The following is a 57,671-nucleotide window of genomic DNA, read 5'->3' on the forward strand; positions in this document are numbered from 1 at the left end:
AGTCCTTCGCGATCTGAGACGCGTTGCCGTGGCCCTTCCGGACCACCGCCACGACATCATCGCGGAACTCTTTCGGATATGCCTTTGCCATGACTGACATCCTTCCAGCGAGAATGAAATCTCACAGATCAGATGACAACCGAACTCTGGGCAGACCCCACGAACCCTACGGTTCAAATGCGGCACATACCGGCGAGCCCGCCGAGAATTGGGTGAAAGTTCTCTCCTGAGCACACGACGAAGCGGCCCTGGCGTGTTCAAAGAGGCTGTGTTGTAAGGCTAGGGCAGCTGAGCCATCGGGTGGGCTTCAGTCGTGCACCTCCCGAGCCCGCACCACCCTTCCCAAGAGCAACGCGACCGGTAACGAAATAGCCAACCAACAGCCGACGGCGATCGGAGCCAGCTTCTCAGCATCGTGAACATATTCGTGCATGATTCCGTCTTTCTGTCGAGGTTACTCACTATGCAGGATGATTCTGAGCTGAGACCGAGCCTCGGTGAGAATCTGCCCACGAGAACGCGTGGTCGCGCTAACTTTCGGCGCGCTCGTTTCGCGTCATGGATGCGAAAGCCGGGACGATAGCGAGAGGAACCTCCATTGCCAAATGGCACCCCGCCGCAGTCAAGGTTGGGCTAGTCGCGCGGTTTGGTCAGATTTTCGGGATGGTAACGGATGGGGAAAAGATTCGCGTGTCGAGGTATCCGGGTTGGTGTGCGGTGATCGAGACATTGATCTTTCGACCTGCGTCCGCCGCGACGGATTTGTAGCGAATAGCGGTTGCTCCCGAGATGATTGACCCGTTGCGGTACCACTGATAGGTGAAGGTTAGATCGATGTGGGTAGTGTTCCACACGACGTTGTTTGCGGTGAGAGCGTTTCGCACTTCCGGGGTCCCGGTGATGCGGGCCGATCCCATGTATCCCATCGGTGCCAGAGCTGGGAGAACAAGATTGACTGGTCCTGTCTGCGCTGTCGCTCCGTTTGTTGTTGTTGTGGTGATGGTGAAGGTGTATGCCACCCCTCGGGTTAGGCTCCAAATGCCCGACGCGGTTGACGTGGCGTAGAAGTAGAAGCACTGGTAAGTCTCGTAGTAGTACTCCAAGTCGCAGACCTGTCCGCCCGGGTTTGCGACCACCTGATAGGACTTCACCGCTGTCTGTCCAGCAACCGGCCCTTTCCATGACACCACCACACCGTTGGGGTTGCCGTCTGCGTGGACTTCAGTAAGGACTGGCGGTGGCTTGGGTGTAGACGCGGCGGTGGCTGCGGTCGCGGATGAGAACGTCAGCCCCAGGGCGAGAATCGCCCCGCAGATGGACAATGTTCGAGCCAACGACTTTCGCACGATGAGTTCCCCTCGTCTGCTGAAAGTATGGGCCCCGACCCGATAGCCGTCAATCGCAGATCAATCGAAAGCGAGCTTCGACGATTTGCCACTTTTCGCGAGCACGCTGGGGGCCCGTCTTTGTTTGACTCCGCGTCAGCATCTCTGTTCGGACTCGATCGGCCAGCGGATGTCGAGGACGTCGCCGGGCTGCACATTCAATGGGTCGGAGCAAGGGAAGTTGACTCGGACGACGTCCGCTACCTGCAGCTGGAACCGCGAGGCGATCGAGAGCACCTGGTCTTCTTTCACCACCGTGTAGCGGTACTCGTAATCGTTGACCTTCTTGACCTTTCCGACGGCGTAGGAGTGCGGGCCGGTGTCGTCGACTTCTGGGGTGGTCGGGGTGTTCCCGCCATCGGTCTGCCCGCCCATAGCGTTCGGTGGGGTCGGGGGTGGCGGTGCGGGTGGCGGCTCAAGGATGACCTCAGGCGTCGGCGTCGGCGTCGGCGTCGGCGTTGGGGTAGGAGTGGGCGTGGGCGTGACTGTCACGACGATGGTCTGCGTCGGAGCAGGCGTCAACTTCATCTCCGTGGTGCACCCGGTGACGATGAGGGTAGTACCAATCACGAGGATGAACGGCAGACGCCGGAGGAAGTGGGGTACCCACCCATCTTGCTGCAGGACACCAGCTAGGGCGAGTCCTCATTTGTTCGGACAGGACGGACCATTGTCAGTTCAAACGTCTACCGTGAAACCGCGTCGGCCGGGACGCTCGCGAGAGGAACCCGGATTGGTGTGGATGTGGGAGATGACCCGCGATTTTGACAGCAGCACGACTAGGGCTGACGTTGGGCCTGCGGAGAGCGCAGAGCTGAAGATGGGAGTCATTCCCGGTCATCGGCGGATCTACGACGACGGCGTCGAAGTTTCGCCGGGGATTCATGGAGCAATCCCTGCGGATTGGGATGGTGTTTACCCGGAGAAGCCGCCGCACCTTTGCCGCTCCAGATCCGGGTGCTCCAGGCGAAGGTGACGTGCGCGCTACGCTCAGCTATCAGCGTGAGGGGACGTAGACATGGGACTGTTCAGGGATCTCTTCATTGCATCGATAGTGTTTGCGGTTGAGCTGTTCGGGTTCCTTCGGTGCCTCACGATGAGCCAGTCGTAGGTCTATCAGATCGATTCTGAGACGGACCTTCTGCGGGACGAGATGAAGCTCGAGAACCCACCGTGGGTAGAAGACCATATCGGCTATTGGTGGACCCTCAGACCTCCGCGGATTCCTTTAAACGCCTAGGACGCGTGAACGCCGAGCCAACCAGGGCTCACCAGTGTGGGCGTCAGTCGCGTGATCTGTTCCGCTTCATACGCGCCAGTTCATGGACGGTCCGGTATCGCAGGATTGCTCGGACGCCGAAAGAAACTGCGCCCACTAGCAGCACTGTTGATTCAGCCCAGAACGCGTTCGGCTCGGCCTGCTGCTGGAACGGTCTGAAGACAAAGAAGATGCCGGCTAGCGCGAGAAAAAACGCGGCCCTGGCCGCGAGACCTTTCCAACTTGCGGAACTCATGGTCACAGTATTGCTGACAATCGCTCGCAGGGCGGGTAGTTCGCTTGGCGGCCACCTTGGCTGTTATTCCCAATATCTTTCTCCGGCTGGTATCTAACCCCTCACCGGTATGTCTGACCGGGAAAGGGCTTGCGATTAGAGAATGCGTTCGGGGTGCTGTTTCAAGATAATCGCTCAAATTTGATGGCGCTCGCATCCGAGACGATGTAGATATTGGACTGACGTTCGGGTTTTCCCGTCGCTAACCTCTGAGCCCGGTCATTTCTGCGTGGCTCCGTGGGTGTTGTTCGTGTGGTCAATCAATGCTCCGATACCGCACTGCGATGCTGGCTGCGCCCGCCCATGATTTCGGCCAGTGCCGGCGTCGTGGATTGAAGGTTTGGTAGGCCGGGATCTTTAGCCACAGTGACGTATCAGGCGGTCCGCTATAGCGGACCGGGACGGGTCTGGATCAGAGCCCGGTCTGTGTCTTGATCGCACTCATCAGGTATGGGCTGAGTGTTCGTGCGTATGTTTGGGTGATGTGGGCGCCTGTGTCGCGTTACACGACAATGTTGCCAAGCACGAGCCGCTACCTATCAGGACTGGCTCCACCGCTACGATTACCACAAACCCTCACCCGGCATCGGCGGCCAAACCCCAGCAGAACGCGTTCATGAGCTCACGAGGAACTACACCTAATCTGGCTTCCGCCCTGCGGTATGCCCAAGGAGTACTCGGATTCGCCAGTGCCAGAATCGTCGTAAACTTATGGCCGCACCTTTTCATTCTGAGAGGAACCCCGCAATCGCCCACTACACAATGCTCACCGTCTGTTCGGGGAACATCTGCCGTTCGCCTCTCGCCCAAGGGCTTTTGATCCATGGCCTTTCTGCACATCCAGGTGTCCTCGTAGGGAGCGCTGGTGTCGTAGCACGCGACGGCGACGTGGTTACTCCTCAGACGGCTGCCCTGGGGAACAGCCTCGGCGTCGACCTATCCTCACACCGGGCACGCTATCTCGACGAGATGGTTGTTGCCGAGGCCAACCTCGTGTTGGCGATGACACGGGCGCATCGGCGGTCAATTGTCGAACTCGTCCCGCGCAAAGTAAGTTCGACGTTCACGCTCCGTGAATTTGCTCGATTGTCTCTACTAGTTGCCGACGAAGAGATCGCGAGACTAGCGCAGGCGGTTCCTTATGCCAGTTCCAAGTTCCCGGCTGCGGTCGCTCTCGTAGCAGCTCGTCGCGGCCAGTCGGATCCTCCGCTAGATCCGAGAGATGATGACGTCGTAGACCCGTACCGTAGTGACCAAAGGGTATACGACCAAATGGCCGAGCAACTTACACCTGCCGTGGCGCAGGTTGTTCGTTTCTTTCAGAAAGTACGCGACTTATGCTGATGGTCGGAGCTGGGGAAGCGCGAGGATGTGCTGTGGGAATTGAGCTACCGTGGTGACGGGCTCGTTGACGCTCACCGAAGGGACGGCTACAAGCCGTGAGGACTGGCGTTCTGCCTACGCATCCAGGTTGCGTCTGACCGACTTACTCGTGATCGCGGCGGTGGTTATAACCACACAGGTCGTCTGGTTCGGTTTCGACCGCCGGTTGGCCGTCACCTCGGGCTGGCTGCCCGCCGGGGTGCAAGAGTCGATCTTATCAATAGTAGTAATCGTCGCTTGGTTCTCCATTCTCAGCCTATACAGTTCTCGCGGCGACCGAATAATTGGAACAGGGAGTTCGGAGTACCGCGTTGTTGTGGACGCGAGCTTCCGGCTCTTCGGTCTTTTTGCGCTCGTCGCTTTTCTCTTCCAAATTGAGTTCAGCCGGGGCTATTTCGTCATAGCGTTCCCGGCTGGGACCGTTGCTCTCGTGCTCGGTCGCTGGGTTTGGCGGAAATGGCTCAGCGTCCATCGAGCGCGTGGCGAGTACTCTGCACAAGTTGTTCTCGTAGGCTCCGTCGCTTCAGTTCTGCACACTGCGCGCGAACTCAAGCGCCAGCCTCAGGCGGGTTATCACGTTATTGGCGCGTGCGTTCCCGACAGTCGGCGGGGTTCTTTGCTCCCTGGCAGCTCCATACCCGTGGTAGGTGGGGTGGAAGAGGTTCTGAAAGCCATGCAGAGACTATCGGCTGACACTGTCATCATCACAAGTTCCGACGATCTGCCGGCCGACCGCATTCGCGAGCTCAGCTGGTCGCTGGAGCCGGGGCGCCAGCATTTGGTAGTGGCGCCGAGCCTGACAGATATCGGTGGTCCGCGCATCCACACCAGGCCCGTTTCCGGACTGCCGCTCATTCACGTTGAGATGCCACGTTACGAAGGATTTAAGCGATATCAAAAGAGGGCTTTCGATATTCTTTCCTCGAGTGCCCTCATCGCAGTGCTTTCGCCTGTGCTGCTTGTTCTCGCTCTTGCAGTGCGCTTCACAAGCCCGGGTGCGGTGCTTTTCCGCCAGAAGCGGGTCGGGCTAAACGGCTCGTCTTTTTACATGCTCAAATTTCGCTCCATGGTTAACGATGCTGAAGCGCTCCTTGCGACCCTGGAGCTGAGGGACCGCGCCGAGGGTAACTCGATTCTATTTAAGATGAAGGATGACCCACGAATCACACCAATCGGCAAGATCCTGCGCCGGTTCAGCCTCGACGAGTTGCCGCAGTTATTCAATGTCTTCATAGGCAACATGTCTCTCGTTGGGCCGCGTCCGCCCCTCCAAAAGGAGGTCGAGCTATATGAGACGCATGTGCATCGGCGCTTTCTCATGAAGCCCGGCATCACGGGTCTCTGGCAGGTGAGCGGCCGCTCCGATCTGTCGTGGGAGGACTCGGTACGTCTGGACCTCTACTACGTGGAAAACTGGTCGATGATCAATGACTTCGTGATCCTTCTGAAGACCGCGAAGGCCGTCGTCTCCTCCAGCGGGGCTTACTGAGCACTTTCGTTCGCCGGAATGAGAAAGAAGTTTTTGTCGTTCTTGTTCGCACGATCTATTCGGTACTGCCGTACGGAGTAGTTTGCTGCCGTCATCGCGAGATGGTACAGGCGCTGGGTCGGCTTCGGTGACGAGTGCCGCCGGATGCGGTGGATCACGAACGCAAGCTTGCGCCGGTCGGCGAAGCTCAGGTCGGCGCGATGCTTCTCGAGATACCGCACGGTGTTGTCGGCTCTGGCCTTCGAATGGCCGGTCAGCTGCCCCGACTCGTGCTTGCGCTGGTTGACGAGCCGCTCGCCGACGACGGCGTAGGTGTTGCCCGCCTTCAGGAACCGGTAGAAGAAGTCGGTGTCGTTCTTCATGCGGAGCTCTGGATCGAACCCGCCCGAATGCTCGAAGGCTGAGCGTTCGACGACCATGTTGCTGCCGGTCGTTCCCGCATTGACGGCAACCACATCCCGGGCCGTGAGCCCCGGCGCGATCGCCGGGCCGAGCTTCGACTGCTCGCCCTTGAACATCGAGATCCAGCTCACGGCGACCGTGGCCGCCGACCCCGCGAGGGCCGCCTCTGAGGCGGCGAGGAAGCCGGGCGCCCAGGTGTCGTCGTCGTCGAGGAAGGCGAGCAGGTCGCCCGTTGCGCTCGCGGCCCCGCGGTTGCGAGATTCCGAGGCGCCGCCCGCTCCGCTGTAGGTCTGAAAGGCCATCGGGATTCCGCTCGCCTCACCGAAGGCGGCGACGGCCTGCTCGGCCGCCGCGTCAGGGGTGTCGCTAACCACGATGACCTCGGCGGGGAGGAGCGTCTGGCGGCCGACGGAGGCGAGGGCCTCCCGCAGGTAGTCGGCCCGGTTGTGGGTCGGAATGACGCAACTGATCGTCGAGGTCATGGGTTATCCTTTCGAAGAAGTGGGTCGCACCGCAGAACGGCACGGAAAGGGTACCGCACCATGAAAACCGAACGTTCCGGCACGGATGGGCCCGACCCCGAAGACCCGGCCCTCGAGGAGCTGATCCTCGAAGAGGAGCTCTACGCAGAAGAGGGCCTCGACGGCGCGGTCTCTGACGGCTGACCTCAGGCCGGCAGCGAGCGGAAGGTGCGGATGGCGTCGAGGTCGCGCTTGGCCGAGTAGGGCACCAGACCGGTGGGGTCGGTATACCCGTAGGCCACCAGCATGACGACCCGCTCGTACGACTTGAGGCCCAGCAGCTCGGCCATGGCCTTGTCGCGGTCGGGCATGTCGGGCCAGTTGATGCAGCAGCTCCCGACGCCCTGCGTCTCGAGCCCGTAGATCAGTCCCATCGCCGACAGGCAGCTGTCGATGTAGATCAGGTGGCGGTCGCGCTCGTCGAAGAACGCCGAGAGGTCGCCGATGATGACGACCATGCCGGTCAGCTGCTGCGCGTAGCCGGCGGTGCCCATCGGGATGGAGGCCACCTTGCCGACACTCTCGGGGTCGTCGAAGATCTCGTAGCGGTAGGGCTGGCGGTTGCAGGCGGTGGGGGATTCTGCGGCGACGGCGATCGCCCGGTCGACGATCGCCCGCTCGACCGGCTGCTCATTGAACCAGCGCACGGAGCGACGGTTGGTCGCGAGTGTCTGCAGGTCGTCGATCGAGATGGTCGGCAGAGGCGGCGCCGGATGATGCGGGCCGGTGGCGATCGAGACCTGTACCGGCTCGGCGGCGGGCAGGCCCCGGAACGTCGCCCTCAGGCGCTCGATCTTGGGGTTGGAGGAGCCGGCGGTGGCCTCGAAGTACTCGGTCAGCACCGCCCGCATCCAGACCGACTCATCGACCCCGATGGGGGTGGTCGACCCGGGCTGGTGAACCTTGGCGAACGCTCCGACGGTGGCACCGATGTAGTTCAGCGCGAACTCGTCGCGGCGCGGCCTCATCGTGAGGCCCTTCTCCAGCATGTGGGTGTTGCGGCGCAGGGTGAAGAGTTCTCGGCCCGTGCCGAGGGTCGCCTTGTAGGCGGTGATGCCCGCGTCGACGGCGGCCTCCTCCCGGCCGAAGGCCTCGCTCACGAAGCGGTAGTAGACGCGCCGACGCACGGGGCCACCCTTGAGGGCCCAGCGGCCGAACACGCGCTGCGCCTTCGAGACGCCGCGGTTGTAGAGGTTGCTCATGGTCTGCCAATCAGCTCGGGGTCGAGGGGCGGAGGAATCGGTTGCGGAAGAGCCGCACCGGCCAGGCGACGGCCAGTGTCATCTGCACCCCGGCCTCACGCGAGCGCCGGCCAAGGAAGCTCGCGAAGTATGACGAGGCTACGTAGGAGGTGAGGGTGGCGACGGCGGCACCCTCGACACCCATGATGGGGATGAGGGCGATGTTCAACAGGATGTTGATGGTCGCCCCAAACGCGTGGCGCACCAGGGAGCTCCACAGGTAGCCCTCGGCGATGATCCACTTCGAGTAGACGGCGCCCATGAAGACGAAGGGGCAGGCGGCGGCCTGCACGTACAGAATCGGGATGGCCTGGTCATAGTCGGGCCCGAAGACGAAGGTGATGATGATCGTGCCGAAGATGATGACGCCGACGGCGACGAGAACGCCGACCCAGAAGGCCTGGTCGTACGAGCGCTGCAGCATCGACTTGTACTCGGGGCTGTCGGCGCCCTTCTCCTTGCGCACCTTTAGCAGCACCGGGAACGTCGAGTTCATGAACACGACGGGGAGGAAGAACGAGATCTCGCTGAGCCGCGATGCTGCGGCGTAGATACCGACGGACTTCAAGCCGAGCATGGCCTGGATGATGATGGTGCTCGCCTTGAGGTTCGCCTGGTCGGCGAGGCTCGACAGCATCAGGGGCCACGACCGCCGCAGCAGCTTCGTCATGGTCGAGAACGACGGTTTGGTGAAGCCGGGGTTCGACTTGTCTCTGAAGTACATGACGATGATGATCAGGCTCGAGATGAGCCCCTCGGCCGAGTAGACCACCAGCATGACCCAGATGTTGGGGAAGAAGGCGAGAAGACCCAGCCGCACCACGAAGAGAACGGCCGTGACAGAGATGCGGGCGATGGCCGGCTTGCTGCTGCGGAGGTGGGAGAGGAACCAGAGTTCGGGGGCGTTCAGGGCGCGGCCGAAGAGGGCGGTCGACGCCAACAGGGTGGCGGCGATGGTCAGGTTGTTGCCACTGGTGAAGCTGATGCCGCCGATGATGAGAAAACCGACGAGCGCGAAGAACTCGCGGATCACGGTGAGGGCTGCGACGATCGCCGCGTTGTGCTCGCGGTCGTGCACGAGCTCCCGCACGGCGAGACCGGAGAGGCCCGCCGACATGACGGCGACACCGATCGAGGAGAGGGCGACGGCGTAACTGTAGATGCCGTACTCGTCGACGGGAACGGCGACGACGAGCAGGATTCCGACAACGGCGTTCAGACCGAGCGACAGTGTCTGCTGACCCGCGTTCCAGAACCCATTGCCCAAAGCGCGGCGGGAATCGCCGGTGATCTTGGCCACTCGTCTCCTCTTTTTCGCCGCAAGTCTACCAGCGGGGTCTTCAGCCCCCGGTCGCCGGGTGGCACCCGAACGGGGGGTGGGTTGGCGGGGGCCGCCGAAAACTGCTTCTAAGCTAGTTGGACTGGCACTGGCAGCATCCGATCGATCCGGGGGACCACACGTTGGCCAAAAAGTACATTCTCCTCGTCGGAGTGGAGTTCAACAACCAGGGTGCATATCTGATGCTCCTGGCCGCGGCGAAGGTGATCCGCGAGCAGTTCGACGCCATTCCCGTCGTCGAGTTCCACAACGGAACCGAGGAGAAGAAGCGGATCGCCGGCGTCTCCGCACTGGTTCCGCAGCGCACCTACGGCGTCATCACGCGTGCGCGGCGTTTCCGGCCGCTCCGCCGCCTCTGGAAGAAGTTCCCCTACGTGCTCCCGACCGAGCTGCTCGCCGTCTTCGACGGCTCGGGCTTCCGCTACGGCGACCAGTGGGTGAACTCGAACCTCGACTACACCGCCGGCAAGCTCAGGGACTGGGCCGCCCGCGGAGTGCCGGTCTACATGCTGCCGCAGGCCTTCGGCCCCTTCGAGAAGACGGCAGGGCCGTCGCTCACCGCGATGAAGGCCTCCCGCATCGTCTTCCCGCGCGACGCGGAGTCAGAGACGTATGTGCGCGACATCCTCACCGGCCAGACGCCGAAGGTGCACCGCCACCCCGACTTCACGGCGGGGCTCGAGGGCCGCTTTCCCACGGGGTACGAGGCCTATCGCGGGCGGGTGCCGATCATCCCGAACTACAACATCTACTCGCGGGCCGACGACGGCGACAGCCAGGAACGCTACCTGTCGAACCTCACAGCAATCGTCGAGCACCTTCACGGCAAGGGCCTCCAGCCCTACGGTCTCGCTCATGAGGGTCGCAAAGACGTCGAGATTCTCGAGAAGGTCAAGCAGCGCGTGAAGAGCCAGTCGTCGATCAACCTCGAGCTCGTGGGAGGCCTCTCCGGTCTCGAGCTCAAAGGGCTGATCGGTACGGCGCCGCTCATCGTGTCGGGCCGGTACCATGCCATCGTGAGCGCCCTCTCGCAGGGCGTGCCCGCGGTCATCCACGGATGGAGTCACAAGTACCGATACGTGGCCGACGACTTCGACGCCCGGGAGTTGCAGTGCGACCCCCTCGCTGCAGCCGACGAGTCGATCGCGGTGATCGAGACCATCATCGGCAACACCGAGCTGACCGGGCGCATCTCGGCCGCGGCCCAGAGGGTGAAGGCCGAGATGAAGGACATGTGGGCCGAGATCGAGGCGGACCTGCGGCCGACGCAGAACCGGTGAGGGGGGCGGGCGTGACGAGCGAGCGGACCCGCCGCGACTTCCGGCTCGACATTCAGGGGCTCCGGGCCCTCGCCGTCGGCTCCGTGGTGCTCTACCACGCCAGCGTTCCGTTCGTCACGGGCGGCTACGTCGGAGTAGACATCTTCTTTGTGATCTCTGGCTTTCTCATCACCTCACACCTGCTGCGCTCGCTGCAGAGCAACGGTCGCATCGGGTTCGCCGACTTCTACGCCCGCCGGGCGAGACGAATCCTTCCCGCGTCGTTCGTCGTGCTGATTCTCACCGTGATCGGTTCGCTGATCTGGCTGCCGCCCCTGCAGCTGAAGTCGATGCTCCAGGGGGCCATTGCGACAGCCCTCTATGTGCCGAACTACTATTTCGCGGCCATCGGCACGAGCTACCTGAGCGAGACGACCCCCTCCCTCTTCCAGCACTACTGGTCGCTCGGGGTCGAGGAGCAGTTCTACCTCTTCTGGCCCGCGCTCCTCGCACTCGCCTTCTTCGTGTTCCGAAAGTCGAGGCGCGGCATCCTCGCCGTGCTGATCGCCACCGTCGTGATCTCGTTCGGGCTCTGTCTGCTGCTGACGACGATCGACCAGCCCTGGGCGTTCTTTTCCCTGCCCACCCGGGCCTGGGAGCTCGGCGTGGGTGGCCTCGTCGCCTACCTCGTCGCAAGCGATGCGCGGGTGTTCCGCTGGCGCGGCATGGGGATCGTCGCCTGGGTCGGGCTCGCCGGCCTGGTCGCCATCTGTCTCACCTTCACCTCCGGCACACCGTTCCCCAGCTTCTACGCCGCGTTCCCGGTGGTCGCGACCGCGCTGGTCATCGCCGGCGGGGTCGCCGATGCACCCTGGGGCCCGGCACGAGCGCTCAGCATCCGGCCGCTGGTCTTCATCGGAACCATCTCGTACTCCCTCTATCTCGTGCACTGGCCGATCCTGTTGCTCAGTCAGGCCGCGGTGGGCCAGCGCTCCCCGCTGCCACTCTGGGCGACCGTGCTGCTGGCGGTGGTCTGCGTGCCCGTCGCGTGGGCGCTCTACCGTTTCGTCGAGAACCCGTTCCGGCAGCACCGATTCCTGGCGGGCGCGCGGGCCAGGCGCACCCTGCTGCTGACCGGTGCCACGAGCCTGGTCGTCGTCGGGCTCTGCGCCGCATCCATCCAGGTCGTGCAGCGCGTGCCGCTCAGCTCCGATCAGGCGGCGGCCGCCTACACACCCACCATCGATCCGGCCGGCACCGGCTTCGTACCGTCGAACCTGACACCGGCGCTCTCCAAAGCCAGCGACGACAATCCCGAGATCTACGACGACGGCTGCCACCTCGATTTCGATTCCACCGACAGTGCCGGATGCCCGTTCGGGCAGACCTCTGCGCCGAGCGTCGTTCTGTTCGGCGACTCGCACGCCGCGCAGTGGTTCCCGCCGCTTCGGAAGCTGGCCGACGACGGCGAGATCATGCTGGACTCGAACACCAAGAGTTCGTGCAGCTCGATCATCGTCACGAGCCTTCTGAACAACGAGCCCTACCCGGAGTGCACGGCCTGGCGCACCGGCGTGATCGATCGCCTGAACGCCTCGCCGCCCGCCGTCATCATTCTTGCCAACTACGCGAGGGACATCGATGTGGCGAACGGCACGGAGGACTTCAGTACCTACTGGGGCGAAGGGCTCCGGGCGACCATCGAGGCGTTGCCGAAGCAGTCGAAGATCATCGTGGTGGGCGAGACCGCGACGATGGGCATCACTCCTGCGATCTGCCTCTCGGCTCATCTGACCGATGCCGACTACTGCGGGCGTTCCCCCGCAGCGGCGATCGACACCCCGACGTTCGACGCGGAGCGCGCGGTCACCGAGGGTGCCGGCGCGAGCTTCCTCGACATGAACCCCTACCTCTGCAACAACACGCTCTGCCCCCCGATCATCGGCGACACGCTCGTCTATCGTGACGACCACCACTTGACGGTCACCTTCACCTCGGGCCTGTCCGACGTGCTGCTGCGGGAGATCCGCACGGCTCTCGCATCGGGTTGAGCCCCGACGGTCGCGCTCGAGGCACGGAGTGTACCCCCCGTAATGGGGGGATGATCGCCGGGTGATGGTATCGGCGTTTCGGTAGACTCGTCGGGACTACGTGAACACCGAGGGGGATCTTGTGCTCGATGGCAGAGTGGACCGGCGCCGGTCTCTCGTTCGCCCGACCATGTCGAAGGGCAGGCGGAATGCGCTGCGGGTGGCCTTCGCGCTGGCGATCCTGCTGCTCCCGGCCGAGATGGTCATCCAGAAACTCGTCGACCAGCCGTACCCCGGCATCTACCAGCCGAGTTTCGCCGGTACGCCCGTGGTGAACGACATCCTGACGGCTAAGGTGCCGCTCGTGCACGTCACGTTCGCCGACGCGAGCGTGGTCGACGTTCCGTTCGAAGCCGTTCTGCCCGACTCGAAGCTGTTGGATCTCAGCGTGTTCAACTCGGCGTTCCAGAGCCAGATCCGCGCAAACTCGCCGGAGACGGTCGCGTGGTTGAAGAACGACCTCGAACAGAAGTTCCCGGGCCGAACCCCCACCACGATGGTCGTCGAGTTCCAGACCCTGAAGATCGATATCACCGATCCGAGCAGTCGCACGGCGACCACAACGAAGACCGTGACGGTCGACCTTCAGGAGGGTGCGCGGTGAAGTACTTCGACAACTGGGTCGTGCGGGGCCCCTTCCGCTCCGCAGACCTCGGCGTGTACCGCATCATCTTCGGCCTCGCCGCGCTGGCGCTGCTGCCGAACGCGCAGTTCCTCGCCGGCTACCCCTCCTCGTTCTTCGCCCCGCCGCCCGGCCCGCTGCAGCGGCTGTCGGGCATCCCGCCCCTCGGCGTGCTGATCTCGCTCGAGATCGCGCTCGCCCTGGCGCTCGCGGCCGTCGTGTTCGGCGTCTTCACCCGCACGGCGTCGGTTGTCGCGGGTGTGCTGATGGTGCTGACCTTCGGCCTCACCTACAGCTTCGGCAAGATCGACCACACGATCTTCCTCCCGCTCGCGGCACTGCTCGTCGTCTGGGCCGGCTGGGGTCGGAGCTACTCCATCGACTCGCTCAAGACGCGCGCCGACCCCGACGCTCCGGTCTCCCAGTGGCCCCTCCGGCTGTTCGCGCTGCTGATCGGCGTGGGTTTCGCCACCGCGGCCATTCCGAAGTTCCTTGGCGGCTGGCTGAAGCCCGGCACCCAGGCCACCGAGGGTCACTACTGGTACGAGACGCTCATCGACGACCGCAACCAGGCCTTCGCACCGCTCTTCGGGCACATCACGAGCCCGATCTTCTGGGAGCCGCTCGACTGGGTGACGGTCGCGCTCGAGGGTGGCATCATCCTCTCGGTGATCAGCTGGCGTTCGTTCCGCATCATGATCGCGCTGGCGTCGGTGTTCCACGTGGGCGTGCTCGTGATGATGAACATCCTCTTCACCACCAACGTCGTGGCCTACGCCGCATTCGTGCCGTGGGGCCTCGTGCTCGTCTGGCTGAAGCGGCGAGGTGTGCATGCACCCCGGCTGAGCGCGCGCGCCTGGACGGTCGTCGCGGCCGTCGGTATCCCTGTTCTCGCGATCGTCGCCTGGGCGCTCGCGGTCGGCCTGCCCATCGAGGCCCGCGACGGCATCAAGATCGTGATCATCGTCATTGCCGGCATCGTGAGTGCTTGCTACCTGGTGTTCGAGATCCTCAACCTGGTGCGCTGGATCCGCGGTCGATCGGCCCGGCGAGATTCCCTGAGGCGACGAGAAGTGGCACACGCACGTTAAATGCGTGTTACAACCTTGCCTGCCTGTTCCGCGCGCCCCCATCATGAGAATATCCCCTGTTCGGGGGGTGTCGATGTGAGTGGTGGTTGTTGTGCTGTTGTCGCGACGCGGATTTCTGGTTGCTTCGGGGTCGTCTCTTCTGGCGACCTGGCAGATCGCTGCGACGGCCGGCCCGGCCGGGGCCGTGATGGTGCGGCAGAGTGCGCCCGAGAACGCGGATCTGGCCCGGCTCTCGGGAACGACGAATGACGCGGCTCCCGCCATCCGTTCGTACCTGTCGGGCGTCTCGGGCAGCGTCACCCTGAGCGGGGACTATGTGCTCGACTCGGTGGTCGAGGTGCCGAGGGCCGTGACCTCGCTGCAATTGACCGCCGGCACGAAGCTGAAGGTGCGCGGCGACCACGGAGCGTTGAGCCGCTCGGGCACCATTGTGTACCGGGACCAACTCAGCACAGCGATGGAGACCAAGCGCTCGTCGATCACCGTCGACAAGCCGACGAAGTATGTCGCCGGTGAGTATCTGCTGCTGGCGGGCGACGACGCGATCCCGGCCGCGCGCGACCGCTACGGCTACCTTCGCCGCATCACCTCCGTCTCCGGTTCCACAGTGAACATCGACAAGGCCCTGCCGCGCGCCATCCGGATCAAACCGCGAACCGCGTTGGTCACCCTTGCGCCGAGTCTGAAGCTCTGGGGGAGCGGGGAGATCTTCCACCTCACCCCGTCTCTCGGCCGCACGCCTCTCGTCTCCTTCTTCGCCGTCGACAACCCCCGGGTGAGCGGCATCGACATCCACGACAACGGCGCCACCGGCGTGCTTGTCGCTCACTGCAAGGGTGGCCTGATCGACTGCACGATCCATGACCTCCTCGACGATGGCGAAACCTACTTCGGCTACGGCGTGAACGTGACCGGTTCGACCCGCGCCGTGGTGGTGCGGGGCACGATGACCCGGGTGCGCCATGCCGTGACGACCAATTCGGGCCCGGGCATCGACGTGATGGGCTCCGCAGGGGAACCCGAGGACTGCTGGTTCGAACCGGTTGCCATCAGCTGCAGCGACAAGTCGGTCGACACCCACTGCCTCGGCTGGAACACCACGATCGTTCCGCACATCACGGGCGGCCACGGCGGTGTGCAGGTGCGCGCCGACAACACCACGATCATCGGCGGCGAGATCACCGGATGCTCGGGGCCGGGCATCTCCGTCAACCCGCTCGTGGCCATCGCACCCCGGGTGTCGGGCACGATCATCCGCAATCTCAAACCGTCGGGTACGGCGATCCTGGCCGACTCGGCGATCGTGGCCACCGACATCGTCATTCAGGACTGCTACGGAACGCACATCGTGCTGCAGTCCGACTCCACCGTCACCTCGGCCTCGATCGTCGCCGGCGGCGCCATCGGGGTGAGCTTTCGCGGCAGCAACAACACGGTCACGAACATCGCGCTCGGCGCGAACGTCACCACGCCGTTCATCTCCTCGGCCGGGGCGAACAACAACATCTTCACCCGGGCCACCACCGCCCCCACCCCGCTCCCGGCGTCGGTGAACACCGCGCCGCCCACGATCTCCGGCACCGTGCAGGTCGGCGAGCAGCTCAGCGTGACCGACGGCTCGTGGACGGTCGGCCCGATGACCCCGGCGTTCACCTGGCGCCGGAACGGTGTCGCCCTCTCCAACGCGACGGAGCGCACGTACCACACCTACGATGTCGTGAGCGCGGACGCCGGGGCCGTGCTGACGGTCGAGGTCGTGGTGCGGCGTGCGGGGTACCAGGACGGACGGGCGATGACGGCGGGCACGGTACCGGTGGCGCTCGGCGCGGCGCTCACCCCCACGACGAAGCCCGTTCTCTCCGGAACGGCGAAGCCGGGCCAGACCCTCACCGTGACCCGCGGGGTGTGGAGCCCGGCGGCGCAGTCCACGTCGTGCGCCTGGTCGAAGAACGGCGTGCCCTCGGGTGACACGGGCACGACGTACCTCGTCAAGACCTCCGACGTCGGCAAGACGATCACCGCTACCGTCACCGCCAAACGAACCGGGTACGCCACGGCCACCTTCGCGCCCACGGGGAAGAAGGTCTCCGCCTGAGACGCTCGATGTACGCCTGATTCACAGGCTCCCGACCCCCGCGTGCAACACTGTTTCCGGTTGAATGGTGGTGATGGGGGAACGAGTGGATGACCAGCCCGGCACGACCGGCGACAGGCGAACGACGAGGCGCAGCTTCCTGATCGTCTCAGGGACAGCCCTCGCAACGGCCGCTGTGGGCGCGGTGACCGGCCTGACGGTGAATGCGGTCACGGGGGGCGCCCTCTTCCGTGAGCCGTCGGTGCAGTCCGACGCCGAACCGACCCTCGCGAAGCTCTCCGGCACCGATGACGACGCAGCCGGGGAACTGATCGACTTTCTGAAGTCGGCGGGCAGAGCGGCCACCATCGATGGGCAGTACTTCATCGACTCGCCGATCATCGTGCCCGACACCCTTCGGCACCTCACCCTCGCCGCGGGCAGCGCACTGAAAGTGCGGGGAGACCACTCCGGCATCGCCCGCTCCGGTGCGATCAAGCTGCGAGAGAAGACGAAGGGTGCTATGAAGGAGGGCGCCTCCTCCTTCACCGCCACCGATCCCGGCCTCTACACCGCCGATGAGTGGCTTTTGCTCTCCGGGGCCAACACGGTCAAGAACTCCAAGGACAAGTACGGCTACCTGCGGCGGGTGACGTCGATCGACGGTCGCACGATCAACATCGACAGGCCCCTGCCCCGCACCATCAACAAGGGCCCGAGAACCTCGGCCGTCACGCTCTCCCCGTCGCTCGAAATCGATGGTGCGGGGGAGGTGTTCAACGTCGACCCGAAGAACGCGAAGAAGTCGCTGGTCACCCTGTTCGCCGTCGAGAACCCCGTCGTCTCGGGTATCGAGGTGCACTCCAACGGCGGAATCGGGGTCACCGTCGCCCACTGTCACGGCGGCCACATCGACTGCACAGTTCGGGACCTACTCGACGACGGTGAGAACTACTTCGGCTATGCCGTCAACATCTCCGGGTCGAGCCGTGATGTCGTGGTGAACGGCTTCATGACCCGCGTGCGCCACGCGGTCACCACGAATGCGGGCGGCCTGATCCAGGGGGTCGGCAACGCCGGCGAGCCGGAGGACTGCACGTTCGCCCCCACGGCCCGGGACTGCTCGAACAAGGCGGTCGACACGCACCGCCTGGGCTGGGGCATCACGATGATCCCCAACGTGATCGGCGGAAACGGTGCGGTGCAGGTGCGGGCAGACAACGTCTCGGTCGTCGGTGGCAGCGTGTCGGGTGTCACGGTGTCGGGCATCACCGTCTCGGCCGACGTGGTCGTGCCCGCACGCATCACCGGCGTGAACATCTCCGACGTCACGCAGGGAACCGGCATCCGCGCCCGTGGCCCTGCGGAGATCACCGACTGCCTCATCTCCGACACCCCGGGCACCGCGGTGGAGCTCGCCAGCGGCTCGAGCATCGACGGGCTGGAGATCCGCAACGGCGGCTCCATCGGGGTGCGCGTGCTCGGCAACAACAACAGTGTCGCCGGTGTGCGGGCCGGATCGGCGACGACGACAGTCGTACAGCTTGCGCCGGGTAAGAAGGGCAACTCGGTGGTTCCGAACCAGGGCGTTCCGTTTCTTTTCGCTCCACTGAAGTAGGTTCGCTTACACTTGTGACCGGAAGGGGGGACCATGCCCAGATCGAGTGTGCGCGAGAAGATGCCCATTCGCGACGTCGGCCTCGCCGCAGCGGCGGTCATCGCCGTGCCGGTCGTCACGATCTTCACGATCTCTGCGGGCCCCGACGGGCTGGTGACCGTTCTGGTCGTGCTGATGGGTCTCGGTTCCGTTCTGGCCGCCCTCTCCGACAAGCCGGTGCTGATCATCGGTCTCCTCGTCGGAGCCTCCGCCTGCCAGCGTGCCGTCGGTGCCGTCACGGGGAGTCCGATCGCCCTGTGGCTCGACGACTCCGTTCTGATCGGCATGGCGCTCTACGTTCTGATCAGGCTCTCGGCCCGAATCAACGGCAAGATCGCGGCGGTGCTGCTGATCTTCGTCGGGTTCCTGCTGTTCGCGTTGGTGCGCTCGACCGATTTCTCGGTGGGTCTCTACCAGCTGCGCCAGGTCGCTGTTCCCGCCCTGCTGCTGCTCTTCGGTGTGGTCTTCGACCGCGAGAAGATCAAGAAGGCGTCTCCGGTCGTTCTCACCTTCATCGCCATCGGTGCTCTCTACGGCGTGCTGGAACTTGCGGGCATCCGTCTGATCGACCCGTCGACCGCCAGTGGGCTGAACACGTTCTCGAGCACGAACATCCGTGAGAACGGTCTTCCTGCGGCCTACCGGTACTTCCTCTCCGACGGCACCGTGCTCTCGCGGGTCGGCGGGCTCATCCTGAACCCGCCGTCGTTCGGAATCCTCGCGGCGACCGGTTTCATCTGGTTGCGCTTCTCCGACAACCGGCGTGGGCCCGGCTTCGTGATCCTCGGCCTGCTCTTCGCCGTGATGACCGTCGCCTCCCTGGGTCGCGGCGGCATCGTCGTACTGGGCCTGGCCATCGCCCAGCCGTTCATCACCAAGTACTCCGGCCGACTGGCCTTCATCCTCGTCGGCGCCGTGATGGGCGTCGTCGCCTACGGCGAGTTCGTGACGCAGGGCCAGAGCGGTCGCCATGCAGAGGGCTTCACCTACGGTCTGACCTATGCCCTGTCGCATCCGATCGGCGGCGGTTTCGGCCTGGTCGGCAACAGTGTAAACCAGCTCGGTCTCGCGGGCGACGACTCCGGTGCGGGTGAGAGTCTCGCCGCGATCTTCCTCACCGCCTTCGGCTGGGTGGGCATCCTGTTGCTCGTCTGGCTGCTGCTCCGCGGCATCGGTGCGGGCACGACGATGCCGGGTGTGGCGCTGACCTCCGCTGTGCTGGTGAGCCTCGTCTCCGAGACGGCCGGTGGTCTGGATGCGGCCGGCCCGCTCTGGATTCTGGGTGGCTTCGCCCTCGTCGGCGACCAGTCGGTGCGCAAGGTGCTGGCGGGCGTCGTGGGCAGGCGCAAGAAGGAGACCGAGCCGGACGAGCAGTTCCTCGACCCGAAACTCGTGACTACCAAGGGAAACAGATTCGTATGAACGCAAACGCTCCTGCCGCCGGGACCAGCCTGACGGAGGCGTTTCGCGGGAAGCGGCTCATCCTGGCCGCCTCCACCGGTGGTCATCTCGCCCAACTCGACCAGATCAGCCGACTCATCGAGCCGCATCCCGATTCGATCTGGGTGACTTTCGACAAGCCGCAGAGCCGGTCGCTGCTCGCAGAGCGTCGCCACGAGTTCGTGGACTACATCTCACCGCGCGACTTCCGCAACATGCTGAAGGCCCGGTCGACCTTCCGCCGGCTGCTGGCCTCCGGCGAGTACGAGGGCATCATGAGCACGGGGGCCGCCATCGCTCTCAGCGCTCTGCCCTTCGCCCGGCGCCAGCGTGTGCCGGCCGTCTACGTCGAGAGCGTGAGCCGGTTCGACGGCCCGTCGCTCACCGGCCGCATCGTGTCGCGCCTGCCGGGCATCCAGCTCCGCACCCAGCACTCCGAGTGGGCGTCACGCAAGTGGCCGTACGAGTTCTCGGTGATGGATGCGTTCGAGCCGAGCGGCTCGAACGGCCCGCCGGCGCCGATCCGGCGCATCTTCGTCACTCTCGGCACGATCGAGCCCTACCGTTTCGACTCGATGGTGGATGCGGTGCTGCGCACAGCGCCGGCGGACGCCGAGATCGTCTGGCAGCTCGGCTGCACGACACGTCGCGACCTGCCCGGTACCTCCTTCACCGAGATCTCCGCGGCCGACTTCGAGCGCTACTCCGTCGAGAGCGATGTCGTCGTCACCCACTCCGGAGTCGGATCGATCATGAACCTGCTGGCCCTCGGCAGCCATGTCGTGGTGATTCCGCGCCGCAAGAGCCGCAACGAGCACGTGGACGACCACCAGGAGCAGGTCGCCCGTGATCTCGGCGAGCGCGGGCTCTGCGTCGTGGCAGAGGCCCCGGAGCTCACGACGGCCGACCTCGTGCAGGCGAGCGGGCTCAGTGCAGTGCCATTGGGCTCGACCTCCAGCCTGTAAAATGTTCGGCGGCGGGGTGTTCATCCCTGCCTGCGTGTCAACTGTGAGGGGAACATCGTGAAGGTTGCTGTGATTGGGCTCGGATATGTCGGTTGCGTGACGGCCGCGTGCCTAGCCGACCTCGGCAACCAGGTCATCGGAATCGACCCGGTCGATGTGAAGGTCGCTGCGGTCAACGCCGGCCGCACCCCGATCGTGGAGCCGGGGCTCGACGAACTCGTCGCCGCCAATCACGCTGCCGGCCGGCTGAGTGCGACGACCGCGATCGAGGCCGTCGACGGCGTGGATGTCGCGATCGTCTGTGTCGGCACCCCCTCCGCCGAGACGGGTGAGCTCGATCTGCGCTTCGTGCGGGCCGTCGCCACGCAGCTCGGCGAGCGGCTGGCCGCGCGCACGGAGCCCCTCAGCATTGTGCTTCGCAGCACTGTTCTGCCCGGCACGACGCGCGACGTGTTCATCCCCCTCATCCAGGAGGCCTCGGGCCTCACCGAGGGCCAGGACTTCTTCGTCACCTTCACGCCCGAGTTCCTGCGCGAGTCGTCGGCGATCAGCGACTTCCAGAACCCGCCGATCACCGTCATCGGTGCGGAGAACCCGCGCTCGGCGGATGCTCCCTCCGAGCTGATGGGCGCTCTCGGCGTTCCCGTGCAGGTCGTCAAGACCGGCGTGGCCGAGGGCCTCAAGTACGCCTCGAACGCCTTCCACGCCGTGAAGGTCACCTTCGCCAACGAGATCGCGCGCCTGTGCCAGGCGACCGGGGTCGACGGGCGCGAGGTGATGAGCCTGTTCGTGCAGGATCGCGACCTGAACGTGAGCGCCAAGTACCTGCGCCCCGGCTTCGCCTTCGGCGGCTCGTGCCTGCCGAAGGACGTCAAGGCGCTGCAGCACCACGCCCGTTCGCTCGACGAGTCGGTTCCCCTCATCCAGAGCCTGAACGAGTCGAACGAGTATCACATCGCCCGCATCGTCGACACCGTGCGGTCGTACGGTGCCAAGTCGGTCGCCCAGATCGGGTTGTCGTTCAAGCCCTCGACCGACGATCTGCGGGAGAGCCCGTACGTCAAGGTCGCCGCCGCCCTGCAGGCGGAAGGAATCAGCGTGAAGGCCTACGACCCCATCGTGGATGTGCACCGCCTGGTTGGTGCGAACGCCTCGTTCGTGCAGGCCACCCTGCCGAACCTTGACCAGATGCTCACGGAGTCGGTGGCTGACTGCCTCGAGGGCGCCGACGTGATTCTGCTCGGTACCAACAACGCCGATGTCTGCGCCGAGGTGCTCGAACACGAGGCTGTGCCCGTCATCGACCTCTCGGGCATGCTCGCCCTGCGCGTCGAGACCGCGCTCCGCGGCCGTGACGTGCAGCCGGCCGGTGCCCTCGCCTACACGGGAGCCGCCTGGTGACCGGCGCCAAGCAGTTCGGCCCCGCGGTCTACCTCAGCTGGGTGTCGTGGAACGGCCGGAGCGCCGGCATGGCCGAAGGGCTCGGCATCGAGCCGGTCTACATCCACGGCGGCAAGGGCGTCTCCCTCCCGGTGCGCTACTGGCGCCAGTGGAAGCAGACGGGTGCCATGCTCCGCGCGAAGCGGCCGTCGACGGTGCTCGTCATGCAGCCCCCGTTCTTCTCCTTGTTGCGCGCCTGGATCTACACCCTCACCTCCGGCGCCAAGCTCGCGGCCGACATGCACACGGGCGCGTTCGACGACCCGCGCTGGAAGTGGGCGACCCCGTGGATCCTCCGGATCGCGCGCTCAGGGAACAACCGGGTGGTGCTGACGAACAAGCCCCTCGCTCGTCGTGCCGAGGCCAAGGGTGCGACCGTTCTGGTCTGCCACGGGTACCTCCGAACGTTCGTCGCCCCCGCGGATGAGACATTCGAAGACCCGGCCCTTGCCGCTGCGAGCGAAGGGCAGTTCGTTCTGGTGCCGCTCGCCTGGGCGTACGACGAACCGGTCGACGAGATCCTCGAGGCGGCGCGCCTGACTCCCGAGATCCGCTGGGTACTCACCGGCAAGGCGCCGCAGACGGCCCGTGACGCCGCCTCGGGCAACGTGACCTTCACCGGTTTCGCCGCCCGCAGCGACTACGAGATCCTCCGGGCACGGGCATCCGTCGTCGGAGCTATCACCACTGCCGAAGACACCATGCAGCGCTCGGGCTATGAGGCTCTCGAAGTGAACACCCCGCTCGTCACCAGCCCGATGGTCGTTCTGAAGGAGTACTTCGAAGACCGCGCGGTGTACGCCGAGCCGCGTGCCGCGTCGATCGCCGAGGCCATGCGCACCGCGCTCGAGAAGGGCGACACGCTCCGCGCCGGCATGGCCGACCTGCTGAAAACGAAGATCGTCGAGCAGGAGGAAGCCCTCTCGGCCATCAGGTCATGGATCAACGACTGAGCACTGCCTGGCAGTCCCTCCGCAGCCAGCCCCGGGGCGGCACCGCCCATCGGCTGGCGCGGAGGGTGCTCGCGGCGGAGGCGGTCGTCGTCGCACTGGTGCTGGTCTTCGTCATCGTCGGGCTGCCGCTCTACGTGTTCCCCCACACCGACGAGCCAACGAAGAAGGCGGATGCCGTCTTCGTTCTCGGCCCGCCGTCGCAGCCGCGCCTCGAGTTCGCCGAGAAGCTGATGGCCGACGGCTACGCGAAGACCCTCGTGCTCTCCATCAAACCGGAGCGCACCGAGGCCAACCGGGTGGCGGCGTGCGACGACGACCTCGGTTACAAGGTCAAATGCTTCATCGCCGACCCGAACACCACCCAGGGTGAGGCCGAGACGCTGCAGTCCCTGGCCGAGGCGAACAACTGGACGCACGTCATCGTCGTCACCTTCGACTCCCACATCACCCGCGCCCGGGTTCTGATGGAACGCTGCTACACAGGGACGCTCCAGATGGTGGCGGCTCCGAAGCGCTATCATCCGGTCGAGTGGATCCGCGAATACCTCTACCAGACGGGCGCCTTCGTGAAGGTCGCGCTCGACCCATCGTGCTGAGCATCCCGCCAGACGCAGAAAGGTGATCCGCTCATGACCGTGACCGTCAGTTGCATCATCCCCACGCACGCCCGCCCCGACTTTCTTAGCGAGGCGCTCGAGTCGGTCATCCGGCAGTCCCAGCCGCCGGAGGAGATCATCGTCGTGTCGGATGTCGACGACGATGCCACCGAGCAGCTCTGCCGGAGTATGGCGGAGCAGGGCTCGGTGCCCGTGTCGTACCTGCGGAACGCCTCTGTGGGTGGCGCCTCCGGCTCCCGCAATGCCGGCGCCGCGAAGGCCACCGGGGAGGTGTTCGCCTTTCTCGACGACGACGACAAGTGGAAGCCCGACTATCTGGCGACGGCGCTCGGCGAGCTCCGACCGGGTGTCGACGGGGTCGCGACGTGGATCCAGATGTTCCGCGGCGACCAGGTGGCCGCCGGCCTCGAGATCGCGCCCGGCCTCGAAGCCCGGCGCGCGGCATCCGAGAACCCGGGCGTCACGGGGAGCAACTTCATCGTGCGCCGGGCCCCGTTCGAGGCGATCGGCGGCTTCGACGAGAAGCTGCTCGTCAAGAACGACGGCGACTTCTTCTTCCGCTTCCTGCTGGCGGGTTTCTCGTACGCCGTCAACGCGCGAGCCGATGTGCTGCAGCGCAAGCACTCCTCGGGCCAGCTGACCGGGCGCACCGAGTTCCGCGCCCGCGGGCTCGAGGCCTACCTCGCGAAACACCGCGCGGTGTTGACGCTCGCCGACCGCCGGTCGATCCGGCTCTCGGCCAGCCGGATCCGGTTCCACGCGGCGACCAGCCGGCCGGCGAAGATCAAACAGCTCATGCTCGGCGCCCTCAATTCCTCGCCGGGCTCCCTGCTGTCGTCGGTGCGGGGCCGAAGCACGAAGGACTTCTGGATCACCGAGGGCTTCGGCACCGGCTCGAAGGGCTGACCTCCCGGGGGAGCGGCCCCGGTCAGGCCCGGATGCCGAACCGCTCGCTGAGCGCCCGGCGGGCGGCGTACCACCCCGGCAGTCCGCTCACCGAGGGGCCGGGAGAGGTCGACGACGAGCAGAGGTACACCCCGTCGATCGGGGTGTCCCACGGATGCGGCGAGACCACCGGGCGCTTGACCAGCTGAGTGAGGGTCACCGCGCCGCCCGAGATGTCGCCGCCCACGAGGTTCGGGTTCGCGCGCTCCATGCCGGCGGCGGTGCTGGTGGTGCGCGCGAGGATGGTGTCGCGGAAGCCGGGGGCCGATGCCTCGATGGTGTCGATGATCGCCTCGGACATGTCCCGGTCGGAACCCTTCGGCACGTGGGTGTAGGCCCAGACGGTGTGCTGGCCCTCCGGAGCCCGCGAGGCATCGAAGAGGGTCGGCTGGCTAAGCAGCACATAAGGATGATCGGGGTGCTTCCCCCGGCTCACCTCGAGTTCTGAGCGCGCGATGTCGGCCCGCGTGCCGCCGAGGTGCACGGTTCCGGTGCGCCGGAGCCCGGGGTTCGTCCACGGCACTGGGTCTCTCAGGGCAAGGTCGAGTTTGGCCACGCCGTTGCCGTAGCGGAACCGCGAGACGGCGCTGCGGTACGAGGCGGGCAGCTCGGCCATGTCGGCGAAGGCGCGCGGGCCGACGTCGAGCAGGGTCACGCGGCTGGCGGGCAGTTCGGCCAGCGACGTGATGCGCCGGCCGGTCTCGACGCTTCCGCCGTGCGCGACCAGGTCGTCGACGAGAGCGTCGACGATGCTCTGGCTGCCCCCCACCGGGATGGGCCAGCCGTAGGCGTGCGCGTAGGTCGCGAGGGTCATGCCGGTTCCCGAGGTGGCGAGCCCGGGCATCCGGCCCACCGAGTGCGCCGCCACTCCGGCGAGCATGGCGGGGGCCACGTCGCGCGAGAACCGCAGATTCCAGGCGGGGGTGCCCTGCTCGAGAGTACGGAGGCCGAAGCGGAGCGCATCGAGGGGGCTTCTCGGTATGCGCAGCAGGTTCGCGCCCGTGAACGAGGTCAGTGCGTCGACATGCTCGATGAGCGGGGCAAACAGTTGCCGCCAGGCCCGTCCGTCGGGCCCCAGGGCCTCGACGGCCCGGTCGAGATCGCGGTAGGCGAGCCCGGCGCGGCCGCCGGGCAGCGGGTGGCCATACGAGACCTCGGGAATCACCATCGGCACCCGTTCGGTGAGCCCGAACTGCTGGAAGAAGGGTGAGGCGAGGGCCATCGGATGCACGGCGGAACCGACATCGTGGAGGAACCCCGGCAGGGTGAGCTCCCGGGTCGCGGCAGCGCCGCCCACGTAGTCGGCCCCCTCGAAGACGCGCACCGAGAGGCCGGCGCGGGCCAGCGTGACCGCAGCGGCCAACCCGTTCGGGCCGGATCCGACCACGACGGCATCAACGTCGACCATGAGACTCCTTCGGGTGGCCCGGGCCCGGGCGGATCGGGCGCGGCCGGCTCGATGTGCATCGGACTCGTGCACCTGCTAAGAATAGATCGTCGTTCGCTCTGCGGAAGACGCTCACCACTAGGGGAATGTGCGAATGAAGCTTTCTGTCATCGGCTGTGGCTACCTCGGCGCCGTGCATGCGGCCGCGATGGCCGAACTGGGCCACGAGGTCGTCGGCATCGACGTCGACGAAAACAAGGTGCGCGCCCTCGCTGCGGGAACCGCGCCGTTCTTCGAGCCGGGCCTGCCCGAACTGCTGGCCTCGGGCGTCGCCTCGGGTCGCCTCTCCTTCACCACCGACATGTCGGCCGTCAAGGGCGCCCAGGTGCACTTCATCGCCGTCGGCACGCCGCAGAAGAAGGGTGAGAACGCCGCCGACCTGACCTACGTCGACTCCGCCGTCGACGCGATCATCCCCTTCCTCAGCCCGGGCGACCTCGTCGCCGGCAAGTCGACGGTGCCGGTCGGCACCGCTGCCCGCCTCGCCCAGAAGCTCGACGACGCCGGCTCCGGCGCGATGCTCGCCTGGAACCCCGAGTTTTTGCGTGAGGGCTTCGCCGTGGAAGACACGATCAGCCCCGACCGTCTCGTCTACGGCCTGCCGGCCGGCGACCAGACCGCGCCTGCTCGCGAGCTGCTCGACACGGTCTACGCCAACGCGCTCTCCCGCGAGACGCCCCTCGTCGTCACCGACTACGCCACCGCTGAACTCGTCAAGGTCTCGGCCAACGCGTTCCTCGCGACCAAGATCTCCTTCATCAACGCGATGGCCGAGATCGCCGAGGTCACGGGCGCCGACGTCACGCAGCTCGCGGACGCGATCGGCTACGACGCCCGCATCGGCCGGCGGTTCCTGAACGCCGGCGTCGGGTTCGGCGGCGGGTGCCTGCCGAAGGACATCCGCGCGTTCGCGGCTCGTGCAGACGAGCTCGGTCGCGGCGAGTCCGTCGCCTTCCTGAAGGAGGTCGACTCGATCAACCTCCGTCGCCGCCAGCGCGTCGTCGACCTCGTGGTCGACTCGTTCGGCGGAGCGATCTTCGGCAAGCGCGTCGCCGTTCTCGGTCTGGCCTTCAAGCCCGACTCCGACGACATCCGCGACTCGCCCGCTCTCGACGTCGCCGTCACCCTCAAGGGTCTCGGCGCCGACGTGATCGCCACCGACCCGGAGGCGATCGAGAACGCCCGGCGCGTGCATCCGCAGCTCGCCTATGAGAGCGACCTGCAGACGGCCGTCTCGGGCGCCGACGCGATCGTCGTGCTCACCGAGTGGAAGCAGTTCCGCCAGATCGACCCCGTCGCCCTGCTCGGCACGGTAACCACCCCCTACGTGGTCGACGGCCGCAACTGCCTCGACGCCGTCGCCTGGCGCGCAGCGGGTTGGACGTATCAGGGCCTCGGGCGCCCCTGACCCCCTTCGCGGCGCGTAAACTTGTGCCGTGAGCAATACAACAGAGCCCGTCGACGTCGTTCTCATCGGCGGCGGCATCATGAGCGCAACCCTCGGCGCCCTCATCAAACTGCTTCAGCCCGACTGGAGCATCGCGATCTACGAGAAGCTCGGGTCAGTCGCCCTTGAGAGCTCCAACCCGTGGAACAACGCGGGAACCGGGCACGCGGCGCTCTGCGAGCTCAACTACATGCCCGAGGCGGCCGATGGTTCGGTCGAGACCTCGAAGGCTGTGGCGATCAACGAGCAGTTCCAGGTGAGCCGGCAGTTCTGGTCGTTCCTGGTCGAGCAGGGTGTTCTGCCGGCGCCCGACACGTTCATCAATTCCACCCCGCACATGACGTTCGTCAAGGGCGAGGCGAACGTGAAGTACCTGCGCAAGCGTTACGAGGCGCTGGTGCACGAGCCGCTCTTCGAGGGCATCGAGTTCAGCGACGACCCTGCGGAGATCTACAGTTGGGCGCCGCTCCTGATGCGTGACCGTGCGAAGAACGAGGCCGTCGCGGCCACCCGGGTTCCGGTCGGTACCGACGTCGACTTCGGCTCCCTCACCTCACAGCTCGTCGCCTATCTGAAGGAGAACGGGGCCGAACTGCTGACCGAGCACCGGGTCAGTTCGCTGAAGAAGCAGCGCGACGGCCTCTGGAAGATCTCGGTGCGCCACCTCGTCGGGGGAACCCCGAGCGTCGTCACGGCCCGGTTCGTGTTCGTCGGCGCGGGCGGCGGTGCCCTGGGCCTGCTGCAGAAGGCCGGCATCCCCGAGATCAAGGGTTTCGGCGGCTTCCCGATCAGCGGCCAGTTCCTCCGCACCGACAACCCCGACGTCGTGCGTGAGCACCAGGCCAAGGTCTACGGCAAGGCGTCGGTGGGTGCGCCGCCGATGTCGGTTCCGCACCTCGACAAGCGCGTGGTCGACGGCCAGGAGTCGCTGCTGTTCGGCCCCTATGCGGGGTTCAGCCCGAAGTTCCTGAAGTCGGGCTCCTGGCTCGACCTGCCCCGATCGATCCGCCCCCACAACATTCTGCCGATGCTTGCCGTCGCCCGCGACAACCTCGGGCTGATGAAGTACCTGATCGGTGAAGTCTTCGCCAGCACGTCTGCCAAGGTGGATGCCCTGCGGGAGTTCATGCCGACGGCCGACCCGAAGGACTGGTACCTGATCACGGCGGGCCAGCGCGTTCAGGTGATGAAGAAGGACGCGAAGAAGGGCGGTGTGCTGCAGTTCGGCACCGAGGTCATCACCTCGAAGGACGGCTCGATCGCCGGGCTTCTCGGCGCTTCACCCGGCGCCTCGACCGCCGTGCCGATCATGCTCGACATTCTCTCGAAGTGCTTCCCCGACCAGTACGGCTCGTGGAAGAAGTCGCTGAAGAAGATGATCCCCTCGCTCGGCTCGACGCTGAACGACGACAAGCGCCGCGCAGAGGCCGAGATGAAGGCGACGGCAGCGGCGCTGGGCATCGGCGCTTGAGCCTGAGCCTGACCTAGGCTCAGGCTCAAGCCCAGGCCCAGGCTCAGGTCGCTTCGCGGAGCTTGCTCTTGCGGGCCTGCCGGGCCTCTTTCGGCGTCGGCGTGTTGTCGTCGTAGCCGTACTCGTAGCCGTACCCGTACCGGCCATAGCCATACGAGTCGGGCCCGCGGGTCGGCAGCATCGTGATGATGACGCCGGCCACCCCGGAGCCCACGTTCTTCAGCGCGGCGACGGAGCCGCGCACCTGACCGCGGTGCACCTTGCTCGCACCGACTACGAGCAGCGCCCCGGCGGTGTGCTTGGCGAGGATCGCGGCGTCGGTCACCGGCAGCAGCGGCGGGGAGTCGAAGAGCACGAAGTCGAAGCGTTCTTCGAGGGTCTCGATCAGCTGGATCATCGCCGGAGAGCTGAGCAGCTCGCTCGGGTTCGGGGGAACGCGACCCGCGGGCAGCACGAACAGCCCGTTGGCGCCCCACGGCTGCAGCACCTCGTCGAGTTCGGCCCGGCCCACGAGCACGTCGGTGAGACCCGCGCCTCCCTCGAGCCCGAGGTACTGGGCGACCCGGGGCTTCCGCAGGTCGGCATCGATCAGCACCACGCGGCTGCCGGCCGTGGCCGTGACGATAGCGAGGTTCGCGGTCGAGGTGCTCTTGCCCTCACCGGGGATCGAGGAGGTGATGACGAAGCTCCGCCGAGATTCCGGCGTCACGAGGAACTGCAGGTTCGTGCGCAGCGTGCGGAACGACTCGGCCCGCGGGCTCCGCGGGTCGTCGTGCACGACCAGCGGATGTTCGGCTGTGGAGGCGTCGTAGATGATGCCGCCCAGGATGGGTGCCTCGGCGACCTGCTCGACGTCGTGCTCGTTGCGCACGCGGGTGTCGAGGGTCTGCCGCAGCACCGCCGCGACCAGAGCGACGACGAGTCCCACCAGCGCTCCGAGCTCGATGTTCAGAGCGGTGTTGGGCGTCACCGGTGCAAGGGGCACCAGGGCATCCTGCAACACCGTGATCTTCACCGGTGAGGCGCTGCCGGTGCCGCCCGGCACGAGCGCGCCGACGGTCTCCTCGAAGCTGGTCGCCACCTGGTTCGCGATGGCCGCGGCGGCCTCCGGGGAGGGGTCGGTCACGCCGATGTCGACCACGACGGTGTCGGGCGAGGTCGTCGCCGAGACGTGCTTGGCGAGCTCGGCCGCGGTCGTGTTCAGTTTCAGCTCGTCGATGACGGGCTGGAGCACCGCCGGAGTGACCACCACATCGGTGTACGACTTCACCTGATTCTGCGTGAAGTTGCTGCCCTGCGTCAGGTCGCTGACGGTGCCGCCCGACTGAACGGAGATGAACACCTTCGTCGTGGCCTGGAACGAGGGCGTTGTCAGGATCGACACCAGGGAGCCGGCGGCGATGCCCAGCAGGATCAGCGCCAGGATCAGCACCCAGCTCTTCCGAAGGATGCGGAGGTAATCGTGAATGTCCACGGCGGTACCCTTTCAGGCCTCGGACGCGGGGCGGACCCCGGGTCGGCTCGGTCTGACCATGATGTCACACCCGCTTCAGCGGAGGGCCCTGGCGAACGACTTCGCCGCTCGGGGGATCTCTCTGAGCCCATGGGCCAGTCGCCGACGCCTGGCACGCGCCAAGGCGCGCCGGCCGGGCGGGATGTCGGGGTGGAGCCCGCGCATCTCGCGCTCCGACGGCACGACGGCGCGGAGGAGGATGCCCGCCTTCGCCCGCCACGGTGCGCTGCCGAGCGCCAGCAGCCAGGCTTCCGTGTACCCCGCGGTGCCAGCGTTCAGCCTCCACCGGCGGAGCGCTTCGGGGTGTGAGCCGTCGTGCGGGGCGGCGGGGTCGAGGGCGGTGAGCAGGGGCCGCGCGGTGTCGAGCGCTCCGAGCTGCCGGGCGCACTCGACCAGCGCGCTTGCATCGGCCCCCGGAAAGAGCGCCCGCGTCGCCTCGATCAGAGCCTGCAGGTCGCCCGGCCGCCGTTCCTTGCGTGGCCGCCGGAGCGCGTGCAGCGCGAGGATCAGCGCGGAGGGCGCGAGACCGGGGAGGTCGACGGCGATGCCGGCCAGGCTCCACTCGACACGGCCGTTCCAGAGCTGCTCAAAGACCTCGTTCCGGTCGGCCAGGAAGCCTGGCCAGTAGGTGTGCAGGTCGAGGTCGATCGGCCAGTCGGGGTGGTAGAGCGTGACCGAGTGCGGCTCGAGGAGATGGGGGCTTTCGGGGGTGAAGCGGGAGACCCAGCCGGACTTCTCTGCCGCGGCCCGCAGCGCGTCGACTCCGCCGGGCTCGACCAGCACATCGATGTCTGACGAGACCTTCGGGGCGCGGAGTTCGAGGTGAGCGGCGCCCGGGCCCTTCAGCAGCAGCACGCGCACGCCCATCTGCCGGGCGCGATCGGTGATCCACGCAGAACCGACAGCGACGGCATCCGATTGCGTGAGCGTCGTGCGCGGAATCTCGTCGGGGTGCATTCTTCGAGTCTACGAAGGGGTGGGTCTAGGCGCCGACGGCGGCCGCGCCCGGGCCGGTACGGCGCACCAGCCCGACGGTGACCAGCGAATCCACGAACGCCACGACATCCGCCTCCAGCTCCGTGGGTGCCCGCCCGTTCTTCTCGGCGAGACCGGCTACGAGCTCGGTCATCGTACCCGGGCGCTCCGAGATCGCCTCCCAGATCATCCGCCCGCTGCCGGCCAGCTCGACCGGCCGGCAACCGTCGACCTCGAGCGGCAGCAGCAAAACTCGGTCGGGGTGCTCGATCGAGGCGCTCCGCAGCGCCTCGACGATCGTGTCGGCCGCCATCTCGCTCACGCGCTCAGGCGCCCGGAGTTCCGCGCTTCGGCGACCCAGCCGACGATGTTCAGGGCGAGGTGCGAGGTGGCCAGGCTGATCTGCCGGCCCACAGCATCGTGCACCTGCTGGCTCTGCCGGTACGGGTCGGTCACGTCGTCCTCCGGCAGCAACTGCGCCCTGCTCCGGATGCGCGCCAGCTGCTGCACGTGCGGCCGGAGTGAATCGGCGAGGTCGGCCGCGGCGTCGGCGGGGAGCGCGCCCGGCACCTTTGTCAGGAGGGCGGCCTCGGCCAGGGCCGCGTCGGTCGCCGTCTCGACGAGCTCCACGCCGCCGCTCACCGAGAGGAGCTTCGAGAACTCGGTCAGGGTGAAGGTGCGCTGCAGGGCCCGGGGGTTCCGCTTGATCACCTCGTCGCGCTGGGCGCGGGTCATCGTCAGAACAAGATCGGCGTCGGCGACCATCGCCGAGCGGAGCTGCCGGGCGCGGAATTCGCCCGGCTGGCCACGGAAGTGCAGGGAGACGGCGGCGGCGTGCTCCTCCATCGGGGCACCGACCACGGCGCCGAGGCCCGCGCTCGACACGGTCGTCGACGCGTGCAGTCCGGCCTCACCGAGACGCGAGCGAAGCAGCTGTTCCGCCAGGGGGGAGCGGCAGATGTTGCCGGTGCACACCATCAGAACGGTGAAGGGTCGGGCGGGTTCGGACGATCCCCTGTTCGGCATGTGGTGCTCCATCTCAGCGGGCGGTCGGCTTCACCGGCTGCTCGTCGGGAACGCTCTCGGCGGTGTTCGGGGCGCTCTCCCTGACCGGGCGGGCGGCGCGGGCGGCACGGCGGGCGTGCGATTTCGGCAGCTCGGCCGGATCCGGAATCTGGTGCGGCACGTCGACTCCCTCGGGGTTGCCCGTCGAGGAATAGTAGTCGCCTTTGTAGGTGTAGCCGTAGTAGCCGCCCTCGCCGCCCTTCCGCGGAACGCGGTTCAGAATGACGCCGAGCGTGCGACCCTTCACCTTCTCGATGTTCTGCAGCGACTTGCCGAGCGCGTCGACCGTCGTCTTGCCGACGGAGGCGACGATGAGGGCGCCGTCGGTGCGGGCGGTGAGAATGGCGGCGTCGGTGACGGGGATGAGTGGTGGGGCATCCACGAGCACGATGGCGTCACGCGCCAGCTCGTTCAGCAGCGTGAGCATGGCCTTCGAGCCGAGCAGTTCACTGGGGTTCGGCGGGATCGCACCGGCGCCCATCACCTGCAGGCGCCCGGTGTCGCCCCAGGGCTGCAGAACGTCGTGGATCTCGGCGCGACCCACGAGAACATCGGTCAGGCCGACGCCCGGCAGCAGGTTGAAGGATGTCGCGACCGTCGGCCGGCGAAGGTCGCCGTCGACCACGACCACCCGCTGCCCCGAGGCGGCGATGGTGATGGCGAGGTTGGCCGTGATGGTCGACTTGCCGTCGCCGGCGAGCGAGCTCGTGACCACGATTATGCGCGGCGGGTTGTCCACATCCATGAACTGGAGGTTCGTGCGGAGCTCCCGCATCGCCTCCGAGACGGCGTCGTCGTCGGTGTGCCGGTCGGCGTAGTTCGTGCTGCTGGTTTCCTCGACGAGACGGTTCTTGTCGGTGAAGTTGCGGTCGAAGGGCACCGTTCCGACGACCGAGAGGCCGAACTCCTTCTCGACGCTCGCGACCGAGCGGATGCGACGGTCGAGGGTGTGCCGCACGAAGGCGTAGATGATGCCGATCAGCAGGCCGGCGAGCACTCCGATGATGATGGCGAGCTTCGTGTTCGGAAAGATCGGCGTGCTCGGCAGCACGGCCGAGTCGAGCGTCTGCAGGTTCACGATGGACCCGCCACCCGGGGTCGTACCGGGAGCGATGGAGGCGGCGTCGCCCGAGTTCTCGAGGATCTTCACCTGGGAGACCATGCCGGCGATCCAGGTCTCCGCGAGGGAGCGGGCGCCTTCGGGGGTCGAGCCCTGCGCGGTGATCTGCAGCACGGCGGTGTCGGTCGGGTTGGTGACCGAGATCTTGCTCACGAGCGCCTCGGGGCTGATCGAGAGGCCGAGCTGCTCGATGGCGTAGGTCGCGACCGCGCGCGACTTGGCCACGTTCAGATAGGACTTGACCCGCGATTTGGCGTAGTTGTCGCCCACGAGGGCCGAGCCGAGATCCTGGCTGACGCCGGTCGTGATGATGCCGCTCGCATCTGCGCTGTACACGCGCTGCTGCACGAGGGACCAGCCCGCAGCCGAACCGGCCCCGAGCGCCATGCAGATCAGGATGGCGATCCAGTGACCCCGCAGAATCCGTACGTAGCCCGACAGATCCATGTTTGCCCCCTGCACCGATCACTCCTCCGGAGCCGCGAGTGTAACACGCAGGGAGGGGGGCAGAGCCGCGGCCTCCCCTGACGGGGTGGTACATTGGCCTCCCTGTGAGGGAGGGTCACGATGAGCCATGAGCGCACCAAGAGAACGCCGCGCCGCATCCGGGTGCATGTGGTGCACGAGAGCCGCATGATGGCGGAGGCCATCAGTGTGAAACTCAAGTCGGCTCTGCCCGGTGCATCGGTCGACGGCTGGACCAAGTCGTGGCACACCTACCTCAACCGGGCGCAGGGCGTGGCCGATGTGGTGCTGCTCGACAACGAACTGGGTGACGGCGGCCCGACGTCCGTGAAGGTGCGCACTCTCGCCCGGAGCGGAACCGGCATCGTGGTGCTCGGCGGCTCGGAGTACGCGCCGGCGATCCGCCGTGTGCTGGCCGCCGGAGCGCACTCCTACATGGTGGCCGACGAGGGTTCGACCTCGATCGCCGCCGCGATCGCTGCCGCCTTCCGGGGCGAGACCTACGAGTCGGAGCTGCTCGGCCGCATCCTCGGTGCCCACGAAGCCACACCGGTGCCCGAACTCACCGCCCGCGAGCTCGAGATCGTCAGCATGTATCTGTCGGGCCCCGGTGCGTCGGTGCCCGAGACGGCGGAGCGCTTCGGGCTCTCTGCCGAGACGGTGCGCACCCACATCTCCCACGCCAGGCGCAAGTACGCCGGCGACGACCTGACTGCGGTGTCGAAGATGGAACTGCGCCGACGCATGATCCGGGACGGCTGGATTTTGGAATAGAGTGACGCCTGAGATCCCTCATCTGTCAAACCCCTGCGACGTGGAGCACTCTTGGGCACTGTTCTTCTGGGGCTGAACATCGTCAACGCGCCGCTGATCATCACCCTCTCGGTCATCAGCATCGGGCTGGTCGTCTTTCTGCTCGTGCGAGCGCCCACTACGCGCTGGGTGCTGACGGCGAGTCTCGGTGCCGTGGGCGGCGCGCTGGCGGGCACCGTCACCATCCTGGTCGCGGTGAACCTGCTCGACCTCTTCGGTACGCGCCTGAGCCCGATCGTCGAGATCTGGATCGTGCTGACCTTCACCGCCGTCGCCCTGGCGATCGTGAACCTCTGGCGCTCCCGCTGGCGCCGCAAGGTCGTCGCCCTCGTCGCCGTGCTCGTCTTCGTGCTCACCGGAACCCTTGGGGTGAACGCCGCGTTCGGTCTCAACAAGACGGTCGCGGCCTTCCTCGGGGTGACCAATGAGAAGCCGCTCGACCTGGGCGGCCGCACGGCCACGCCGACTCCCCAGCCCGACGACGGCACACCGCTCTACACCCGGTGGAGCCCGCCGGCCGGCATGCCCCAGACGGGCACCCTCGGCACCATCGACCTGCCGAACGCGGCATCCGGTTTCGTCGCGCGAACCGGCCTGGCGTACGTACCGCCGGCGGGGCTGGTCGCCGATCCGCCCGTGCTGCCGGTGATCATCCAGTTGAACGGCCAGCCCGGAAGCCCGGGCCTCGACGACCCGAAGGTGATTCTCGACGCGCTGGCGGCCAAGCACAACGGCCTCGGGCCGATCGTGGTGAACCCCGACCAGCTCGGCGATGACTCGAAGGATCCGCTCTGCCTCGACACCTCGATGGGCAACGTCGAGACGTACATCATGAAAGACGTCGTGCCGTGGGTGAAGGCGCACTTCGCCGTGTCGGCCGACCCGAAGGACTGGACGATCCTCGGCTTCTCCAACGGCGGCATGTGCGCCTCGTACTTCGGGGCGAAGTACCCGAACGTGTTCGGCAACTTCGTCGACCTCTCGGGTGACGAGCACCAGGGCGTCGACGACCGGTCGACCCTCAGCCGCGTCTTCGGCGGCGACCAGCAGGCCTACGAAGCGGTCTGGCCCACCACGATCATGGCCGAGAGCACCTACCCCGATTCGGTGGGCGTCTTCACGGTCGGCGAGACGGATGGGGAGGCCCAGCCCGGCGTGAAGAAGAACTACGACGCGGCCGTCGCCGCGGGCATCCACGCCAGCTACACCGAGATCGCGGGCGGTGGGCACGACAACACGGCGCTCGACGGAGGACTCTCGAAGGCCTACGACACCCTCTTTCCCCGCTGGGGTCTCAGCGCGCCGGCCCCATGACCCCCGGTGAAGAGGCGCGGCCTGAGCCTGGCCCCGTGCTCGTCGAACTCGTCGCTCTCGGGGTGGTGCTGACGGTCCGTTTCACGGGCTGCGCCGGGCACGAGATCGACGACTTCGTGCTTGCCTGGCAGCGCTGCGGCGCCCGGCGGTGCGAGACCCGGCAGGCGGGGTCGATCGTCATTGACGCGGTGGTGTGGGCGGCCGGGAACGCCGGGCACGAGGCGGGCGAGCCTGCGGGCACGGTGCCGCCGGCCGCCGAGCGTCTCGCCGCCGGCTCCTTCCGGGAGCTCAGCCATCACCTCTCCGGCCTGATCACGCGCTCGGCCATCGGCGCCCGGCGCGGTGAGCTCCTGATGCTGCACGCCGGTGCGGTGAGCAGCCGGGAGACCGGCGGGGTCATCGCCTTCATCGGCCCGTCGGGGCGGGGCAAGACGACCGCATCGACCGCGCTCGGCCGGCACTTCGGCTACGTCACCGACGAGACGGTGGCGATCGCAGACGGTCTCGCGGTGATCGCCTACCCGAAGCCGCTCTCGGTCAAACTCCCCGAGCCGGAGCCGTGGAAGAGCCAGGTCGCGCCCGGAGAGCTCGGACTCATCGAGCCGGGGGAGCCGCCGCTCCGGCTGGTCGGGCTCGTGATGCTCGACCGTCGGCCGAGCGGCTCTGCTGCCGTCGCCCGGGTGGCGCTCGCCGAGGCCGTCGAAGAGCTCGTGCCGCAGATCAGCTTTCTCGCCGAACGTCGCCGTGCGCTCCAGCACTTGGGCTCGGTTGTGGATGCCTGTGGCGGGCTTCATTCCGTGACCTACAGTGAGGCGGTCGACCTGCCGGCCGTCTTCGCCGAACTCTTCGAGCAGGCTTCCGGGCGGGCAGCCCTCGCCGAGCAGCCTGTGGGCCCGCACGACGCCCGGGCGCGCTACCGCTCCATCGTCGACGATGCCCTGCCCGACGGCTCGTCGCTCATCGTGCTGCAGGGCGGAACGGTGAGTGTTCTCGCCGGCATCGCGCCGGTGCTGGTGACCGAGGCCGCCGGCACCGGTCGCTTCTTCGGCGAGCTGGTCGAGGCTGTGCGGGCTGCGCACGGCGAGCCGCCCGCGGGTGACGCGGTCGAGGCGGTGGCGAACGCGATCGACGAGCTCGTCGGTGCCGGCCTGCTCGAACGGTCGGATGCGCTGTGACCCGCGGGAACACAGCCCGGCCCGGGCGCCTGAGACGCATCACCGGCAGCGTCTGGTTCAACCTGCTCGCCGCGATCGTGGTGCTCGCGGTCGTGCAGGCGTTCGTCGTCAAGGTCTATTACGTGCCGTCGGGCTCGATGCAGAACACCCTCGAGATCGGCGACCGGGTGATCGTCGACCGGTTCGGCAGCCACTTCGGTGACCCGAGCGACGGAGACGTGGTCGTCTTCACTGCATCGGAGCTCTGGGGAGATGTGCCGGCGGCGCCGTCGAACCCGTTTGTCTACGCCGTCAGATGGCTCGGCGGTGTGGTGGGTGTCGGCCCCGACCTGACCCACACTCTCGTCAAGCGGGTCATCGCGGGCCCCGGCCAGACGGTCTCGTGCTGCAGCCCCGACGGGCGGGTGCTCGTCGACGGGGTGCCCCAGAACGAACCGTACATCTTCGCGGACTACCCGTTCGAAGCCGGTGCGTTCGACTGCAGCACAACACCGAAGTCCCTGCGCTGCTTCGACGAGGTGGTCGTTCCGGCCGGGCAGTACTTCGTGCTCGGCGACCACCGTTCGAACTCCAACGACTCGATCTTCGCCTGTCGCGGCGGGGGAGGGCCGCCGGGCTGCCTGAAGATGGTCGGTCGCGACGACATCGTGGGCCGGGCGTTCGCCATCGTGCTGCCGCCCGGGCGCTGGTCGGGACTCTAGAGGCCGGGCAGGCCGAGGTCGAAGCGCAGCTGCTTGCCGGCGGTCGGAGCGAGCGGCGGCAGGCTCAGGCCATACTGCGGAGCCGCCGTTTCGTCGGGTGCCCCGTGTTCGAACACCTCGAAGCGGTTCGCGTCCGGAACGGCATCCGGGGCGCTCGCACGACCGACCAGCGACAGCAGGAAATTTCGCACCGGGCCGACGGCGTGGCTGGACTCTGTGCCGATCGGGGCCAGGCCGAGCGCGAAGCGGTCTGCCGCGGGGGAATCCGATGCACGCCCACGGGCGGCGAAGGGCAGTGCCAGGGCAGAGCCCGCAGCGGCCTGCGCGGGAGCCGTGGGGGCGAAGCCGAGCGCCAGTGACGGCGCGTCAGCGTTTTGCTGCGGCGCCCGGTCGCTCCAGGGGAAGGTGACGCCTGCCGAACCGTGGCTGTGCAGACGGTGCGAACCGAAACCCGCGGAACCGAGGAGGCTCTCGCCGGGCCGGTTCTTCGGGTAGCGGATGCGCCTGACGCGCCACCGGGTGAAGAGATAGGCGGCGACCCCGCCCAGCAGGAGCAGAGCGGCAATGACCCCGGCGACGGCGAACGGGAAGGCGTCGCGTGCCGTGCTCGCCGAAGCCGGCGGGTAGAACGGGAGGTTGATGACGGGAGCGGGCTCCGCGGTCTGCGTCACGACGGGAACCGGAGCGATGGTCGCGGTCTCCGTCGGCGTGGGGGTCGGTGTGACCTCCTCCTCTTCGACGTAGTCGTCGTCAGAGGTGTCGGACTCCTCGGGGTCGGGCACGAACGTCTCGACGGGCACGGGTACCGGCTCGGCCGACGGCACCGGATCGATCGGGATGACGGGCTCGACGGTCGGCTGCGGGTCGACGGTCGGCACCGGATCAGGGTCAGGCACAGATGTGGTCGGCGGGTCGGTCGGCGTCGGCGGGTCTGTCGGCGTCGGCGGCTCGGTCGACACAGGCGGCTCGGGCTGGTCGGTCGGCACCGGCACCGGCGCGGGAAGCGCGGTGTCGTCCGTGCGCACACCGAGCGACGCGACGACGGCCGTGCCACTGGTCGAGCTGCTGTTCGCCGCAGAGGCCGCGACAGCACTTCCGAACGTCAGAACGACAAGCAGAAGCAGGGCGACCGCGACGGCTGCGGGTGCGCGGAGACTTCTCTGACGGTGCCGATACATCTGATCATCCTCCCACATGCTGAGCTGTCAATTGGGTGGATGAGTCTGCTCGAATGTATAGTTTCAACCGATCGGCGGGGAATCGGCCGGCCTGACTGGGAGAGGGCTCTGGCCTGTGACATTAGAAGCGTACATTCGGATCATTCGCAAGGGATGGATCCTGGTCGTCGTTTGCGCTCTCATCGGCATCGGTGCCGGAGCTGCAGCGGCGATCCTGACGACTCCCCAGTACCAGGCGACCACGACGATGTACGTTTCCGTGCAGACCTCCGACCAGCCGAGCGTCAACGACCTCAGTTCGGGTAACTCGTACGCACTGGCGAAGGTGAAGTCGTACGTCGACATCATCACCAGCGCTTCCGTGCTCGACAACGTGGTCTCCGACCTCGATCTCTCGATCACCAGCCGGCAGCTCGCGTCGAAACTCTCGGCCTCGTCGCCGACCGGAACGGTCATCATCGAGCTGACCGCCACCGATCCGAACCCGCAGACGGCCGCCAACATCGCGAACGCCACGGCTGACAGCTTCAGCAACTCGGTCATCAACCAGCTCGAGACCCCCGAGGGCAGCACGGCCAGCCTGGTCAAGGTGCAGGTCGTCGACAAGGCCCTGCCGGCTGCGGCACCGGCCAGCCCGTCAGTTCCGCTCGACCTGCTCTTCGGCTTCATTGTCGGCCTCGTCTTCGGCGTCGCCGCCGCCTTCCTCCGCTCGACGCTCGACACCCGTGTTCGCGGCGTGCACGACGTCGCCGCGGTCTCCGACGCTCCGCTCATCGGTGGCATCAGCTTCGACCCGGAGTCGAACACCCACCCGCTGCTCGTGCACACGGATCCGCGGAACCCGCGCGCAGAGGCCTTCCGGGCGCTGCGCACCAACCTGCGCTTCGTGAACGCCGGTTCCGACAACCGTGCGTTCGTGGTCACCTCCTCCATCGCCGGTGAGGGTAAGAGCACCACCTCCGCCAACCTGGCCCTGGCCCTGGCCGAGACCGGCGTGCGCGTCGTGCTGATCGACGGCGACCTGCGGAAGCCCCGCCTGGCCGAGTACATGGGTCTCGAGGGTGCCGTCGGCCTCACCGACGTTCTCGTCGGCAGCGTGCCGCTGGCCGACGTGCTGCAGCGCTGGGGCAACCGGGAGCTCTATGTGCTGCCGGCCGGCCGCATTCCCCCGAACCCGAGCGAGCTGCTCGGCTCCGACGCGATGCAGAACCTCCTGCAGGCGCTGAACGAGCAGGTCGACTACGTTCTCATCGACGCGCCGCCTCTGCTGCCCGTCACCGACGGCGCGATCATCTCCAGCATGACGGCCGGTGCGATTCTGGTCGCCGGTTCCGGCAAGGTGAAGAAGACCGAGCTCGCCCGTGCGCTGAACTCCCTGACCAGCATCAACAGCAAGGTTGTGGGCGTCGTGCTGACGATGCTGCCGAACAAAGGCCCCGATTCCTACAACAACGAGAAGTACGGCTACTACGGCGCAGGCCCCGTCGAGGAGGAGCCGGAAAACGCCCCGGCCCGCCGTCGTCGCGGTCGCAAGTAGGCCCTTTCTGCGCAAAATAGACTGGCTGGTGTGAATATACGGCCGGCTCGCGTCCTCCGCGGGCTGGCCTCTGCCTTCATCGCGGTGTTCGTCTCCGTGCTCTCGCATGTCGCCGGTGGGGGAGGGTCTCCCGGTGCTGTCGGCACCGCGCTGGCCTTCGCGTTCTCCAGCGTCGTCTGCGTGGCCTTCGCCGGCCGGTCGCTCTCCCTGCTGCGACTCTCGATCTCGGTCATGTCGAGCCAGGTCATCCTGCACACCCTGTTCACCGTCGGTGCGGCAAGCACGGCGACGGTCGCCGTGGGCACGATGCAGCACCATGGCGGCGGGTTGCTGATCGTCTCCGACGCCGTTGGCGGTGTATCCGGTGACGCCGGCGGTGCGATGGCGGGTGGCCGGGAACCGATGCTGCTGGGAGCCCTGACTGCCCAGCTGTGCTCCGGCATGTGCATCGCGCATCTCGCCGCCGCACTCGTCACCATTCTGGCGCTCAGGCGAGGTGAGAGGGCTTTCCGGGGCCTCGTGGCCCTCGCCGGCCTTCGGTTTCGGCGTCTGCTCCGGCCTCTCTTCGTCGAACCGACTCCCGTCACACGCGTCGACAGAGCAGAGTGGTCGATCGTCCGCGATCACCACCGCGACCTGGGCGTGTTCCTGCAGAGCGTGTGGCGGCGTGGTCCTCCCGTGTGTGCGCGTTTCGCCCACTGATTCCACACACAGAACATCGGTTGAGCCACGCGTTGCCGAAGAGAAGGAACCACGCATGAAGAAGATCTCCGTCCTGCGCGCAGGAACGGCTGCAGCGGCACTCGCGGTCGCCGTCGGACTGGCCGTGCTGCCCGCCGGCAGCGCCTCGGCGCACGACTTCCTGGTCAGCAGTTCGCCCGCTGCAGGTTCGACCGTCACGGCGCCGCCCAGCAACGTGAGCCTGACGTTCAACGACCTCGTGCTCGATCTGTCGGGTGACGGGTCGTCGTCGATCGTCGAAGTCACGGGACCGGATGCCACGACCACTCATTTCGAAACAGGATGCGCGAGCATCCTGGGCCGGACGGTGAGCGTGCCGGTCGCCCTCGGAGATGCCGGGGTCTATGCGCTGAGTTGGCAGATCGTCTCCTCCGACGGGCACCCGGTGAGCAATTCGATCACGTTCACGTACGCACCGCCGGCGGGCGCGGTGGCGGCTGCGGGCACGGCTGCGGCGCCGGACTGCGGGCGGGCGGGCACCAGCACGCTCGGTGCACTTCCGTCGACGACCACCAGTGCCAGTGATGGCGCAGCAGGCTGGTTGATCCTCGCCGTCGCCGGAGGAATCGTGGTGCTCGCCGTGCTCGCGGTCGGTGTCGTGCTCCTCGTTGCGCGGCGCAGAGGGAAGTCGGAAGAAAAGTCCTGACCGGGGCAATCCGGTCTCACGGATGCTCCGAATAACGTGTTGTAGGGCATCCGGTGACCAACTGCGATGGGAACCATCGCCCTACATGTTCAGAGGCTGAGCGTTCTCTGCGGTTGACACCCCTCACCGCAGAGGGCGCTTGGTTTCGTTAACGGCTGCCGTGGTTCTGCAGCTTGCCAAACATTCGAATGTATGTTCGACTGGCTCCATGAGATGGAGCGGCCAGCAACTCGGTGTGGAGAGCACTTCTGCGCTGCCCGGTCTCGCCCAGCTCGACAACCTGGTGCGCTCCGTGACGACGCCCGAGTTCGCAGGCATCACGTTCCATGAGGTGCTGGCGAAGACGGCGCTGAACCAGGTTCCCGGCCAGAGCCGCATGCCATTCAGCTACACCATCAACCCGTACCGGGGCTGTACCCACGCGTGCACGTACTGCTTTGCGCGGCCCACCCACACCTACCTCGATCTCGATTCCGGGCAGGATTTCGACAACCAGATCGTCGTGAAGGTGAACGTCGCCGAGGTGCTGGCCCGGGAGCTCGCGAAACCGTCGTGGGGGCGACACCCCGTGGCGCTCGGTACGAACACAGACCCCTACCAGCGGGCGGAGGGGCGGTACCGGCTGATGCTTGGCATCATCCGTGCCCTCGCAGAATCGGGTACGCCGTTCTCCATCCTGACCAAGGGCACGTTGCTCCGGCGAGACCTCCCGCTGCTGGTCGAGGCCCAGCGCTCGGTGAGCGTCGACGTGGCGATGTCGATCGCCGTGTACGACGATGAGCTCCAGCAGTCCGTCGAGCCCGGCACGCCGTCGGCGAAGGCTCGGCTGGCGACCGTCCGCGCGGTTCGCGACGCCGGCATCGACTGCTCGGTCTTCGTGATGCCGGTGCTGCCTCACCTGACCGACACGACGACGCACCTCGACGGTGCGCTGGCGCTGGTGAAGGAGGCGGGCGCGACGAGCGTGCTCCACTCTGCCCTGCACCTCCGGCCGGGGGTGAAGCCGTGGTTCCTCGAATGGCTGGGGCGCGAGCATCCGGAGCTCATCGATTCCTACCGGTCGTTGTACCCCGGCACGAGCGCGTACGCGCCCAAGGAGTACCGCCAGTGGCTCGGGCGACGGATCGCCCCGCTGGTGGCACGCCACGGGCTGGCACGGGGCGTGGAGGATCCGGCGACCGGGGGAGTGCGTTCCAGGGCGCTCGGGCTGCTGCCGCAGATGGATGACGAGCGCACGTTCACTCCCCGCCGTCCGGGCGTCCCGGCAGCGGGCGGCACCGGTGCAGGTGGGGCGTCCGCCCCGACCCTGTTCTGACGACGCCTAAGGTTGTCTGGTGGCAAAACTCTATTTTCGGTACGGCGCGATGAACAGCGGCAAGAGCACGGCGCTGCTCCAGGCCGCCTACAACTACGAGGAGCGCGGGCACCGCGTGCTCATCGCGAAACCGGCGACCGACACGAAGGGCGACCGCTCGATCGTCTCGCGCCTGGGTGTCGTTCGCGATGTCGACTTCCTGGTGGCACCGCAGCAGGGTCTGCGTGATGTGTTCCTCGCGGAACGGGAGCGTTTCCGCGAGGCTGGCGCGGGCGACGTCAGCTGCCTGCTGGTCGACGAGGCGCAGTTCCTCACGGCGGGGCAGGTCGACGACGCTCTCCGCATCGCCCTCATCGACGATGTGCCGGTATTGGCATACGGGATCCGCACCGACTTTCTGACGGCCGCCTTCCCCGGCAGCGGACGGCTGCTCGAGGTCGCGCACAGCCTCGAAGAACTGAAGACGATCTGCCGCTGCGGCCGCAAAGCGATCTTCAACCCGCGGAAGGTCAATGGCCACTTCGTCTTCGACGGCGACCAGGTGGCGATCGACGGCGACGAGGTCACCTATGAGGCCCTCTGCGGCGTCTGCTACCTCGAGGAGAGCGACGGCCGTCTCTCGGCCTGACCAGCCCCCGTCGGCCTGACGGTCCGCTCAGACACCGCCCACAACCGAAAAGAGGAAGGCCCCCGCAGGGGACTTCCTCTTTTCATTCTTTAGCAAACACGGTCGGGGTAACAGGATTTGAACCTGCGACCTCGTCGTCCCGAACGACGCGCGCTACCAAGCTGCGCCATACCCCGATCGTCACACTCACCGGCGCGAACCGGCTCGAACAACCTACTTAGAATAGCCGACTTTTTGAGGGTCCGCGACCGCCGTCAGCTGTCGGTGGCCGGCACCAGCGTCAGAAGGGTGGCTTCGGGCAGGCAGGCGAAACGAACGGGGGCGAAGATCGAGGTTCCGAGACCCGCGGAGACGTTCAGGAAAGCGGATCGGGCTCCGCGCCGCCAGACGCTCAACCCCTTCACCTGTCTGCGTGGGATGTCGCAGTTCGTGACCAGGGCGCCGAACCCCGGCACGCAGACCTGGCCGCCGTGGGTGTGTCCGGCGAAGACCAGCTGGGCCCCGTTCGTCACGAATGAGTTGAGGATGCGCTGGTAGGGCGCGTGAGCGACGCCGACGGTGAGCGTGAAAGATCCGGTGGGCGCGTCGTCGTCGCTCTCACGCAGACCCTCCAGCGAAGCCGAGGCGGCCTCGAGCTTGTCATACCCACGATGCGGGTCGTCGACTCCGAAGAACTCGATCCGGGTGCCGTTGACCGTGAGCGTCGAGGCGCTGTTGTCGAGATCGGCCCAGCCCAGCGAGGCGAACAGGGCGTGCTCGCGATCGATGTCGAGCCTCTGCACCTTCTCGGGGCTCTTCGACGGGCCCATGAAGTAGCGGAGCGGATTCTTGAACGACGGCGCCCAGTAGTCGTTCGAGCCGTTGACGAAGACGCCGGGGATGCCGCGGAAGGGCTCCAGGGTGCTCGCCAGAGCGTCGTAGGCGTCGATGTGGCCCAGGTTGTCGCCCGTGTCGACGATCAGGTCTGGCGTCAGCCTCGCGAGGGCTCTCACCCACCGCTGCTTCCGGTGCTGGAACGGGGCGAGGTGCAGGTCTGACAGGTGCAGCACCCGGATCGGGTCGGCACCCGGTGCGAGAACCGGCACGCTCACCCGTCGCAGGGTGAAGAGCTTCCGCTCGACCAGTGCGCCCCAGGCGAAGGCGCCGAGGCCCGCGGCCGCTCCCAGGCCAAGGACGGACTTTACGGACATGCCACCAGCGTCACGTTCGTCGTGGACTGGTTGTACGAACCCGCTCCCGGAGACTGGCTCACCACCGTGTTGGGCTTGCACGACGCGTCGGTGCTCGCCTGCACGGTGACGTTCCAGCCCTGCCCCTTCAACGCATTCGCTGCGGCTGCGGGGGCCTGGCCCGAGACGTCGGACAACGGCTTCTGCTTGCCGTTGCTCGTGAACACATCGATGTCGGAGTTCTTCGGGGCGCTGCTGCCGGCCGCCGGATCAGTGCCGGAGACCTGCCCGGCCGTCTTGTCGGAGTCCTGCTGCCCTGCGTCGCTCGCGCTGAAGCCGGCGTTCTCGAGCTTCGAGATCGCTGCGTCGATGGAGAGGCCCGAGACATCCGGAACTGTCACCGTCTGCGCGGTGCTGAGGATGCGGGACGGTGCCGGGAAGGAGTCTCCGCCATAGGAATCACCGATCTGCTTGTAGAAGTCCTTCCACATGTACAGGCGCGACAGCCCGCTGCCGACGTTGCCGCTGCCGGATCCTGCCACCGTCGTCTTCCGGATGGACACGTCCCCGGTGACGTTGCCGACCCACGATGCCGAGACCAGCTTCGTCGTTCCGCCGACGAGCCAGACATCCTTCTCGTTGTCACTGGTTCCGGTCTTGCCGAAGTGCGGGGTACCGTCATACGGGTTCGCGGGAGTCGCGGTGCCGCTCTGGATGACTCCCTGCATCGCGTAGAGCGCCGCCTGCGCGATGCTCGGGTCGATGGCCTGGGTGCAGGTCGTCTGCGGGGCGGGAACGTCGGCGCCGTTCGCATCGATGATGCTCGTGATGGCGACAGGCGAGCAGTAGGCGCCCTTGTTGGCGACACCCGCGTAGGCGGCGGCCATGGTGAGGGGAGCGATCTCGTTTCCACCCAGCACGATTCCGTAGGGACCGTTCGCCAGGTCGTTCCCGTCGGCGCGGTGCACACCGAGCGACTTCGCAACGTTGGTGATGTCACAGAGGTCGAGTTTCGAGGCCATCACCATGAAGGCGTTGTTGACGGACTCCTCGAACTGCGTGAGCACGGGTGCGCGGCCGCCGGACTCTCCAGCGTCGTTACCTGCGACGTACTTGGCCGGTCCCGAGTCGCCGCAACTGTTGGTGAAGCGCCCGAAGGTCTGGTTGTTCGCTCCGTTCACGATGTCGCCGAGCGAATGGCCGGTCTGGAGCCAGTTGATGATCGTGAAGAGCTTGAACGAGGATCCGGGCTGGAATCCTGTCGAACCACCGTATTTGTAGTCGGTGTTGTAGTTGATCGCCGTCGACGTGGCCGGGTCGGAGTTCGGGTCTTCGCTGTAGGTCTTGTTCTGGGCCATGGCGAGCACCTTGCCGGTGCCGGGCTCGACCGTCGTGAAGGTTCCGCCGATGTCGAGCTTGTCGCTCGAGTACGGCACGTAGTTGTTCACCACGTCGAATGCCTTCGACTGCAGCTGCATGTCGAGGGTGGTGTAGATCTTGTAGCCGCCGGTGTTGAGGTTGTGTGCGCGCTCCTCGTCGGAGGCGCCGAAGGTCGGATCCTGCTCGATGATGCGCTTCACGTAGTCGCAGAAGAACCCGGCGCCGTAGACGGCGGTCTGGCAGCCGGTCGAGGGCTGCGTGATGTTCGGGGTCACAGCGGTGGCGACGGCCTCGTCGAACTGAGCCTGGGTGATGGTGTGCTCTTTGAGCATCGACGGCAGGATGTCCTTGTCGCGTCGCGCCTTGTTGTCTGCGGTGTGTGCGTCGTCGATGTCGATGCGGAGCGCCTCGGGCTCGTTCACGATCGCGATGAGACTCGCGGCCTGCGGAAGCGTGAGGGCGTCGGCATTGACCCCGAAGTAGTACTGCGACGCGGCCTGGATCCCGTACACCCGACCGCCGAACAGCGCGATGTTCATGTACCCGAGGAGGATGTCGTCCTTGCTGTACTCCTTCTCGAGACCGATGGCGAGCTTGGCTTCCTTCAGCTTGCGGTCGGTCGTCTGGGCGGTGGCCTCTGCATAGGCGGCAGCCTGGGCGGCCGGATCCTGGATCGCCTCTGCCCGCTGCACGAGGATGTTCTTCACGTACTGCTGCGAGATCGTCGAGGCGCCGGAGCTGATGCCGCCGGACACGAAGTTGCCGACCAGGGCGCGGAAGGTGGACTGCACATCCACGCCGCCGTGCACATAGAACCGCGGATCCTCTGTCGAGACGAGGGCATCCTTCGCGAACTGGGAGATCTGGTTCCAGCCGACGGTCTGCCGGTTCTGCTCGTAGAACGAGGCGAGGAGCACATCGGAGCCGTCGGGGTTCTTCGCGTAGACACTGGAGGTCTGCGAGAGAGCATCGGGCTTGATGTAGCTGGGGAGGTTCTCGAACACGCCGATAGAGTTGTTCGCGGCAAGACCGGTGATCGCGAGGGCCGGAGTGACCATGGCTGTGACGAGTACGCCGACCAGCGCGCTCATGCCCACAAGGCCAAGGAAGGCTCCGACCGCGCCGCTAACCTTACGTTTTGGGGCAGACATAGAGCGAAGCCTAAGTCACAAACCTGAGAAATTCGATATTGAGGAGATGCCCCGTGACCACATGGGAGTACGTGACCACCCCGCTGATGATCCACAACACAGCGGCCATTCTGAACAACTGGGGCTCTGACGGCTGGGAGCTCGTTCAGATCGTGACGAACGAACAGGGCGGCATCGTGGCGTACCTGAAGCGTCCGCTGCAGGGTTCGGAGCCCGCCGCCGCCGCCGCGTCGGCTGCCGCTGCAGCCGGATCGTGGAACGACGGCGCGGCATCCGGGCCCGACGGAACCGGCATCCCGGCCGCGCCCGGCCAGGACGAGACGGGTGCCGTTGCCTCGGGGGATGCCCGATGAGCGCGATCGCGGAACGGCTGGCCGAGCTCGGCATCGAACTCCCCGCCGTGTCGCCGCCCGCGGGCGCCTACGTGCCGGCGGTCGTCCACGGCGACCTCGTCTTCACGGCGGGCCAGCTGCCGTTCGTCGACGGAGCGCTCGCTGTGACCGGCAAGGTCGGCGACGGCTCGTCGCTGGTGGCACCGGATGTCGCCAAGGGGCTCGCCCGCACGGCGGCCATCAACGCGCTGGCGGCGGTGCAGAGCGTGCTCGGGTCGCTCGACCGGGTCACGCAGGTGGTGAAGGTGACCGGTTTCGTGTCGTCGGATCCGTCGTTCAGCGGCCAGCCCGGCGTGATCAACGGCGCGTCGGAGCTGTTCGGCGAGGTCTTCGGTGAGGCGGGCCTGCACGCGCGCTCCGCCGTGGGCGTTGCGGTGCTGCCGCTCGACTCGCCCGTCGAGGTGGAGCTGATCGTCGCGTTCGCGTAGCGCGCGCCCCCTGCCCCCTGTCCCCTCCCCCTCGCGCGCGCCCCCGGCCGCGCCGCGTCCCGCGCAAAAGAGGATGGCAGCCCCGATACGTCGCCCAGCGACGCCACCGGGGCTGCCATCCTCTTCAGGGGTTGCCCGCGCGGGCGGCGAGGCCGGTCAGCCCGCGATGTTGGTGCTGATGATGGTCATCACCTGCGTGTCGGCAAGCGTCGTCGTGTCGCCGATCTCCCGGCCCTCTGCGAGGTCGCGCAGCAGTCGCCGCATGATCTTGCCCGACCGGGTCTTCGGCAGTTCCGCCACGATGAAGACCTGCTTCGGGCGGGCGATCGCGCCGATCTGCGAGGCCACGTGGATCCGCAGTTCTGCAGCGAGCGCATCGGCCTCCTGGGCGAGATCGCCGACCTGGTCGACGCGCACGATCACGAACGCGACCACCGCCTGGCCGGTCGTCTCGTCGGCGGCCCCGACCACGGCGGCCTCTGCAACCCGCGGATGCGACACCAGCGACGACTCGATCTCCGCGGTGGAGAGGCGGTGGCCCGAGACATTCATCACGTCGTCCACACGGCCGAGCAGCCAGATGTCGCCGTCCCTGTCGAGCCGGGCACCGTCGCCCGCGAAGTACTTGCCGGGGAACGTCGACCAGTACGTCTCGACGAAGCGGTCGGGGTCGCCCCAGATTCCGCGGAGCATCGCCGGCCACGGCTCGGAGACGACGAGCAGCCCACCGGCGTTCTTGCCGACAGGCGTGCCCGCATCATCCAGAACCTCGATGTTCAGCCCGGGCAACGGAACCTGCGCCGAACCGGGTTTCAGCGTCGTGACGCCGGGCAGCGCCGAGATCATCATGGCGCCGGTCTCTGTCTGCCACCAGGTGTCGACGACGGGGGTCGTGCCGGCACCGATCACGTCGCGGTACCAGATCCAGGCTTCCGGATTGATCGGCTCGCCGACCGAACCGAGCAGGCGGAGGCTGGTCAGGTCGAAGGCGTCGGGAATCTGCCGGCCGAGCTTCATGAAGGTGCGGATCGCCGTCGGCGCGGCGTAGAGGATGCTCACCTTGTACTTCTGGATGATCTCCCACCACCGGCCCGGGTGCGGCGCGTCTGGCGTACCTTCGTAGACCACCTGGGTGGCGCCGTTCGCGAGCGGTCCGTACACGACATAGGTGTGGCCGGTGATCCACCCGACGTCGGCCGTCGACCAGTAGACGTCGGTCTCGGGGTGCAGGTCGAAGACGTTCCTGTGGGTGAAGGCGGCCTGCGTGAGGTAGCCGCCGCTCGTGTGCAGGATGCCCTTCGGCTTGCCGGTGGTGCCGCTGGTGTAGAGGATGAACAGCGGTGTCTCAGCGGGAAACGGCTGCGCCACGTGTTCGGCGTCTGCTGCGGCCATCTCGTCATGCCACCAGAGGTCGCGGCCCTCGAACCACTCGATGTCGTTCTCGCCGCGCTTGACGACGAGCACGTGTTCGACGGTGCTGGAATTTTCGCCGTCGATGGCGAGTGCGGCATCCACAGCCGGCTTGAGGGCGGAGACCTTGCCCTTTCGCCAGCCGCCGTCGGCGGTGATCACGAGGCGGGCGGCCGCGTCGTCGATACGGGCGCGGAGGCTCTCGGCGCTGAAGCCTCCGAAGACGACTGAGTGCACGGCGCCGATGCGCGCGACGGCGAGCATCGAGATGATGGCCTCGGGAATCATCGGCAGGTAGATCGCGACCCGGTCGCCTTCGCCGATGCCCAGGCTCTCCAGTGCGTTTGCCGTCTTCTTCACCTCGGCGGTCAGTTCGGCGTATGTGAACGTTCGGTTGTCGCCGGGTTCCCCCTCCCAATTGAGAGCGATACGGTCGCCATTGCCTGCCTCGACGTGCCGGTCGAGGCAGTTGTAGGCGACGTTCAGCTCGCCGTCGTCGAACCAGGTTGCGAACGGGGCGTTGCTCCAGTCGAGCGTCTTGGTGAAGGGCTTGTGCCAGTGCAGCAGTTCGGCGGCCTGTTCGCCCCAGAAGGCGGGCCTGTCGCTGGATGCCCGGTCGTAGAGCTCGGCCGAAGCGACGGCGTTCTTGCGGAACGAATCGCTCGGCTCGAATCGCCTCGTCTCGTGCAGCAGATTGTCGATGCCGTTCGTCATGGTGCTCCTTTGCTCCGGGTACTCCTCGATTCTGTCGGAAAACGCGGATCGCGTCGCACCTGATCCGTCTCGGAACGAATTTCGGCGTATTGCTGGGAATCGACTGAAACGGTTTGCGGCCATGTTTCGGTCGGGTAAACTTTTGCCTACCAAGCCGATTCTGACTTGGATGCAGCGCCATCATGATTCCCCCCAATCAGGCGCTGCTACGGCGGCACCTTTTCCCCCAATAGGTGCCGCCCCCTTCATTTAACCCCCCTGTTTCATCTGACCTGCAGGTTCGGAGCCGTTCGCGGTGCCGGATGTCGTGCACGATCCCTCCACAGTGCGGTGGCGGGGGCAGTTGTCCACAGATCGCTCTGAGGGACGACCTGCCGGTTGCCGGTCTTTCTAGGATCGGCGCATGACAGTTACGACTGGGCGCTACGTCGCCACGAGAAGGGTGCCCCGCGGCGAGCGTGCGGCGCCGGGCACGGGTGGGCGGGCGGTTCCGGATGTCGCGGCCTGGTCGTCCCTGCGGGCACCGTCTGCGGCTCCGGCGGTTCCGCATGCCCGGGATTCCGCGGATCTCGCGGGGCCGGGTGGGATCGCTGAGCCTGCCGGGGCGGCCGACTCGCCGACTGGGTCCGGCACGACGGACATCGCCTTGCCGTCGCTTGCCCGGGTCACAGAGGGCCTCGGCCCGCTGGAGAAGTTCGTGCGCGATCCCGAGGTGACCGACGTCTTCGTGAACGGTCCCGACGACCTCTGGATCGACAGGGGTGGAGGGCTTATCAAGGTCGGCGGGTGGTCGTGCCCGGGCGAATCCGAACTTCGCGAACTCGCCGTGCGCCTCGTAGCGCTCGGCGGTCGCCACATCGACGAGGCTTCGCCGTGCGTCGACGTGCGCCTCCACGATGGATTGCGGCTGCACGCCGTGCTGCCGCCGGTCTCCCCGCGCGGCACGCTCATCTCCCTGCGCATCCCTCGCGCAGGTCTCCTGCATCTCGACGACCTCGCCGGAGCGGGATTCTTCACCCCCAACGGGGGTGCCGGCCCCGACTACCGGTGGATCGTCGACACCGCAGTCTGTGAACGCTCCAATGTTCTGGTGACCGGCGCGGGTGGTTCGGGCAAGACCACATTCCTCTCGTCCCTGCTCGCTTCGGCACCTCCCGGAGAACGGATCGTCGCCATCGAAGACGTCGCCGAGCTGAGGGTCGACCACCCTCACTTCGTGTCTCTCGAAGCGCGCCAGCCGAACCTCGAGGGAGCGGGCGGCATCAGTCTCGGGCGACTGCTCCGAGAGGCGCTCCGCATGCGGCCCGACCGGCTCGTGCTCGGGGAGTGCCGGGGGAGCGAGATCCGCGAACTCCTGTCGGCGCTGAACACCGGGCACGATGGCGGTGCCGGAACGCTTCACGCGAACTCCCTGGCCGACGTGCCGGCCCGGCTCGAGGCGCTCGGCGCGCTTGCGGGGCTCACCCCGGAAGCGATGGCTCGCCAAGCGGTGAGCGCCATCGACCTGGTGCTGCACCTCGAACGAACGGGGGGTTACAGGCGCCTGGCAGAGGTTGGCGCCTTCATGCTCGACGACCGGGCTCGCCTCCAGGTGCGCCCCCTGGGCGGGGAGTCGCTCGAGCGCTCGGAGCCACTCGAAGCGGCGGGGAACGGAGGCCGGCATGCCTGAGAGCTTTCGCCGGGCGCGATCCGCTGGCCGAGCCCGGTCCGAGGAGGAGGCTCGGGATGCTGGGCCCGCGCGGCCCGAGCGAGTTGCCCGTCGCGACCGGCCTGCGCAGATTGGCCGTGGCGACCGGCCCGCGCGGCCTGCCCGGCGATTCCGGTCAGCCGGTGCGGGCCACGTCGACGCAGTGGCCGCCGTCGTGCAGCGGCTGGCCGTGCTCCTCGAGGCGGGAGTCGCCCCGCCGAGTGCCTGGGGGTACCTTGTCGCCGACGCGGGGTCGTCGCACAGCAGACCGGCGCCGGATCGCGCGAAGCGTGGCGAGCGGCACGCGATGGTGGTCGAGACGATCGCGCGGGCGGTGGCCCGTGGTGTGCCGGCTGACAGCGCGATCGCCGCGGCGGCCCGTGCAACGGATTCCCGCACCGCCCAGGCCTGGCTGGCAGTGGCTGCGGTCTGGCAGGTGGCGGCGGTATCGGGTGCGCCCATTGCACCCTGTCTTCGCGAGGTCGCATCAGCGCTCCGGGAGATCGGTGACAACCAGCGATCCATCGAGGTCGCGCTCGCTGCTCCCGTGGCGACAGCGAGGCTCATGGGTGTGCTGCCGCTCGTCGCGCTCGGCCTCGGCGCTCTGCTCGGGTTCGACAGCCTCCGGATTCTCACCACGACCGTTCCCGGCCAGGTCTGTCTTGTCGCAGGCGTCGGCCTTCTTGCGATCTCCCGTGCCTGGAATGCCCAGCTCGTCCGGGTCGCGTCGGCGAGACCTGTCGTGACCGGCCTCGCCGCGGAACTCACCGCCGTCGCCATGAGCGGAGGTGTGTCGGTCGACCACGCTCAGCAGAACGCAGGCGAATCGCTCCAAGCGCATCGCCTGCTCGAACCCGGGGGGATGACCGCCGTCGGCCAGGTGATCGAGCTCTCCCGGAGGGCTGGGGTGCCCGCGGCCGAGCTTCTGCGAAGCGAAGCGCGGCACCAGAGGCGGGAGGCGCTGGCTCGAAGCCAGAAGGTCTCCGCCCGGTTGTCCGTGCGGCTCATGATCCCCCTGGGGCTGTGCGTGCTCCCCGCGTTCATGTTGCTCGGGGTCGCACCGCTTCTGCTCGCCGTCGTCACCTCGACGTTCGGTTCGTGGTGAGCGTCATGACACGGCGACCCCGATCTCGCCCCACCTGCTTTTCCCGACCCACTCCACACCAAGAAAGAGGTACCCCATGCGACACACCACGATCCGCGAACCGCGTCCCGGAGCCAGCTCGGTAGAGGCGGGGGGCGAGTGGCGCCGACGACTTCGGCCGGTGCTCGACGACAGAGGATCGGCGACGGCCGAGTACGCCATCGCCACGATGGCGGCTGTGGGATTCGCCGGCCTTCTGGTCGTCATCCTGCGGGGCGACGAGGTGCGGTCGGCGCTCGCCGACATCATCCACCGTGCCCTCACGGTGGGGTCCTGACGTGCGCGTGGTTCATGATGTGGGCGTGATTCCCGGGATGCGCGGGCTCCGTGCAGTGCACTGGCTCCGGGACGACCGGGGAACGGTCACCGCGGAGTTCGCGGTGGCGCTGCCCGCTGTGATCCTCGTGCTGATGCTCGCCGTTGCTGCGCTCCAGGGTGCAGCCCTCCAGGTGCGCGTTGTCGATGCGGCGGCGGTCGCCGCTCGCACTCTGGCCCGGGGTGAAGCTGGAGGCGACGTCGGGGGCCGTTTGCACCAGCTGCTGGGGGAGTACTCCCTCGGCACCGCGAACGAGGGGGACTTCCTCTGCGCCACGGTCTCGGCGCCGATCCGGTTCGGCGCATTCGGGAGCGCCGGCTTCGACGCGAGCGCCCGATCCTGCGCACTGGCGGGTGGCCGGTGAGGGCCGCGACCAGACGCCTGGTGGTCGACGACCGCGGGGCCGGGTCGGCCCTGGCCCTCGCCGTCGTCGCCGCAGTGCTCGTGGTGACGGCGGGACTGATGGCCCTCGTGATCGCTTTCGCGGCCAGGCACCAGGCCCAGTCGGATGCCGATGCGTCGGCTCTTGCTGCGGCGGATGTCGCGTCGGGACTGGTGGGCGGGGTGCCGTGTGAAGCTGCGGCGCGCGCTGCGGGCCTCGGGGGAAGCAGCCTTGTCGAATGTGCGCTCGCGGGCGGTGTCGCGACGGTCGAAGTCGGAAGGACAGTTCTGGGAGCGGAGGTGCGGGTGACGTCACGTGCGGGGCCTGGCCCGCTGCCTGCCGAGACCCGGCCCCCGTGACGCCGAAAGACGGTCTAGGCGAAGACCGCCTGCACGAACCGGTACTCGACCGCGCTCGGGCGGCGGGTGGCTTCCGGGCCCTCGCCGAACTCGATTCCGCTGCCCCGGATATAGAGGTAGTGCTTCGAGGGAGAATCCGTCGGGATCTCGATCCTCGGTTGGGCCTCACCTCCCGGACTGAATTCCGTACTGATGGTCTTGCCTTCGAGCGGCCCGTCCACGAGCTTCGCTGTATAGGTTCCGAATTGGGTTGCAGACACGATGGTCTACTCCTCTCCTTTGAGTTTCACCCTCCATACTCCTCCGCCGGGGCGCGGCCGCAAGGGGCAAGCTCACAGTCCCGTGCGCCATGAGCCCGGAAGGCAATTAGGTGAACACCGTCAGAGGGTGTGTATGGTGTGCCTGACGGGCCTCGTGTGCCCGTCGGCCACACGCTTCCCCTCAGCAGAGACCCCGAAGCGTTGTCGGCAATCAGTTTCCAGTGTTCAGGGAGTGCCCGTGCCAGGCCCGAGAAAGCTCGTCATCGTCGAGTCGCCGACCAAAGTGAAGTCCATCGCCCAGTACCTCGGCGAGGGCTATGAGGTGCAGGCCTCCGTCGGTCACATCCGCGACCTCGTCGAGCCGAAGAACCTGCCGCCGGAGCTGAAGAAGGGCTCGCTCGGCAAGTTCTCGGTCGACGTCGAGAACGGTTTCGCCCCGTACTACGTGGTCTCCGCCGAGAAGAAGAAGACGGTCGCCGAGCTGAAGAAAGCCTTGGCCAACGCCGACGAGCTCTACCTCGCAACTGATGAGGACCGCGAGGGCGAGGCCATCGCGTGGCACCTGCTCGAGGTGCTGAAGCCGAAGGTCCCCGTGCGGCGAATGGTGTTCCACGAGATCACCAAAGAGGCGATCGAGCACGCCCGCGACAACACGCGTGACATCGACGAGGCCCTCGTCGACGCGCAGGAGACCCGACGCATCCTCGACCGTCTCTACGGCTACGAGATCTCGCCCGTGCTCTGGCGGAAGGTCGGCCCGGGTCTCTCCGCGGGCCGTGTGCAGTCCGCCGCCACCCGACTTGTCGTCGAGCGTGAGCGTGAGCGCCTGGCTTTCACCGCCGCGAGCTACTGGGACCTCAACGCCACCCTCGCCGACGCGGCATCCGGAGCAGGCGCGCAGTCGTTCGCCGCCCGGCTCGTGCGCGTCAACGGCGATCGCATCGCCACGGGCCGCGACTTCGACGAGTCCGGCCAGCTGAAGAGCAAGGCGACCATGCTGGGCGAGCCGCAGGCCCACGCTCTGGCAGCGGCTCTGAAAGACCCGAGTGTGGTCATCCAGGTCGCCACCGTTGAGTCGAAGCCGTACACGCGCCGCCCCGCCGCGCCGTTCACGACCTCGACGCTGCAGCAGGAGGCCGCGCGAAAGCTGCGCTTCTCCGCACGGCAGACCATGAGCGTTGCGCAGTCGCTCTACGAGAACGGCTACATCACCTACATGCGAACCGACTCGCCGTCGCTCTCACAGCAGGCGTTGAATGCGGCACGCACGCAGGCGACGGCGCTGTACGGCGCTGAGACGGTTCCCGACAAGCCCCGGCTCTATTCCGGGAAGGGCAAGAACGCGCAGGAGGCCCACGAGGCCATCCGCCCGGCTGGCGAGACGTTCCGAACCCCCTCGCAGGTCGCGTCCACGCTTCGCGGCAACGACTTCAAGCTCTACGAACTCATCTGGAAGCGCACCGTCGCCTCGCAGATGGCAGACGCCAAGGGCTCGACCGCTTCCGTGACCATCACGGCCGGTCCGACGCCAGTCGAAGGCATCACCGCCTCGACGATCGCCGAATTCTCGGCCAGCGGCACCGTCATCACGTTCCGCGGCTTCATGCTCGCCTACGAGGAGAGCGTCGACGAGGAGCGGAACGCCTCCAACGAACCGACCGAGTCGAAGCTGCCGCCCCTCACCAAGGGACAGGCGCTGCGTGCGGTCGACGTCGAAGCCGCCGGGCATGAGACAAGCCCGCCCCCGCGCTACACGGAGGCAAGCCTCGTGAAGACGCTCGACGAGCTCGGCATCGGCCGCCCCTCGACCTATGCGTCGATCATCTCGACCATCATCGACCGTGGCTACGTGACCCCGCGCGGCCAGGCGCTTGTTCCGAACTGGATCGCGTTCTCGGTCATCCGTCTGCTCGAGGAGTTCTTCTCCGAACTGGTGAACTACGAGTTCACGGCCGAACTCGAGAACGACCTCGACAAGATCGCGGGCGGCGAGGAAGACAGGGTCGACTGGCTCAACGGGTTCTACTTCGGCAACGACGACCACCGCGGCCTCCGCGACGTGATCGACAATCTGGGCGACATCGACGCCAAGGCGATCAACTCGATCGCCCTCTCCGACGAGATCACCCTGCGAATCGGAAAGTACGGCCCCTACCTCGAAGTCGCAGAAGATGACGGCGTCGACCTGGCCACCGGCGAGCTCAAGACGCCGCGTCGTGTCAACATCCCGCCGGAGCTGGCCCCCGACGAGCTCACCCTCGACAAGGCCGAAGAACTCATCAACGCCCCCGTGGTGGTGGATCGTGTCATCGGCGTGAACCCCGAGAACGGCAAGAACGTCGTGGCGAAGGACGGCCGCTTCGGCCCCTACATCACGGAGGTCGACCCCGAACTGACCGCCGAGCAGGAGGCTGCGGCCGCTGCGGAGTTGCTCGCTGCCGCCGCGCTCCTGGTGGAGCCCCCGGCGGCGAACGCATCGACGGCCAAGGCGACCGCCGGCACGGCGGCCAGGAAGACTGCCGCCAAGAAGCCTGCCGCAAAGAAGGCTCCGGCCAAGGCCGCTGCGGTGAAACCCCGCACGGCCTCGCTCTTCAAGTCGATGGACCTCGCGGCGATCGACATCGACACCGCCCTGAAGCTTCTGAGCCTGCCCCGCACGGTGGGCGCGGATCCGGAGTCCTCCGAACCGATCCTGGCCCAGAACGGCAAGTTCGGCCCCTACCTGAAGAAGGGCGTCGACACCCGCTCGCTCGACAACGAGGATCTGATCTTCGAGATCGACCTGCCCGGTGCGCTCGAGCTCTTCGCCCAGCCCAAATACGGGGCCAGGCGGGCATCCAGTGCCCTGAAGGACTTCGACGA

50 protein-coding genes, 1 tRNA gene and 1 pseudogene (1 of these 52 running past the window's edge) are annotated in these 57,671 nt (G+C 66.8%); 35 read left to right on the forward strand and 17 right to left on the reverse strand.

The genetic code is table 11. The features are described 5' to 3' along the window. Positions 1-650: 650 nt before the first annotated feature. Both B7R21_RS19665 and B7R21_RS03660 read right to left on the reverse strand, forming a co-directional pair. Entirely contained in the window at positions 651-1,346 is a 696-nt protein-coding gene (locus B7R21_RS19665; protein ID WP_147305793.1) for a fibronectin type III domain-containing protein, read from the reverse strand. A gap of 135 nt (positions 1,347-1,481) precedes the next feature. Beyond that, positions 1,482-1,913, reverse strand: coding sequence for a LysM peptidoglycan-binding domain-containing protein (locus B7R21_RS03660; RefSeq protein WP_116281902.1), 432 nt, complete (start codon positions 1,911-1,913; stop codon positions 1,482-1,484). Positions 1,914-3,463: 1,550 nt separating this feature from the next. Between B7R21_RS03660 and B7R21_RS03665 the strand changes: the two are divergent. The 3 genes and pseudogenes from B7R21_RS03665 to B7R21_RS03675 all read left to right on the forward strand — a co-directional run. Next, positions 3,464-3,580 (forward strand): annotated as a pseudogene (locus B7R21_RS03665) (IS481 family transposase); the annotation flags it as partial. A gap of 120 nt (positions 3,581-3,700) precedes the next feature. Further along, positions 3,701-4,282 carry a low molecular weight phosphatase family protein gene (locus tag B7R21_RS20925; protein ID WP_367379387.1) on the forward strand — a complete coding sequence of 194 codons (582 nt, stop codon included), beginning with the start codon at positions 3,701-3,703 and terminating at the stop codon, positions 4,280-4,282. A gap of 64 nt (positions 4,283-4,346) precedes the next feature. After that, positions 4,347-5,810: a sugar transferase gene (locus B7R21_RS03675; protein ID WP_253259618.1), complete on the forward strand. Its 1,464-nt coding sequence runs from the start codon at positions 4,347-4,349 to the stop codon at positions 5,808-5,810. Here B7R21_RS03675 and B7R21_RS03680 read toward each other — a convergent pair. Next, positions 5,804-6,694, reverse strand: coding sequence for a glycosyltransferase family 2 protein (locus B7R21_RS03680; RefSeq protein WP_116281904.1), 891 nt, complete (start codon positions 6,692-6,694; stop codon positions 5,804-5,806). The two genes, B7R21_RS03675 and B7R21_RS03680, sit on opposite strands and share 7 nt — an antisense overlap. A 60-nt stretch (positions 6,695-6,754) precedes the next feature. Here B7R21_RS03680 and B7R21_RS20855 point away from each other — a divergent pair, with 60 nt between their 5' ends. Beyond that, positions 6,755-6,877, forward strand: a complete 123-nt coding sequence (locus tag B7R21_RS20855; protein WP_301182548.1) for a hypothetical protein — start codon at positions 6,755-6,757, stop codon at positions 6,875-6,877. A 2-nt stretch (positions 6,878-6,879) separates the two neighbouring features. On the opposite strand, the gene B7R21_RS03685 is transcribed toward B7R21_RS20855, so the two are convergent. Then, positions 6,880-7,935, reverse strand: coding sequence for a nitroreductase family protein (locus B7R21_RS03685; protein WP_116281905.1), 1,056 nt, complete (start codon positions 7,933-7,935; stop codon positions 6,880-6,882). A gap of 10 nt (positions 7,936-7,945) precedes the next feature. After that, positions 7,946-9,274 carry a flippase gene (locus tag B7R21_RS03690; RefSeq protein WP_116281906.1) on the reverse strand — a complete coding sequence of 443 codons (1,329 nt, stop codon included), beginning with the start codon at positions 9,272-9,274 and terminating at the stop codon, positions 7,946-7,948. 161 nt (positions 9,275-9,435) lie between these two features. Between B7R21_RS03690 and B7R21_RS20585 the strand changes: the two genes are divergently transcribed. From B7R21_RS20585 to B7R21_RS03745, 12 genes are all read left to right on the forward strand, one after another. Then, a complete protein-coding gene (locus B7R21_RS20585) occupies positions 9,436-10,593 on the forward strand; it encodes a polysaccharide pyruvyl transferase family protein (RefSeq protein WP_147305794.1) in 1,158 nt (385 codons plus the stop codon). Between the two features lie 11 nt (positions 10,594-10,604). Further along, positions 10,605-12,623 carry an acyltransferase family protein gene (locus B7R21_RS03700; protein ID WP_253259619.1) on the forward strand — a complete coding sequence of 673 codons (2,019 nt, stop codon included), beginning with the start codon at positions 10,605-10,607 and terminating at the stop codon, positions 12,621-12,623. A gap of 100 nt (positions 12,624-12,723) precedes the next feature. Beyond that, positions 12,724-13,266, forward strand: a complete 543-nt coding sequence (locus tag B7R21_RS19960) for a hypothetical protein (protein ID WP_172592040.1) — start codon at positions 12,724-12,726, stop codon at positions 13,264-13,266. Next, complete coding sequence (locus B7R21_RS03705; protein WP_172592041.1) at positions 13,263-14,375, forward strand: HTTM domain-containing protein; 1,113 nt, start codon at positions 13,263-13,265, stop codon at positions 14,373-14,375. The genes B7R21_RS19960 and B7R21_RS03705 overlap by 4 nt, the downstream gene beginning before the upstream one ends. Before the next feature lie 91 nt (positions 14,376-14,466). Next, positions 14,467-16,470 (forward strand): right-handed parallel beta-helix repeat-containing protein, encoded by a 2,004-nt coding sequence (locus tag B7R21_RS03710; RefSeq protein WP_172592042.1) that lies wholly within the window; start codon positions 14,467-14,469, stop codon positions 16,468-16,470. Positions 16,471-16,555: 85 nt separating this feature from the next. Further along, positions 16,556-18,067, forward strand: coding sequence for a hypothetical protein (locus tag B7R21_RS03715; RefSeq protein ID WP_147305796.1), 1,512 nt, complete (start codon positions 16,556-16,558; stop codon positions 18,065-18,067). A gap of 33 nt (positions 18,068-18,100) precedes the next feature. After that, positions 18,101-19,528 (forward strand): hypothetical protein, encoded by a 1,428-nt coding sequence (locus B7R21_RS03720; protein ID WP_116281912.1) that lies wholly within the window; start codon positions 18,101-18,103, stop codon positions 19,526-19,528. Beyond that, entirely contained in the window at positions 19,525-20,511 is a 987-nt protein-coding gene (locus B7R21_RS03725) for a glycosyltransferase (protein WP_116281913.1), read from the forward strand. Before B7R21_RS03720 ends, B7R21_RS03725 begins: the two co-directional genes overlap by 4 nt. Before the next feature lie 57 nt (positions 20,512-20,568). Then, on the forward strand, positions 20,569-21,912 hold the full coding sequence (locus B7R21_RS03730) for a nucleotide sugar dehydrogenase (protein WP_172592043.1): 1,344 nt from the start codon (positions 20,569-20,571) through the stop codon (positions 21,910-21,912). Next, on the forward strand, positions 21,909-22,904 hold the full coding sequence (locus B7R21_RS03735; protein ID WP_116281915.1) for a glycosyltransferase: 996 nt from the start codon (positions 21,909-21,911) through the stop codon (positions 22,902-22,904). Before B7R21_RS03730 ends, B7R21_RS03735 begins: the two co-directional genes overlap by 4 nt. After that, positions 22,889-23,500: a YdcF family protein gene (locus B7R21_RS03740; RefSeq protein WP_116281916.1), complete on the forward strand. Its 612-nt coding sequence runs from the start codon at positions 22,889-22,891 to the stop codon at positions 23,498-23,500. The genes B7R21_RS03735 and B7R21_RS03740 overlap by 16 nt, the downstream gene beginning before the upstream one ends. A 33-nt stretch (positions 23,501-23,533) precedes the next feature. Then, positions 23,534-24,427: a glycosyltransferase family 2 protein gene (locus B7R21_RS03745; RefSeq protein ID WP_116281917.1), complete on the forward strand. Its 894-nt coding sequence runs from the start codon at positions 23,534-23,536 to the stop codon at positions 24,425-24,427. A gap of 22 nt (positions 24,428-24,449) precedes the next feature. Here the strand turns inward: B7R21_RS03745 and B7R21_RS03750 are convergent, their stop codons facing one another. Then, positions 24,450-25,874 carry a phytoene desaturase family protein gene (locus B7R21_RS03750; RefSeq protein WP_116281918.1) on the reverse strand — a complete coding sequence of 475 codons (1,425 nt, stop codon included), beginning with the start codon at positions 25,872-25,874 and terminating at the stop codon, positions 24,450-24,452. Between the two features lie 133 nt (positions 25,875-26,007). Here B7R21_RS03750 and B7R21_RS03755 point away from each other — a divergent pair, with 133 nt between their 5' ends. Both B7R21_RS03755 and B7R21_RS03760 read left to right on the forward strand, forming a co-directional pair. Next, positions 26,008-27,321: a UDP-glucose dehydrogenase family protein gene (locus B7R21_RS03755; protein WP_116281919.1), complete on the forward strand. Its 1,314-nt coding sequence runs from the start codon at positions 26,008-26,010 to the stop codon at positions 27,319-27,321. A gap of 28 nt (positions 27,322-27,349) precedes the next feature. Continuing rightward, positions 27,350-28,831: a malate:quinone oxidoreductase gene (locus B7R21_RS03760; protein WP_116281920.1), complete on the forward strand. Its 1,482-nt coding sequence runs from the start codon at positions 27,350-27,352 to the stop codon at positions 28,829-28,831. A 43-nt stretch (positions 28,832-28,874) separates the two neighbouring features. Here B7R21_RS03760 and B7R21_RS03765 read toward each other — a convergent pair whose 3' ends face one another. The 5 genes from B7R21_RS03765 to B7R21_RS03785 all read right to left on the reverse strand — a co-directional run bounded on the left by B7R21_RS03765 (position 28,875) and on the right by B7R21_RS03785 (position 33,951). Beyond that, positions 28,875-30,305 carry a polysaccharide biosynthesis tyrosine autokinase gene (locus B7R21_RS03765; protein ID WP_116281921.1) on the reverse strand — a complete coding sequence of 477 codons (1,431 nt, stop codon included), beginning with the start codon at positions 30,303-30,305 and terminating at the stop codon, positions 28,875-28,877. Between the two features lie 75 nt (positions 30,306-30,380). Continuing rightward, the gene (locus B7R21_RS03770; protein WP_116281922.1) at positions 30,381-31,301 is read right to left on the reverse strand and encodes a nucleotidyltransferase family protein; all 921 of its coding nucleotides are present in this window, start codon (positions 31,299-31,301) and stop codon (positions 30,381-30,383) included. 25 nt (positions 31,302-31,326) lie between these two features. Continuing rightward, positions 31,327-31,632 (reverse strand): PqqD family protein, encoded by a 306-nt coding sequence (locus tag B7R21_RS03775; RefSeq protein ID WP_253259651.1) that lies wholly within the window; start codon positions 31,630-31,632, stop codon positions 31,327-31,329. A gap of 5 nt (positions 31,633-31,637) precedes the next feature. Continuing rightward, complete coding sequence (locus B7R21_RS03780; protein WP_172592044.1) at positions 31,638-32,345, reverse strand: hypothetical protein; 708 nt, start codon at positions 32,343-32,345, stop codon at positions 31,638-31,640. A gap of 13 nt (positions 32,346-32,358) precedes the next feature. Next, a complete protein-coding gene (locus B7R21_RS03785; RefSeq protein WP_116281925.1) occupies positions 32,359-33,951 on the reverse strand; it encodes a polysaccharide biosynthesis tyrosine autokinase in 1,593 nt (530 codons plus the stop codon). A gap of 120 nt (positions 33,952-34,071) precedes the next feature. On the opposite strand from B7R21_RS03785, the gene B7R21_RS03790 reads away from it, so the two are divergent. Genes B7R21_RS03790 through lepB form a run of 4 tightly spaced genes read left to right on the forward strand, consistent with a single transcriptional unit; the run spans position 34,072 to position 37,972 of the window. Then, on the forward strand, positions 34,072-34,743 hold the full coding sequence (locus B7R21_RS03790; RefSeq protein WP_116281926.1) for a response regulator transcription factor: 672 nt from the start codon (positions 34,072-34,074) through the stop codon (positions 34,741-34,743). A 51-nt stretch (positions 34,744-34,794) separates the two neighbouring features. Next, complete coding sequence (locus B7R21_RS03795) at positions 34,795-36,096, forward strand: alpha/beta hydrolase (RefSeq protein ID WP_116281927.1); 1,302 nt, start codon at positions 34,795-34,797, stop codon at positions 36,094-36,096. Between the two features lie 35 nt (positions 36,097-36,131). Beyond that, positions 36,132-37,271 (forward strand): hypothetical protein, encoded by a 1,140-nt coding sequence (locus B7R21_RS03800; protein WP_116281928.1) that lies wholly within the window; start codon positions 36,132-36,134, stop codon positions 37,269-37,271. Next, positions 37,268-37,972, forward strand: a complete 705-nt coding sequence (gene lepB / locus B7R21_RS03805; RefSeq protein WP_116281929.1) for a signal peptidase I — start codon at positions 37,268-37,270, stop codon at positions 37,970-37,972. The genes B7R21_RS03800 and lepB overlap by 4 nt, the downstream gene beginning before the upstream one ends. Here lepB and B7R21_RS03810 read toward each other — a convergent pair. Beyond that, a complete protein-coding gene (locus B7R21_RS03810; protein WP_116281930.1) occupies positions 37,969-39,150 on the reverse strand; it encodes a hypothetical protein in 1,182 nt (393 codons plus the stop codon). The genes lepB and B7R21_RS03810 overlap by 4 nt on opposite strands. 115 nt (positions 39,151-39,265) lie before the next feature. On the opposite strand from B7R21_RS03810, the gene B7R21_RS03815 reads away from it, so the two are divergent. From B7R21_RS03815 to B7R21_RS03835, 5 genes are all read left to right on the forward strand, one after another. After that, complete coding sequence (locus B7R21_RS03815; protein WP_116281931.1) at positions 39,266-40,687, forward strand: polysaccharide biosynthesis tyrosine autokinase; 1,422 nt, start codon at positions 39,266-39,268, stop codon at positions 40,685-40,687. Between the two features lie 30 nt (positions 40,688-40,717). Further along, positions 40,718-41,389, forward strand: coding sequence for a hypothetical protein (locus B7R21_RS03820; protein WP_116281932.1), 672 nt, complete (start codon positions 40,718-40,720; stop codon positions 41,387-41,389). Positions 41,390-41,444: 55 nt separating this feature from the next. Continuing rightward, positions 41,445-42,074 carry a copper resistance CopC family protein gene (locus tag B7R21_RS03825; protein WP_116281933.1) on the forward strand — a complete coding sequence of 210 codons (630 nt, stop codon included), beginning with the start codon at positions 41,445-41,447 and terminating at the stop codon, positions 42,072-42,074. Positions 42,075-42,282: 208 nt separating this feature from the next. After that, a complete protein-coding gene (locus tag B7R21_RS03830; protein WP_116281934.1) occupies positions 42,283-43,389 on the forward strand; it encodes an Rv2578c family radical SAM protein in 1,107 nt (368 codons plus the stop codon). 19 nt (positions 43,390-43,408) lie between these two features. Next, the gene (locus tag B7R21_RS03835; RefSeq protein ID WP_116281935.1) at positions 43,409-44,017 is read left to right on the forward strand and encodes a thymidine kinase; all 609 of its coding nucleotides are present in this window, start codon (positions 43,409-43,411) and stop codon (positions 44,015-44,017) included. Positions 44,018-44,119: 102 nt separating this feature from the next. On the opposite strand, the gene B7R21_RS03840 is transcribed toward B7R21_RS03835, so the two are convergent. From B7R21_RS03840 to B7R21_RS03850, 3 genes are all read right to left on the reverse strand, one after another. Next, a tRNA-Pro gene (locus tag B7R21_RS03840) sits at positions 44,120-44,193 on the reverse strand. Positions 44,194-44,271: 78 nt separating this feature from the next. After that, entirely contained in the window at positions 44,272-45,207 is a 936-nt protein-coding gene (locus B7R21_RS03845) for a metallophosphoesterase (RefSeq protein ID WP_116281936.1), read from the reverse strand. Further along, positions 45,198-47,717, reverse strand: a complete 2,520-nt coding sequence (locus tag B7R21_RS03850) for a transglycosylase domain-containing protein (protein ID WP_116281937.1) — start codon at positions 47,715-47,717, stop codon at positions 45,198-45,200. Before B7R21_RS03850 ends, B7R21_RS03845 begins: the two co-directional genes overlap by 10 nt. Positions 47,718-47,770: 53 nt before the next feature. On the opposite strand from B7R21_RS03850, the gene B7R21_RS21100 reads away from it, so the two are divergent. After that, the gene (locus B7R21_RS21100) at positions 47,771-48,070 is read left to right on the forward strand and encodes a hypothetical protein (protein WP_437184174.1); all 300 of its coding nucleotides are present in this window, start codon (positions 47,771-47,773) and stop codon (positions 48,068-48,070) included. Then, positions 48,067-48,537, forward strand: coding sequence for a RidA family protein (locus B7R21_RS03860; RefSeq protein WP_116281938.1), 471 nt, complete (start codon positions 48,067-48,069; stop codon positions 48,535-48,537). The genes B7R21_RS21100 and B7R21_RS03860 overlap by 4 nt, the downstream gene beginning before the upstream one ends. Before the next feature lie 156 nt (positions 48,538-48,693). On the opposite strand, the gene acs is transcribed toward B7R21_RS03860, so the two are convergent. Continuing rightward, a complete protein-coding gene (gene acs / locus B7R21_RS03865; RefSeq protein WP_116281939.1) occupies positions 48,694-50,661 on the reverse strand; it encodes an acetate--CoA ligase in 1,968 nt (655 codons plus the stop codon). 403 nt (positions 50,662-51,064) lie between these two features. On the opposite strand from acs, the gene B7R21_RS03870 reads away from it, so the two are divergent. The 5 genes from B7R21_RS03870 to B7R21_RS03890 all read left to right on the forward strand — a co-directional run bounded on the left by B7R21_RS03870 (position 51,065) and on the right by B7R21_RS03890 (position 54,549). After that, positions 51,065-52,330, forward strand: a complete 1,266-nt coding sequence (locus B7R21_RS03870) for a TadA family conjugal transfer-associated ATPase (protein ID WP_116281940.1) — start codon at positions 51,065-51,067, stop codon at positions 52,328-52,330. Next, entirely contained in the window at positions 52,323-53,453 is a 1,131-nt protein-coding gene (locus tag B7R21_RS03875; protein ID WP_116281941.1) for a type II secretion system F family protein, read from the forward strand. Before B7R21_RS03870 ends, B7R21_RS03875 begins: the two co-directional genes overlap by 8 nt. Positions 53,454-53,529: 76 nt before the next feature. Continuing rightward, entirely contained in the window at positions 53,530-53,769 is a 240-nt protein-coding gene (locus B7R21_RS03880) for a DUF4244 domain-containing protein (protein ID WP_116281942.1), read from the forward strand. Between the two features lies 1 nt (position 53,770). Beyond that, positions 53,771-54,172, forward strand: a complete 402-nt coding sequence (locus B7R21_RS03885) for a TadE family type IV pilus minor pilin (protein ID WP_116281943.1) — start codon at positions 53,771-53,773, stop codon at positions 54,170-54,172. After that, a complete protein-coding gene (locus tag B7R21_RS03890) occupies positions 54,169-54,549 on the forward strand; it encodes an Rv3654c family TadE-like protein (RefSeq protein ID WP_253259620.1) in 381 nt (126 codons plus the stop codon). Before B7R21_RS03885 ends, B7R21_RS03890 begins: the two co-directional genes overlap by 4 nt. A 14-nt stretch (positions 54,550-54,563) precedes the next feature. Here B7R21_RS03890 and B7R21_RS03895 read toward each other — a convergent pair whose 3' ends face one another. Then, on the reverse strand, positions 54,564-54,809 hold the full coding sequence (locus tag B7R21_RS03895) for a hypothetical protein (protein WP_116281945.1): 246 nt from the start codon (positions 54,807-54,809) through the stop codon (positions 54,564-54,566). Between the two features lie 238 nt (positions 54,810-55,047). Here B7R21_RS03895 and topA point away from each other — a divergent pair, with 238 nt between their 5' ends. Beyond that, positions 55,048-57,671, forward strand: partial view of a type I DNA topoisomerase gene (gene topA, locus B7R21_RS03900; protein ID WP_116282215.1) — the 5' portion only. It continues 250 nt past the right edge of the window; the window shows 2,624 of its 2,874 coding nt (coding positions 1-2,624); its start codon is at positions 55,048-55,050; its stop codon lies off the right edge, out of view.

Origin of the sequence: Subtercola boreus (assembly GCF_003399625.1) — a bacterium.
Taxonomy (GTDB): Bacteria; Actinomycetota; Actinomycetes; order Actinomycetales; family Microbacteriaceae; genus Subtercola; species Subtercola boreus_C.

Coding starts and splice junctions, on each gene's coding strand:
- B7R21_RS03660 (WP_116281902.1), bottom strand. CDS start 1,913: ATGAAGTTGACGCCTGCTCCGACGCAGACCATCGTCGTGACAGTCACG.
- B7R21_RS20925 (WP_367379387.1), top strand. CDS start 3,701: ATGCTCACCGTCTGTTCGGGGAACATCTGCCGTTCGCCTCTCGCCCAA.
- B7R21_RS03680 (WP_116281904.1), bottom strand. CDS start 6,694: ATGACCTCGACGATCAGTTGCGTCATTCCGACCCACAACCGGGCCGAC.
- B7R21_RS20855 (WP_301182548.1), top strand. CDS start 6,755: ATGAAAACCGAACGTTCCGGCACGGATGGGCCCGACCCCGAAGACCCG.
- B7R21_RS03685 (WP_116281905.1), bottom strand. CDS start 7,935: ATGAGCAACCTCTACAACCGCGGCGTCTCGAAGGCGCAGCGCGTGTTC.
- B7R21_RS03720 (WP_116281912.1), top strand. CDS start 18,101: ATGCCCAGATCGAGTGTGCGCGAGAAGATGCCCATTCGCGACGTCGGC.
- B7R21_RS03725 (WP_116281913.1), top strand. CDS start 19,525: ATGAACGCAAACGCTCCTGCCGCCGGGACCAGCCTGACGGAGGCGTTT.
- B7R21_RS03740 (WP_116281916.1), top strand. CDS start 22,889: ATGGATCAACGACTGAGCACTGCCTGGCAGTCCCTCCGCAGCCAGCCC.
- B7R21_RS03745 (WP_116281917.1), top strand. CDS start 23,534: ATGACCGTGACCGTCAGTTGCATCATCCCCACGCACGCCCGCCCCGAC.
- B7R21_RS03750 (WP_116281918.1), bottom strand. CDS start 25,874: ATGGTCGACGTTGATGCCGTCGTGGTCGGATCCGGCCCGAACGGGTTG.
- B7R21_RS03755 (WP_116281919.1), top strand. CDS start 26,008: ATGAAGCTTTCTGTCATCGGCTGTGGCTACCTCGGCGCCGTGCATGCG.
- B7R21_RS03770 (WP_116281922.1), bottom strand. CDS start 31,301: ATGCACCCCGACGAGATTCCGCGCACGACGCTCACGCAATCGGATGCC.
- B7R21_RS03775 (WP_253259651.1), bottom strand. CDS start 31,632: ATGGCGGCCGACACGATCGTCGAGGCGCTGCGGAGCGCCTCGATCGAG.
- B7R21_RS03780 (WP_172592044.1), bottom strand. CDS start 32,345: ATGCCGAACAGGGGATCGTCCGAACCCGCCCGACCCTTCACCGTTCTG.
- B7R21_RS03785 (WP_116281925.1), bottom strand. CDS start 33,951: ATGGATCTGTCGGGCTACGTACGGATTCTGCGGGGTCACTGGATCGCC.
- B7R21_RS03790 (WP_116281926.1), top strand. CDS start 34,072: ATGAGCCATGAGCGCACCAAGAGAACGCCGCGCCGCATCCGGGTGCAT.
- B7R21_RS03810 (WP_116281930.1), bottom strand. CDS start 39,150: ATGTATCGGCACCGTCAGAGAAGTCTCCGCGCACCCGCAGCCGTCGCG.
- B7R21_RS03825 (WP_116281933.1), top strand. CDS start 41,445: ATGAAGAAGATCTCCGTCCTGCGCGCAGGAACGGCTGCAGCGGCACTC.
- B7R21_RS03830 (WP_116281934.1), top strand. CDS start 42,283: ATGAGATGGAGCGGCCAGCAACTCGGTGTGGAGAGCACTTCTGCGCTG.
- B7R21_RS03845 (WP_116281936.1), bottom strand. CDS start 45,207: ATGTCCGTAAAGTCCGTCCTTGGCCTGGGAGCGGCCGCGGGCCTCGGC.
- B7R21_RS03850 (WP_116281937.1), bottom strand. CDS start 47,717: ATGTCTGCCCCAAAACGTAAGGTTAGCGGCGCGGTCGGAGCCTTCCTT.
- B7R21_RS03860 (WP_116281938.1), top strand. CDS start 48,067: ATGAGCGCGATCGCGGAACGGCTGGCCGAGCTCGGCATCGAACTCCCC.
- acs (WP_116281939.1), bottom strand. CDS start 50,661: ATGACGAACGGCATCGACAATCTGCTGCACGAGACGAGGCGATTCGAG.
- B7R21_RS03870 (WP_116281940.1), top strand. CDS start 51,065: ATGACAGTTACGACTGGGCGCTACGTCGCCACGAGAAGGGTGCCCCGC.
- B7R21_RS03875 (WP_116281941.1), top strand. CDS start 52,323: ATGCCTGAGAGCTTTCGCCGGGCGCGATCCGCTGGCCGAGCCCGGTCC.
- B7R21_RS03880 (WP_116281942.1), top strand. CDS start 53,530: ATGCGACACACCACGATCCGCGAACCGCGTCCCGGAGCCAGCTCGGTA.